The organism is Nocardia acididurans (assembly GCF_016741815.1).
Classification (GTDB): domain Bacteria; phylum Actinomycetota; class Actinomycetes; order Mycobacteriales; family Mycobacteriaceae; genus Nocardia; species Nocardia acididurans.
The window spans coordinates 802,421-860,091 of the sequence record NZ_JAERRJ010000001.1 but is presented as its reverse complement, the minus strand read 5'-3'; the positions used below and the strand labels follow the sequence as shown (position 1 = coordinate 860,091).

General features: G+C 68.8%; 40 protein-coding genes (2 of these 40 running past the window's edge). 19 read left to right on the top strand and 21 right to left on the bottom strand.

Features of this window, described 5'->3' with window-relative positions; genetic code table 11:
• The 5 genes from JK358_RS03885 to JK358_RS03865 form a co-directional block, all read right to left on the bottom strand.
• A protein-coding gene (locus tag JK358_RS03885; RefSeq protein ID WP_201943514.1) for a type 1 glutamine amidotransferase crosses the window boundary here: on the bottom strand, positions 1-335 show its start. It extends 376 nt beyond the left edge of the window; 335 of the gene's 711 nt are visible here — the first part of the coding sequence; its start codon is at positions 333-335; the stop codon falls past the left edge of the window.
• Complete coding sequence (locus JK358_RS03880; protein WP_201943845.1) at positions 332-1,564, bottom strand: Mur ligase family protein; 1,233 nt, start codon at positions 1,562-1,564, stop codon at positions 332-334. The genes JK358_RS03885 and JK358_RS03880 overlap by 4 nt, the downstream gene beginning before the upstream one ends.
• A gap of 25 nt (positions 1,565-1,589) precedes the next feature.
• The gene (locus tag JK358_RS03875) at positions 1,590-2,210 is read right to left on the bottom strand and encodes a pyridoxamine 5'-phosphate oxidase family protein (protein ID WP_201943512.1); all 621 of its coding nucleotides are present in this window, start codon (positions 2,208-2,210) and stop codon (positions 1,590-1,592) included.
• Positions 2,211-2,265: 55 nt separating this feature from the next.
• Entirely contained in the window at positions 2,266-4,026 is a 1,761-nt protein-coding gene (locus JK358_RS03870) for a hydroxysqualene dehydroxylase (protein WP_201943510.1), read from the bottom strand.
• A gap of 85 nt (positions 4,027-4,111) precedes the next feature.
• Positions 4,112-5,089, bottom strand: coding sequence for an EamA family transporter (locus JK358_RS03865; RefSeq protein WP_201943502.1), 978 nt, complete (start codon positions 5,087-5,089; stop codon positions 4,112-4,114).
• A 423-nt stretch (positions 5,090-5,512) separates the two neighbouring features.
• On the opposite strand from JK358_RS03865, the gene JK358_RS03860 reads away from it, so the two are divergent.
• Entirely contained in the window at positions 5,513-6,415 is a 903-nt protein-coding gene (locus JK358_RS03860; protein ID WP_201943843.1) for a LysR family transcriptional regulator, read from the top strand.
• 50 nt (positions 6,416-6,465) lie between these two features.
• On the opposite strand, the gene JK358_RS03855 is transcribed toward JK358_RS03860, so the two are convergent.
• From JK358_RS03855 to JK358_RS03830, 6 genes are all read right to left on the bottom strand, one after another.
• The gene (locus JK358_RS03855) at positions 6,466-8,553 is read right to left on the bottom strand and encodes a MinD/ParA family ATP-binding protein (RefSeq protein WP_372440599.1); all 2,088 of its coding nucleotides are present in this window, start codon (positions 8,551-8,553) and stop codon (positions 6,466-6,468) included.
• 177 nt (positions 8,554-8,730) lie between these two features.
• Positions 8,731-10,533, bottom strand: coding sequence for a 2-isopropylmalate synthase (gene leuA, locus JK358_RS03850; protein WP_201943501.1), 1,803 nt, complete (start codon positions 10,531-10,533; stop codon positions 8,731-8,733).
• Positions 10,534-10,736: 203 nt separating this feature from the next.
• Complete coding sequence (locus JK358_RS03845) at positions 10,737-11,792, bottom strand: zinc-binding metallopeptidase family protein (protein WP_201943500.1); 1,056 nt, start codon at positions 11,790-11,792, stop codon at positions 10,737-10,739.
• On the bottom strand, positions 11,785-12,696 hold the full coding sequence (locus JK358_RS03840) for a transglutaminase family protein (protein WP_201943499.1): 912 nt from the start codon (positions 12,694-12,696) through the stop codon (positions 11,785-11,787). Before JK358_RS03840 ends, JK358_RS03845 begins: the two co-directional genes overlap by 8 nt.
• The gene (locus JK358_RS03835) at positions 12,669-15,833 is read right to left on the bottom strand and encodes a circularly permuted type 2 ATP-grasp protein (RefSeq protein WP_372440598.1); all 3,165 of its coding nucleotides are present in this window, start codon (positions 15,831-15,833) and stop codon (positions 12,669-12,671) included. Before JK358_RS03835 ends, JK358_RS03840 begins: the two co-directional genes overlap by 28 nt.
• 22 nt (positions 15,834-15,855) lie before the next feature.
• Complete coding sequence (locus JK358_RS03830) at positions 15,856-19,434, bottom strand: transglutaminase family protein (RefSeq protein ID WP_201943498.1); 3,579 nt, start codon at positions 19,432-19,434, stop codon at positions 15,856-15,858.
• A 126-nt stretch (positions 19,435-19,560) separates the two neighbouring features.
• Between JK358_RS03830 and JK358_RS03825 the strand changes: the two genes are divergently transcribed.
• From JK358_RS03825 to JK358_RS03815, 3 genes are all read left to right on the top strand, one after another.
• Positions 19,561-19,803, top strand: a complete 243-nt coding sequence (locus JK358_RS03825; RefSeq protein ID WP_201943861.1) for a hypothetical protein — start codon at positions 19,561-19,563, stop codon at positions 19,801-19,803.
• Positions 19,800-20,441 carry a hypothetical protein gene (locus JK358_RS03820; protein WP_201943497.1) on the top strand — a complete coding sequence of 214 codons (642 nt, stop codon included), beginning with the start codon at positions 19,800-19,802 and terminating at the stop codon, positions 20,439-20,441. Before JK358_RS03825 ends, JK358_RS03820 begins: the two co-directional genes overlap by 4 nt.
• A gap of 153 nt (positions 20,442-20,594) precedes the next feature.
• Complete coding sequence (locus tag JK358_RS03815; protein ID WP_201943496.1) at positions 20,595-20,795, top strand: hypothetical protein; 201 nt, start codon at positions 20,595-20,597, stop codon at positions 20,793-20,795.
• A 53-nt stretch (positions 20,796-20,848) separates the two neighbouring features.
• On the opposite strand, the gene recR is transcribed toward JK358_RS03815, so the two are convergent.
• Together recR and JK358_RS03805 are read right to left on the bottom strand one after the other, a co-directional pair.
• Complete coding sequence (gene recR, locus JK358_RS03810) at positions 20,849-21,457, bottom strand: recombination mediator RecR (protein ID WP_033090831.1); 609 nt, start codon at positions 21,455-21,457, stop codon at positions 20,849-20,851.
• 15 nt (positions 21,458-21,472) lie between these two features.
• Positions 21,473-21,805, bottom strand: a complete 333-nt coding sequence (locus tag JK358_RS03805; RefSeq protein ID WP_201943495.1) for a YbaB/EbfC family nucleoid-associated protein — start codon at positions 21,803-21,805, stop codon at positions 21,473-21,475.
• 100 nt (positions 21,806-21,905) lie between these two features.
• Here JK358_RS03805 and JK358_RS03800 point away from each other — a divergent pair, with 100 nt between their 5' ends.
• Entirely contained in the window at positions 21,906-22,727 is an 822-nt protein-coding gene (locus tag JK358_RS03800; protein WP_201943494.1) for a MerR family transcriptional regulator, read from the top strand.
• A gap of 14 nt (positions 22,728-22,741) precedes the next feature.
• A complete protein-coding gene (locus JK358_RS03795; protein WP_201943492.1) occupies positions 22,742-23,092 on the top strand; it encodes a VOC family protein in 351 nt (116 codons plus the stop codon).
• A 23-nt stretch (positions 23,093-23,115) separates the two neighbouring features.
• Here JK358_RS03795 and JK358_RS03790 read toward each other — a convergent pair whose 3' ends face one another.
• Positions 23,116-23,553: an SRPBCC family protein gene (locus JK358_RS03790; protein WP_201943839.1), complete on the bottom strand. Its 438-nt coding sequence runs from the start codon at positions 23,551-23,553 to the stop codon at positions 23,116-23,118.
• Between the two features lie 120 nt (positions 23,554-23,673).
• Here JK358_RS03790 and JK358_RS03785 point away from each other — a divergent pair, with 120 nt between their 5' ends.
• Both JK358_RS03785 and JK358_RS03780 read left to right on the top strand, forming a co-directional pair.
• Positions 23,674-24,309: a hypothetical protein gene (locus JK358_RS03785; RefSeq protein WP_201943490.1), complete on the top strand. Its 636-nt coding sequence runs from the start codon at positions 23,674-23,676 to the stop codon at positions 24,307-24,309.
• A gap of 113 nt (positions 24,310-24,422) precedes the next feature.
• Positions 24,423-25,316 (top strand): hypothetical protein, encoded by an 894-nt coding sequence (locus tag JK358_RS03780; RefSeq protein WP_201943488.1) that lies wholly within the window; start codon positions 24,423-24,425, stop codon positions 25,314-25,316.
• Between the two features lies 1 nt (position 25,317).
• Here the strand turns inward: JK358_RS03780 and JK358_RS03775 are convergent, their stop codons facing one another.
• Complete coding sequence (locus JK358_RS03775; RefSeq protein WP_201943487.1) at positions 25,318-26,571, bottom strand: ArsB/NhaD family transporter; 1,254 nt, start codon at positions 26,569-26,571, stop codon at positions 25,318-25,320.
• 125 nt (positions 26,572-26,696) lie between these two features.
• Here JK358_RS03775 and JK358_RS39840 point away from each other — a divergent pair, with 125 nt between their 5' ends.
• The 3 genes from JK358_RS39840 (at position 26,697) to JK358_RS03760 (ending at position 35,557) form a co-directional block, all read left to right on the top strand.
• Positions 26,697-32,609: a pentapeptide repeat-containing protein gene (locus JK358_RS39840; protein ID WP_201943485.1), complete on the top strand. Its 5,913-nt coding sequence runs from the start codon at positions 26,697-26,699 to the stop codon at positions 32,607-32,609.
• A 201-nt stretch (positions 32,610-32,810) separates the two neighbouring features.
• A complete protein-coding gene (locus tag JK358_RS03765; protein WP_201943836.1) occupies positions 32,811-34,244 on the top strand; it encodes an FAD-binding oxidoreductase in 1,434 nt (477 codons plus the stop codon).
• Positions 34,241-35,557 (top strand): class I SAM-dependent methyltransferase, encoded by a 1,317-nt coding sequence (locus JK358_RS03760; RefSeq protein ID WP_201943483.1) that lies wholly within the window; start codon positions 34,241-34,243, stop codon positions 35,555-35,557. Before JK358_RS03765 ends, JK358_RS03760 begins: the two co-directional genes overlap by 4 nt.
• Positions 35,558-35,891: 334 nt before the next feature.
• Here JK358_RS03760 and JK358_RS03755 read toward each other — a convergent pair whose 3' ends face one another.
• The 4 genes from JK358_RS03755 to JK358_RS38940 form a co-directional block, all read right to left on the bottom strand.
• Positions 35,892-39,413, bottom strand: a complete 3,522-nt coding sequence (locus JK358_RS03755) for a serine/threonine-protein kinase (protein WP_232850595.1) — start codon at positions 39,411-39,413, stop codon at positions 35,892-35,894.
• Positions 39,414-39,738: 325 nt separating this feature from the next.
• Positions 39,739-41,892 (bottom strand): 3-hydroxyacyl-CoA dehydrogenase NAD-binding domain-containing protein, encoded by a 2,154-nt coding sequence (locus JK358_RS03750; protein WP_201943479.1) that lies wholly within the window; start codon positions 41,890-41,892, stop codon positions 39,739-39,741.
• 35 nt (positions 41,893-41,927) lie between these two features.
• The gene (locus JK358_RS03745; RefSeq protein WP_201943477.1) at positions 41,928-43,139 is read right to left on the bottom strand and encodes an acetyl-CoA C-acetyltransferase; all 1,212 of its coding nucleotides are present in this window, start codon (positions 43,137-43,139) and stop codon (positions 41,928-41,930) included.
• A gap of 258 nt (positions 43,140-43,397) precedes the next feature.
• A complete protein-coding gene (locus JK358_RS38940) occupies positions 43,398-46,271 on the bottom strand; it encodes a DNA polymerase III subunit gamma and tau (protein ID WP_307817273.1) in 2,874 nt (957 codons plus the stop codon).
• A gap of 398 nt (positions 46,272-46,669) precedes the next feature.
• Between JK358_RS38940 and JK358_RS03735 the strand changes: the two genes are divergently transcribed.
• Both JK358_RS03735 and JK358_RS03730 read left to right on the top strand, forming a co-directional pair.
• A complete protein-coding gene (locus tag JK358_RS03735) occupies positions 46,670-47,503 on the top strand; it encodes a hypothetical protein (protein ID WP_201943476.1) in 834 nt (277 codons plus the stop codon).
• 141 nt (positions 47,504-47,644) lie between these two features.
• On the top strand, positions 47,645-48,946 hold the full coding sequence (locus JK358_RS03730) for an ammonium transporter (RefSeq protein ID WP_201943474.1): 1,302 nt from the start codon (positions 47,645-47,647) through the stop codon (positions 48,944-48,946).
• A 95-nt stretch (positions 48,947-49,041) separates the two neighbouring features.
• Here the strand turns inward: JK358_RS03730 and JK358_RS03725 are convergent, their stop codons facing one another.
• Positions 49,042-50,415, bottom strand: coding sequence for a neutral zinc metallopeptidase (locus JK358_RS03725; protein WP_232850594.1), 1,374 nt, complete (start codon positions 50,413-50,415; stop codon positions 49,042-49,044).
• A gap of 77 nt (positions 50,416-50,492) precedes the next feature.
• On the opposite strand from JK358_RS03725, the gene JK358_RS03720 reads away from it, so the two are divergent.
• Positions 50,493-52,085: a DUF2207 family protein gene (locus JK358_RS03720; RefSeq protein WP_201943471.1), complete on the top strand. Its 1,593-nt coding sequence runs from the start codon at positions 50,493-50,495 to the stop codon at positions 52,083-52,085.
• 79 nt (positions 52,086-52,164) lie between these two features.
• On the opposite strand, the gene JK358_RS03715 is transcribed toward JK358_RS03720, so the two are convergent.
• Entirely contained in the window at positions 52,165-53,439 is a 1,275-nt protein-coding gene (locus JK358_RS03715; protein ID WP_201943469.1) for an ROK family transcriptional regulator, read from the bottom strand.
• A 704-nt stretch (positions 53,440-54,143) separates the two neighbouring features.
• On the opposite strand from JK358_RS03715, the gene JK358_RS03710 reads away from it, so the two are divergent.
• The 5 genes from JK358_RS03710 to JK358_RS03690 form a co-directional block, all read left to right on the top strand.
• Positions 54,144-54,911, top strand: coding sequence for a GntR family transcriptional regulator (locus JK358_RS03710; RefSeq protein WP_201943467.1), 768 nt, complete (start codon positions 54,144-54,146; stop codon positions 54,909-54,911).
• Positions 54,912-55,139: a 4Fe-4S dicluster domain-containing protein gene (locus JK358_RS03705; protein ID WP_201943465.1), complete on the top strand. Its 228-nt coding sequence runs from the start codon at positions 54,912-54,914 to the stop codon at positions 55,137-55,139.
• 44 nt (positions 55,140-55,183) lie between these two features.
• On the top strand, positions 55,184-56,617 hold the full coding sequence (locus JK358_RS03700) for an ABC transporter substrate-binding protein (protein ID WP_201943463.1): 1,434 nt from the start codon (positions 55,184-55,186) through the stop codon (positions 56,615-56,617).
• A 62-nt stretch (positions 56,618-56,679) separates the two neighbouring features.
• Positions 56,680-57,516 (top strand): ABC transporter permease, encoded by an 837-nt coding sequence (locus tag JK358_RS03695; RefSeq protein ID WP_201943833.1) that lies wholly within the window; start codon positions 56,680-56,682, stop codon positions 57,514-57,516.
• Positions 57,513-57,671, top strand: partial view of an ABC transporter ATP-binding protein gene (locus JK358_RS03690; protein WP_201943461.1) — the 5' portion only. It continues 633 nt past the right edge of the window; the window shows 159 of its 792 coding nt (coding positions 1-159); its start codon is at positions 57,513-57,515; the stop codon falls past the right edge of the window. Before JK358_RS03695 ends, JK358_RS03690 begins: the two co-directional genes overlap by 4 nt.

The following is a 57,671-nucleotide window of genomic DNA, read 5'->3' as shown; positions in this document are numbered from 1 at the left end:
ACCTTTTCGCCCGACGAGGTCTCGTACCAGTGGCCGAGAACCTGGATGGCGGCGCAGATGGCCAGGACGGGGGCACCGCGCTCGGCCGCCTGCTGGAGGCCGGGGTACTTCTGGAGGTGGCGGGTGGCCAGGCGCTGGGCCGAGTCCTCCGCGCCGCCGAGGGTGTAGATGTCGAGGGAGTCCGGGACCGGGTCGCGGAGGGTGATCTCCACGATTTCGGCGTCGTAGCCGCGCATGCGCAGGCGCTGGCGCAGGACCACGGCGTTGCCGCCGTCGCCGTAGGTGCCCATGACGTCGGGGAGGACCAGGCCGATTCGCACTGTCGAGTCACTCATGCGCGCACTCCTGCCTTTTCCTCGAGGTCGCGGTTCAGGTCGCGGAACGCGGTGTAGTTGGCGAGCACCTCGACCCGGCCCGCGGGGCAGGATGCGATGGCGCGCAAGGGATCCGCGATGGTGGTGTGCTCGACGCCCGCATAGGTGAGGCGCACGGCCAGGTCGGTGGCGCGTTCACCGGCGGCCACCACCTGGGTGCCCTCGAAGTGTTCGAAGCGGACGTCCCACAGCCAGGAGAGGTCTTCGCCGTCGGGCACCTGGCCGTTGACGGCGATCACCAGACCCGTTGCGGCGGGGTCGATCATGGACAGCGCCTCCTGCCAGCCGGCCGGGTTCTTGGCCAGCAGCAGGCGGGTGGTGTGACCGCCGATCTCGACGGTCTTGTAGCGGCCCGCGATCTCGCGCACGGTGGCCGCGGCGGCGGTGGCCTGCGCGGCATCCGCGCCGAGGGCGACGGCGGCGGCCACGGCCTGGGCGGCGTTACCGCGGTTGGCCCGGCCCGGAAGGGCAAGGGCGAGCGGCACTTCCAGGCCGTCGGGGCCGTAGAGGGTGTGCTCGTCGACGCGCCACTGCGGTTCGGGGCGCTGGAAATCGGTTCCGGTGCTGTACCAGTGCTCGCCCTCCCACAGGATGGGTTCGCCGCTGCGCGGGCAGCTGGTGGCGTCCACCGACCAGCCGCTGCCGGCCGACACCCACACCACATTCGGGTGGTCGTAGGCGATGGAGGTGACGAGCACGTCGTCACAGTTGGCGATGAGCACGGCGTGCGGGTGGCGGGCCATGCCCTCGCGCAGGCGGCGTTCGATCATGTTGATCTCGCCGACCCGGTCGAGCTGGTCGCGGGAGAGGTTGAGCAGCACCACGACCGACGGGTTCAGCGCGTCGGCCACATGCGGCAGGTGCAGTTCGTCGACCTCGATGGCGGCCAGCGGCGCGGTGCGGTGCGCGGTGAGCGCGGCCACGATGCCCGCGTCCATGTTCGCGCCGTCGGCCTGGGTGGCGACCTCGCCGAGGGTCTGCAGGGCGGCGGTGGTCATGCGCGTGGTGGTGGATTTGCCGTTGGTGCCGGTGACCAGCACCGTGCGGCGGCCCCGCCCCAGCTGCGTCATGAGGGTCGGGTCGATTTTCAGCGCGATCAGGCCGCCGATCATCGATCCTTTACCGCGCCCGGCTTTCTGCGAGGCCCACGACGCCAAGGTCGCCGCCCGCAGCGCGAGCTGTCCGCGCATCGAGATGTCTGCCACGACCGCGAGTTTAGAGGTACAGGCCCTTCTCGTAGTTTTCGGGCGAATAGTAGGTCTCGAGCTGCTCCACGGATTCGGTGACGTTGGTCTGCACTTCCTTCACCAGGCGGGCGTGGCTGGGGAGGGTGGTTTCGGGCCAGCGGTCCGGCTTCCACAGGTTGCTGCGCAGGAAGGCCTTGGCGCAGTGGAAGAAGATGACGTCGATATCGACCTCGATGGCCAGGATCGGGCGATGCCCTTTGACCACCATGTCGTCGAAATACGGTGCGTCGCGCAGTAATCGGGCACGCCCGTTGATGCGCAGGGTTTCGCTGCGGCCGGGGATGAGGAAGATCACTCCCACATGCGGGTTGCTCAGGATGTTGAGGTAGCCGTCGGCGCGGCGGTTGCCGGGCCGTTCGGGGATGGCGATGGTCTTGTCGTCGAGAACCTTGACGAATCCGGCGGGGTCGCCCTTCGGGGAGGCGTCGCAGTTGCCTTCGGCGTCACTGGTGGCGAGGACCACGAACGGCGTGGACGCGATCCATTCGCGGTCGCGTTCGTGCAGCTGGTAGCGATCCTTGGTGACGGCGCGCGGCATGGCCGCACCGAGGAGTTCGCGTAATTCGGCCGGGTCCGTGATCTCGCTCATGACTCGATTCAACGCGTGGGCGGGCGTGCCCCGCCACCCATTTGTGAGCAGTTACCTAGGCGTCGAACATGTTCGGCTGCCCGGCCGCGAAGCGGGTGGCGTCCAGTTGCCGGAACGGTTCCAGTTCGGCGGCCCGGTACAGGGTGAACGTCTTGCAGCGCGGTGCGGTCGAACCCGTCACGTCGAGGAGTGCGTTCACGGCGGTGCGCGCCGACTCCGACGCACCCTCCATGGTGGCGAGGTCCACGTTGGTGCGGACGTAATCGCCTGTCAGGTACAGGTTTTCGATATTCGCGGAGTGCGATTCCGGGCGCAGCGCCCAGGAGCCGGCGGTATTGATGAGCAGCGGGTCGGCGTTGTTGTTGCGCCGTGCGGCGGCATCCCAGGTGATTCCCGTATCGAGGAACCACGAGTGCAGGTCGTCGTCGCGCAGCAGTTCGTTGCGGTCGTTGAGGTGGGCTTTCAGCTGCGCCCACACTTCGCGCGCGATCTCCTCGTGGGTGCATTCCTTGGCTGTCTTGCCGTAGAGGATGCCGGGGGTGTTCCAGTCGGAGATGTCCACCGACAGGCAGTCCTGCACAGTGCCGTCGCCGAGGCCGCTCATCGGGGTCCGGTTCCAGAACTGGTTCTGGGAGATGGATGTCAGCGACCACGGGGAGTCCACGTAGGCGGCGTGGCCGCGCGCGATGTCGCTGGGGTTCCTCAGGAAGAACTGGATGCCGGTCATCCAGTCGACGACCAGCTGGCTCATGCCCGCTAATTCCGGTCGCAGCGAAAGGATTTCGGGCGTCCACAGATTGCGCGCCACTTCGACGGGCAGCGCGGCGACGAAGTGGTCGGCCTCGATCACGCGGGCGTTACCGGCGGCGTCGACGACCCGCGCGCCGGAGACGCGGCGGCCGTCGAGTTCGAGTCCGCGCACCTCCCCGCTCACGAATTTCACGCCGAGTTCGCGTAGTCGGTCGGTCCACGGGTTGATCCAGGCCTCGTTGGTGGGGCCGTTGAGCAGCCGGTCCAGCGGCCCGTCATTGGCCACCTCGAACGGATTTCCGAGGAACTGCTCACCCATGTTGCCGATGGTGCGGGTGCTGGCCAGATCGTCCTTGGCGGCGACCAGCAGGGTGGTCAGCGTGCGGGAGAGCAGCATCCGGAATTCGGTGGAACGGCCGACCGCGCCCACGTATTCGCGCCAGGAGACCCGGTCCCACTGTCCGTAGCGGCGGGCGTCGCAGCTGGTGTTGAACACCAGCAGCCGGTTGGCGAAATGCAGGGCGTCGGTCTGCGGCATCTTCATGGTGGTGGAGATGGCCGAGCTGACGGTTTCGCGGAAGTCGTCGGGTGAGGCCCACACCTTGCCCGCCTTGCCCAGCGGCACGATGACATCGTCGGTGTCGCGGCGGGAGAAGCGGGCCTCGGGTGCGGCGACCAGGTTGTCCCATACGCCGTTCGCGTTGCCCGCGAACGGGATTCGCCGCATGGTGTCCGGGATGTGCCGGTAGAAGCCGGGGAAGAAGCGGAAGCCGTGCTCGCCCCACAGTTCCGGGCGGCCGTCGCGGCCGGTGCCCGGGACGGCGATGCTGCGGGCCTTGCCGCCCAGCGCCCGGCGTTCGTAGACGGTGACGTCGAAGCCGCGTTCGGCGAGTTCGTGCGCCGCGGTCAGTCCGGCGACGCCGCCGCCCAGAATCGCGACCGCAGGTCCCGGTTCCGCGGCGGCCCGGCCCGGCCGCAAGGCCCCGGCCGCCCCCGCTGCCACCGCACCCGCGACCGTTCCCCGCAGCACCGTCCGCCGCGTGACGGACTTACGCTGTCCTGCCATTCCCAACCTCCCACGCCGGATCGAATCCTAAGCAGTGGGAACCGGCGCCGGGTCCGTAGGGTGCGAATTTCCGTACCCGAGGTTTCTACGCCTTTGCCAGTTGGGCCGCGGCGGGCGCGACCGGCGCTTCAGCGGGGGCGAACGATGCGTCCGCGAGCGGGGCCGCCGACGGTTCCGGCGCCGGACGCTTCCCGGCGGAGGTGGCGGTGAACGCGCCCGCGATCACGACGACCGCGCCCAGCAGGGCGAGCGCCGACGGGGTCTCGTGCAGGAAGGCCCACGACGCCGCGATGCCCACCACGGGAACCAGCAGCGACAGCGGTGCGACGGTGCCCGCCGGGTAGCGGCTCATCAGATAGGTCCACAGGCCGGAACCCGCGATGGTGCCGAGCAGCACGATGTAGGCGAGCGCGGCCAGGGCGGGCCAGCCGCTGGGCGAGAACGAGTCGATCAGATCGGTCCAGCCGGTGGCCGGTCCCTCGGTGAGCGCGGACAGCGCGAACATGGGCAGCGGCGGGACCACGGCCATCCACAGCGTCAGGTGCAGTGGGTTCACGCCCTCGGATTCGGCTGCGGCGAGCCGGGATCCGATATTGCCGAAGGCCCAGCCGAGTCCGCCCGCGAGGGTGAGCAGCAGCGGCAGCAGTGCCGCGTGCTGGGACCGATCCCAGCCGATGACGGCCATTCCGGCCATGGCGACCGCGATGCCGCCCAGCTGGATGGGCCGCAGTCGCTCCTTCAGGAAGATCGCGCCGAGCAGCACGGTGAAGGGGGCCGAGGACTGCAGCACCAGGGAGGCGAGTCCGGTCGGCATGCCGGTGCGCATGGCGGTGAACAGGAAGGCGAACTGCAGGATCCCGAAGCCAGCACCGTAGAGCAGCAGCCACCGCCACGGCACGTTCGGGCGCGGCACCAGCAGCAGTACCGGCACGGCGATCACGGCGAAGCGCAGGGCGGCGAAGAAGAAGGGGGGAAAGTGGTCCAGCCCGACCCGGATGGCGAGGAAGTTCAGGCCCCACAAGAGCACGACGGTGAGCCCGAGCAGCCGATCACGATTGGTCATGGGCACAGTGTGCGGCGGCCGATAGGTAAGAACAATCGAATAATTCTGCAGCAATGATGTAGTAAAACTGAACAATGTCGCGCGGCGACCGGCCGAGCACCCATCGAAGACCAGTGCCTCATGCAATCTAACGAAGACCAACCGGTCGGCACAGAGCCGCCGCAGACCACCCCGGAACCGGCGACACCGGCCGAGCCCGGGGCATCCGCGCAGGACGCCTCCGACCCGGCCCGGACGAGCAACCTGCCGCGCACGGTCCGCCCGCCCCGGCGCATTGCGGCCACCACCCCGTTTCCGCAAACGACGGCCCCGCAGTCGGCGACACCGCGCCCGCGCCGCGTACCGGCGCGCCAGGACGTCCCCACCGGGGCGGTCGCGCACCTCGGCGACAACCCCGGCCCGCCCCGGATCGGCAACCCGGCCATGGCGATCGAGAGACTGCGCGTACTGCGGGAATTGGCCGATCGCGGCACGGTTGCCGCTGTCGCACAGGCGCTTTCGATGACGCCCTCCGCGGTGTCGCAGCAGTTGAAGGTGCTGGCCCGGGAGGCCGGAGTACCCCTGCTGGAGCCGGACGGGCGGCGGGTGCGGCTCACCGATGCGGGCCGCGCCCTCGTGGTCCGCGCCGACGAGGTGCTCGCGGCCATGGATCGCGCCGTGGCGGAAATGGATTCGTATCGAGGCTCACCACGCGGGCAGGTGCGGGTGGCGCTGTTCCCGTCCGGCGCGGCCCTGCTGCTCCCCGGCGTACTCGCCGAACTCGCGGGCAGCGGCGTCGACGTGGTGGCTCGGGACGAAGACGTGCCGCCCTCGGAAGTGCCTCGGCTGCTTGCGGATTACGACGTCGTGCTGACCCACCGCGACGAGCGGTCCACACCGATCGGCGGGCCGCGGGTGGCATCGCGGGTACTCATGCGGGAGCCGATCGACGTCGTGGTCGCCCCCGATCACCGCCTGGCCCGCAACGGCGCGGTGGTCCCGGCCGAGCTGGCCGACGAGACCTGGCTCAGCGTGCGCGGCGGCTTCCCCGTCGACGACGTGCTCCGCTCGATCGCCACGGTGACCGGCGTCCAGCCCCGAATCGCCCAGCGCCTCAACGACTTCACCGTGATCGAGGCCCTGGTCGCCTCCCACTACGGGGTCGCCCTCATGCCCCGCTACGCGGTCCGCCACCCGGATCTGGTCATGCTCCGGCTGGCCGGCGTCCGCGCCGCCCGCGTCTACGACCTCGCCACGCGGCCGCACGCCGAGAAGCGCCCGGCCATCGCCACCATCCTCGCCGCCTTCCGCGCCGCCGCGCACCGCGCCACCAACCACGACAGCTGACGGATTCCGGCCCCGCACCGTACGCGGTGCGGGGCCTCGGCATTGCGAGCTCAGTGCTGCGGCGGCTGCTGCGGGTGCGGCGGCTGCTGCGGGTGCGGCGGCTGCTGCGGGCGGAACTGCTGGTGTTGCTGGGCGGCGTGGTAGCCGAAGTCGTCGGCGACCATGGCGGCCAGTTCCAGCAGGGCGCGGCGGGTGGGTTTGGAGACCAGTTCGAGGTCGATCTCCGCGCCCTCGGCGAGGTGGTCGTCGAAGGGCACCACCTGCACCGCGCGGGTGCGGTCCAGGAACAGCTTGCGCAGCTGGTCCAGGTCGACGGTCGAGGAGCCCTTGCGGGATGCGTTGACCACCACCACGGTTCGTTCCACCAGCTTGTGGTAGCCGTGGTGGTCGAGCCAGTCCAGGGTGGCCGAGGCGCTGCGTGCGCCGTCGATGGCGGGCGAGGTGACCAGCACCAGGGAGCTGGCCATATCGAGGACGCCGGACATGGCCGAATGCATCAGGCCGGTGCCGCAGTCGGTGAGGATGATGTTGTAGAACTGCTGCAGGATGCCGATGGCCTTGCGGTAGTCGGCCTCGCTGAACGCCTCGGAGACCGCCGGATCCTGTTCGGAGGCAAGCACTTCGAGACGACTCGGGGCCTGGGAGGTGTGGGCGCGCACATCCGAGTAGCGGCTGATGTGGCTGTCCTCCAGCAGGTTTCGCACCGTGGAGCGGGTCTGGCGGGGTACCCGGTGGGCGAGGGTGCCGAGGTCCGGGTTGGCGTCGATGGCGATGACGCGGTCACCGCGCAGCGTCGAGAAGGTGGAGCCGAGACCGACCGTGGTGGTGGTCTTTCCGACGCCGCCCTTCAGCGACAGGATGGCGATGCGGTAGTCGCCGCGCACCGGCTGGTTCACCCGGTCGACGAGCTCACGGTAGACGACGTCGGCCGGCGACTCGCCGGGGTTGATCACACCGCCGGAAGCCTTGTGCACGGCACGCCGCCAACCGCTGCGCGGGGCCTTGCGGGCCCGCTTCAGCAGGTTCAGGTCGTTGACCGAGTGACCCGGCTGCGGCTGCTGCCCGTATCCGGGCTGGCCGGGCTGACCCGGCTGCTGGCCATAGCCCGGCTGCTGCTGCGGAGCCCAGCCCGGCTGGAAACCCGGCTGCGGTTGCTGCGGCGGGGCGGCGGGCGGCGGCGACCAGCTGTAGATCGGCCCGCCCGGTTGCTCTGCCCCTGGCGCGAACTGGCCCGGCTGTCCCGGTCCGCCGAACTGTCCGGTGTTCGGGCCGCCCGGTCCGGAGACCGCGTGGGGGCCGGTGTTCGGGCCGTGGCCCGGGAGTGCGTTCGACGCGGCGTTCGGACCATGGCCCGCAACGGCGTTCGGACCGGTGTTCGGGCCGTGCCCGGCCTCCGGTCCCCCGGCGTGCTCGGCCTGTGCGGGATCGTCGAAGACCCGCCGCACCATGCCGTCGCTGCCGATCTCCTGCCGGACCTCGCCGTAGGCGGTCTGCTGCCGGATCTCGCCGAACGACGCGCCCGGCGGCGGAACCGCCCCGGCCCCTTCATGATTCGGCGGCGGCGCGAACTGCCCGGCATCGGGCACCGGGTATCCCCCGGTGGGCGGGAACCCCGGCTGCGGGAACTGCCCCTGCGGACCGGACGCGTACGGCCCCTCCGGGCCCGGGTACGGCGGCGGCGCACTGTAAGGCCCTTGCGGCGCATAGGGATTCGCCCCCTGCGCGAACGGGTTGCCCGCATCGGGAGGTCCATACGGACCGGGAACAAACGAATTCGGACCGGCCTCAGGCCCATTTGGAGCTCCAGGAAAGCCATTAGGCACTTCACCGGGTCCGTTCGGACCGGAAAAAGGTCCGGCACCGGGCGGGGGCGGCGGCAGGTCGGGCTGGCCCGAGGCACCGAAGTGCACGGTCTGCTCGAATGCCACACCGCTCTGGTCGATCGAATCCGGCACCGGCGGGAAGAACCCGGCGGGAGACTTGCTGTCCTCCTCGGCCGGGGCTTCGGCCCGGTCGGCCGAGTTCTCGCCGGCTTCCGATGCGGCGGCCGCGGCGAGGGCGTCCAGGGGGTCGTGCGCCTTGCCGGCGTCGACTTCCTTGCCCTCGGCCTGCGAGGTCGAATTCTGATCTTTGGTCACGTGTCCCCCATCTGCCCGACGGTTCGAGCAGAGAGCTCGGCGCTAATGCGTTTCAACGCTAACATCACCGCCCCGGTCGGTTCCCGGTCTGGTGAACCTTCGCGCACCTGCGCAACTGCCCCGCAACCACACGTTCATCTGTGGGTTGCGGGGCAGCAACGCGAATGCCTGTGTCTCTCAGCGTGTCCGGGCCGCGCGGTTGACGGCCGAGACGACCGCCCGCAGCGAGGCGGTGGTGATGGAGGTGGCGATGCCGACGCCCCAGGTCACCTTGTCGCCGATGGCCACCTCGACGTAGGACGCGGCCTGCGCGTCGTCGCCCGCGGACATGGCGTGCTCGCTGTAGTCCAGGATGCGCACGTCGTAGCCGATGGTGGACAGCGCGTCGATGAACGCGGCGAGCGGGCCGTTGCCGGTGCCGGTGATCTCCTGTTCGACGCCGTCGACCTTCACCACCGCGCTGATGGCGTCGGTGCCGCCGTCGGTCTCCGAGGCGGTCACCTTCTGCCGGATGCGCTCCAGCGGCGTGATGGCCGACAGGTACTCCTCGGAGAAGACGTCCCACATCTCCTTCGGGGTGACCTCGCCGCCCTCACCGTCGGTGATCTTCTGAATCGCCTGCGAGAACTCGATCTGCAGGCGGCGCGGCAGCACCAGCCCGTGGTCGGTCTTCATGATGTAGGCGACGCCGCCCTTGCCGGACTGCGAGTTCACCCGGATGACGGCCTCGTAGGTGCGGCCGACGTCCTTCGGGTCGATGGGCAGGTACGGGACCTCCCAGGTGATGTCGTCGACGTCGGCGTTCGCGGCGTCGGCGGCGGCCTTCATGGCGTCCAGGCCCTTGTTGATGGCGTCCTGGTGCGAGCCGGAGAAGGCCGTGTAGACCAGGTCGCCGCCGTAGGGGTGGCGCTCGGCCACGGGCAGCTGGTTACAGTATTCGACGGTGCGGCGGATCTCGTCGATGTTGGAGAAGTCGATCTGCGGATCCACCCCGCGCGAGAACATATTCATGCCCAGCGTGACCAGGCAGACGTTGCCGGTGCGCTCACCGTTGCCGAACAGGCAGCCCTCGATGCGGTCGGCGCCGGCCAGGTAGCCCAATTCGGCTGCGGCGACGGCGGTTCCGCGATCGTTGTGCGGGTGCAGCGACAGCACGATGGAGTCGCGGCGGGCCAGGTTGCGGCTCATCCACTCGATGGAGTCGGCGTACACGTTGGGCGTGGCCATCTCGACGGTGGCGGGCAGGTTGATGATCAGCGGCTTGGCCGGGGTGGGCGCGATGATGGCGGAGACGGCGTCGCACACGTCCAGCGCGTAGTCCAGCTCGGTGCCGGTGTAGGACTCCGGGCTGTACTCGTAGCGCCAGTTGGTGTCCGGGTAGCGCTTCTCGATCTCCAGGCACAGCGCGGCGGCGTCGGTGGCGATCTTCTTCACGGCCTCGCGGTCGGCGCGGAAGACCACGCGACGCTGCAGGATGGAGGTCGAGTTGTAGAAGTGCACGATGGCGTTGGGCGCGCCGTTGCAGGCTTCGAAGGTGCGCTCGATCAGCTCGGGCCGGGACTGGGTCAGCACCTGGATGGTGACGTCGTCCGGGATCGCGCCGTCCTCGATGATCTCGCGGACGAAGTCGAAGTCGGTCTGCGAGGCGGCGGGGAAGCCGACCTCGATCTCCTTGTAGCCCATGCGCACCAGCAGGTCGAACATGCGGCGCTTGCGGGCCGGGCTCATCGGGTCGATCAGCGCCTGGTTGCCGTCGCGCAGGTCGACGGCGCACCACGACGGGGCGCGGTCGATGACCTTGTTCGGCCAGGTGCGGTCGGGCAGCTCGACGGCCTCGACCTCTTCGGCGAACGGGCGATACCGGAAGGTCGGCATCGAGGAGTTCTTCTGCTTGTTCCACGCGGGCTGATCGGCCGGGGCGGGCTTGGACGGCACGGTGATGGTGCGCGAACCGGAAACGAAGGCATCAGCAGGTGACATGGCGATTTATCTCCGAAAGTGTGGCTGGATCCCAAGGTTGGGGTAGACCGGCACGACTAACACCCGCGACGGGAGCCAGTCCGTATCAGAACCCGTCGCGGCGGCCGAGGAGAAGTGCCCGCTGCATGATGATCACGAGTTTACAGGGGCGCAATAGTCGCCCGGAAGCGGGGGCGACCGGCGCCACATCACTGGACACCGACTCATAGTCCCGTACACAGCTCGTGGATGAACCGCATTTTCGCGAGAACGGGGTCGGCCAGCACGAACGGGTACAGGTCGCGGTGGCCCATCGAGCGGTTGAGCATATTGAGCGACCAGGCCAGCGGCAGCCACAGATCGATGATGCGGTCGAAGCCCGCGCGGCCCACCTGTGGACGGTCCAGGGTCGCGCCCGCCGGGGCGAAACCGAAGGCGGCGGCGGTGTCGAGGGTGTCGCGAATGTGCAGGTAGTGGGCGAAGGTCTCGGCCCAGTCCTCGGCGGAGTGCATGGTGGCGTAGGTGGAGACGTGGGTGTTCTCCCAGCCCGCGGGCGCGCCCTCGGCGTAGTGGCGGTCCAGGGCCTCCTGGTAGTCGGCGTAGGGGTCGCCGAAGAGTTCGCGGTAGCGGTCCAGGGCGGCGTCGGTGTCGACGAGGACCGGGAAGTAGTAGTGGCCGATCTCGTGCCGGAAGTGGCCGAGCAGGGTGCGGTAGGGCTCGTCCATCTCGACGCGCAGTTGCTCGCGGTGCACGTCGTCGCTCTCGGCGAGGTCGAGGGTGATGACGCCGTTCTCGTGGCCGGTGATCACCCGGTCCGATGCGCTGGAGAGCAGGTCGAAGGCGAGGCCGTGCTCCGGGTCGGTGTCGCGGTCGACGATCGGCAGCCCGAGTTCGGCGAGCTCCAGGACGAGCCGGCGTTTGGCGGATTCGGCCTCGGCGAAGGCGGGCAGGAAGTCGGTGTCGGCGTCATTGGGCCGCGTACGGGTGAGCCGGCAGGACTCGCACAGCGGCGCCGGGTCGCCGTCCGCGGCGGGCACCAACCAGTTGCACTGCGCGACATGCTGATTGGCGCACAGCTGGAATCGCTGCGCGTCCACGGTGCCGGCGGTGTTGCCGTTTCCGCCGTTCTCGCCGGGCGGGGAATCCGGTTTCGGTTCGTCGGCCAGGATCAGAATCGCGCGTTCGGCGAGGCTGAAACCCAAAGGGCTGCCGCAGTTCAGGCAGAGGCTGTTCTCGAAGGCGAGCTGCTGACCGCAGCGCGGGCAGCTGAAATCACGCATCGGGGACCTCCAGCGGGGCGACGTCGACGGAGACGGTGATGGTGCTCTCCTTCGCGTCGGTGTAGATGATTCCGCGCAGTGGCGGGACATCGGCGTAGTCGCGTCCCCAGGCCAGGGTGACGTACCGGTCGTTCGCGAATTGATCGTTGGTGGGGTCGAATCCGATCCAGCGCCCCTCCCCCGGACCGTCCGGCAGCCAGACCGCCGCCCAGGCGTGCGTGGCGTCCACGCCGACCATGCGTTCCTTGCCGGGCGGCGGGTCGGTGGAGAGGTAGCCGGAGACGTAGCGGGCGGCCAGACCCTGCGAGCGCAGGCAGGCGATGGCGAGCCTGGCGAAATCCTGGCATACGCCTGCGCGGGCCTCGAAAACGTCGGCGACGCGGGTGCTCACGGTGGTGGAACCGGATTCGTAGGCGAAGTCGGTGTGGATGCGAGTGGTCAATTCGGCCACCGCCTCGCGCAGGGGCCGGCCCGACGGAAAGGATTCGGCGGCATAATCCCCGATCTCGGGGGTGAGCTCGGGCGGGCTCAGGTCGAGGGTGAATTCGACTGCGAGCGGCCCGTTCTCGGTGGCCGGACGAGCCTTCTCCCACGGCAGGTCGGGCAGCTCGGCGGGCCTGCCGACCTCGACCACGGACTCCCCGGTCACCTCGAGCCGATGATGTTCGGCGGTGACATGGAAGTACAGCGTGGTGTTGCCGTACACGTCCGCGCCCACCGACCGGTCCGACGGCACCGGATCCACATGCACGTCATGCGAAACCAGCCGCTGTCCGAGGAATTCGCGCGGCGTCAGATACGCCCGCCCGTACGAACTGGTGACCGCGTCCGAGTACTCGTACACAGTGCGATGCAATACCCGATATCTGCGCACATTCACCCCACGACCCGCGCCGAGCCCCACAGCGGCTGCATCTCGCGCGGCACCGAAAGCCGTGTCGCCTCGAAGGATTCGGCGATCTTCCGCAGCCGCAGATGCACCCCGTCGAGCAGTTCCACGAGTTCGGTGCGCACCCCCTCCTGGTCAGCGGTCTCGAGGTCCGCCGGATCGACGCGTCGCAGCATGCGCTGAGCGTCGGTCAACAGTCGTTGCGGCCGTGAGGATCCCGATGTCGCGGGCAGTGCGAAGAAGTCGGCCTCCATCCGTTCCAGCTGATGGGCCAGCGACCGCGGATTGCTCGCATCGAACAGCAGCAGCCCCGCGACGGCCGAGATCCGCAGCGAATCCCGATGCCTGCGGCGATAGGTCACCGAGGACACCGTCGCCGACAGCACGGCATCGATCACGACCCGATCCGTTTCGGCCGGATAGGTCTCGCACAGCGCGCCCCGCAGCAGCGCGGTCAGCGCCAGCCCCCGTTCGATCCGCCGCCCGATATCCATCACGTACCAACCCGTATCGCGCACAACACTTTCCGCGTCGATTCCGGCCAGCGACAGCAGTGCCGACAGCGCCCGTGAATGCACCGCCGCCAGCGCCGCCCCCCGATCCCCCCGGGCCGCCCGATACTCCGACAGCGCCCGATCCACCGATCCGAGAATCATCCAGGTATCCGGCGACAGCCGATCCCGAACCGCCCGAGCCACTTTCGCGTACCTGTCCATGGCATAGGCCAGCGACCCCGGCAACTCCCGATCCACGGTCAACGCCAGCAGATAGTCGTGATCCCGCCGAGAGGCCCCGGGGAGAGTGATCGGCACGGTCGGCTCATCCGAGTACTCTCGCCGCCGCATCGCCCGCCGTCCCGCCGCGCCCCGCTGCTGCTCCCCACCGGAGCTCTGTTGCTGCCCACCGGAATTCTGGCCTTGATCCGAACCCATCTGTGGTTTTCTCCAAGGGTCCGCGTCAGACCCGCTGGGCGGCTGCGGAGCTCCACGCGCCTCCTGCCGCTGACCTGCGACATCCTGGGACTGCGAGGCGTAGTCCCCGAGATGTTCACCGGCGAATTGTTGTTGATAACAACCGGTTGAGGTGTTTGTCGCTGCATCCGTGGTCGCCGTGTCGCGTTCGCGGCTCGCCGACCCTGGCGGGCTCGTAGCGGACCCCGGCAGGTCTATTGCCGACACAGGCGGGCTCGTCGCCGGCTCGGGCGGGTCCATCGCCGACGGCGGGTTCGTCTCCGACTCGGGCGTCTTACTGGCTGCCTCGCCTGGAATCGAGGAGGGCTCGTGTGGAGTGGATGCCGCTGGGGTCGGGCGCTTTCGCGGCGGGGGCGGGGGGCTTCCGGTCAGGTTTCCGAGGGCGGCGATGAGGACGGGCATGGCTTCCGCGCCTTCCATCCAGGGGCGGTAGCGGTAGTCCTGGTAGCGGTCGTGGATGGCGCAGACCAGGCGGACGGTGACTTCCGCGCGTTCGGCGTAGCGGCCGAGCCAGAAGAAATCGTTGAGGACGCGGGGCGGGCTGACGACCTCCAGGGTGGGGACGGCCGGGGCGCGGCGCTCGCGTTCGTCGGGGACGTCGACGGCCGGGACCGGGGCGGGGGCCGCGTGCACCCAGATGTCCTTGGCGGCAGCCTCTCTGATCATGCCGTCGGGTCCGGTGCGTTGATGGAGCTGACCCAGGCCGCCGCCCATGACGCGGTACCCGACGCGGCCCGCCAGCGAGAAGAGGCGGAATTCGACTGGTGCGGCGGCGAGTTCGCCGCGGTCGGCGACGGCGGGGGCCACGGAGAAGCGGGCGGGCTCCTGGCCGGCCCAGCGCCAGCCTTCGACGTCGATGCGGGCGCGCCATTCGGCGAGTTGCGCCCGAGCGAGCAGAGGGCCGAAGACCGTGGTGCCGTCCTCGGTGGAGCGCAGGATGAGCCGGTGCAGCTGGGCGGTGAGGTGGCTGCGCTCGATGTCGTCACCGCCCCAATAGGTTTGGACGCCGGGGAGCTTCAGGTCCTCGTCGAGCAGGGCCCGCGACAGGCGCGGGAGGTGCGCCGCCAGCGCCGGACTCTCCAGCACGCCGCTGCCGAGCGTATTGACCACCGTGACCGCGCCACGGCGCAGCGCCTCGACCAGACCGACCACCCCCAGTTGGGAATCGGGGCGCAGATCCAGGGGGTCCGAGAATTCGGCGTCGACTCGGCGCAGCACCACGTCGACGCGTTTCAGGGTACCCAGCGAGCGCATCCACAGATAGCCGTCGCGGACCACCAGGTCGGCGCTCTCCACCAGCGGGAATCCCAGGACCGAGGCGAGATAGGCCTGATCGAAGGCGGTTTCGGAGTGAACGCCGGGGCTGAGCACGACCACCACCGGCTCCTCGTCGGCGGCGCGCGGCGCGGCTTCGATGAGCATGAGGCGCATGGCGCGGACGAACGGGGTGAGCGGCCGGGGGCTGGCGAGTTCGAACGCCTCGGGGATGGCGGCCGAGACGACGCGGCGGTCGGCGAGGGCGTAGCCCGCCCCGGAGGGGGCCTGCGCCCAGTCTGCGAGGACGCGAAAGGCGCCGTCGCTCCAGCGGCTGATGTCGCAGGCGTGCAGGAACAGCTGGTGCCTGCCGGGCAGTGAAATCCCGTGTGCCGCACGCATATACCCGCTGTGCCCGAACACGATGCGCGGCGGCAGCAGTCCGGAGGTAATCGTGCGGCGGGGCCCGTACACGTCGGCGAGGATCGCGTCGAGCAGCCGGGAGCGCTGTACGACACCGGCTTCCAGTGTGGCCCAATCGGTGTCGGAGACGAGCAGAGGTATCGGGTCCAGCCGCCAGGGGGACGGGGTGGCCGGTTCCTCGGCGGCGGTGCGTTCGGTGTAGGTGATGCCGTCGTCCTCGATGAGCCGCCGGACGCGCTCGTCTATGCGGCGCAACCCGTCCCGGCCCTGTTCGAGGAAGTCGGCGGACAGTTCGGACCAGGATTCGCGCAGCCGGCCGGCGCCGTCCACCAGTTCGTCGTAGTGGCCGCCGGTGGGCAGGCCGCAGGCGTCGAAGGCGCCGGTATCCGCCGCTGCCGCACGGTATTTCGCGAATGCCCCGGCGGCAGGCCCGTGCGTGGCCGTCCACCGTTCGGGTGGTTCGGCCATGGCGTCACCGGGTGGCGTCGTGTCCAGCACTGTCACCGCTCCCACTCCCCGGGTGTGCCTATCGGTCGCGGGCCGTGCCCCACACCGTGCGCGCCCGGCGCAGATCGAGGATTCCGGGCGCACCGATATCGGTGGCCTGTATGGCCATTTTGGCACGCAGAGCGGCGATGTCGACCGGCCCCGGCGTATGTCCGTAAGGTTCGAAACGCCTGTTGCGCCGGGATTGCGCGGCGAGCGCGTTCACCGGTGGCGTGTCGTAGAACAGGCCACCCGGATCGGAGACGTGATAGGTGCAGCCGCCCCGGGACAGCCCGGTGTCCAGATCGACCACGTCGAAGACCAGCGGCGCGTCCACGGTGATGGTCGGATGCAGCGAGTTCGGCGGCTGCCACGCGCGATACCGCACGCCCGCGACCTGAGTGTCCGCCTTGTCGGTGACCAGCAGCGGCACCGGGAAACCATTGCAGGTCACCGCGTACCGGCCGCGATCGGCACCGGTCACCCGCACCTGCAGACGCTCCACCGAGGAATCCACATAGCGCGCCGTACCGCTGGCGACCGTCTGCTCACCGAGGGTGTTCCACGGTTCGATGGCCGAGCGCAGTTCCACTTCCATATCCCCGAGTACCACCGTGCCGATCCTGGGAAAACGGAACTCGGAGAACGGATCGAGCCAGCTGATATCGAATTCGATACCGTGCGACCGCAGATCGGCCGCCACGTCCGCGATATCGGCGAGCAGGAAGTGCGGCAGCAGGTACCGGCCGTGCAGATTCGCCCCGTGCCGCAGCAGCGGCGCGGTGCAGGGCCGCTCCCAGAAGCGCAGCACCAGCGCCCGCACCAGCAGGGACTGCACCATCGCCATGCGGAAGTGCGGCGGCATCTCGAATCCGCGCAGCTCCACCAGCCCGAGCCGCCCGCGCGCAGATTCCGGGCTGTACAGCTTGTCGATGCAGAACTCGGCGCGATGGGTGTTCCCGGTCAGATCGGTGAGCAGATGCCGCAGCGCACGGTCGATCTCCCATGGCGCGCAGGCTGTTTCGGTCGGTTCCGGCGGCCCCGCGGCGGCATCCGGCTGCTGCTCCTCGGCGTGTATCCGGCTGAGCCGGGCGATCTCGGCGAAGGCGATCTCCAGTTCGTACAGCGAATCTGCCCGTGCCTCGTCGACTCGCGGCGCTTGCGAGGTGGGCCCGATGAACCGTCCCGAGAACAGGTACGACAGCGCCGGATGCCGCTGCCAGTAGGTCAGCATGGACACCAGCAGATCCGGCCGCCGCAGCAGCGGCGACCGCGCGGGCGTACGCCCGCCCAGCGTGATGTGATTGCCCCCGCCGGTCCCGCTGTGCGTCCCGTCCACATCGAACGACTCGGTGCTCAACCGAGCCAGCCGAGCCTGTTCGTACAGGTTCTCCAGCAGCCGCGCCTGCGCCGCGAAACTCGCGGTGGGCTGCACGTTCACCTCGATCACCCCGGGATCGGGCGTGATCGACAAACTCTGCAGCCGGGTGTCCACCGGCGGCCCATACCCTTCCAGCACGATCGGCTGCCCCACCGCCGCCACGGCCGCCTCCAGCCGCCGCACCAGATCGAGAAACGCCTCGAGTTCCTCCACCGGCGGCAGGAATACGAACAACTGCCCGTGCCGCACCTCCGCCACGAGTGCGGTGATCGGCGCCCGATCAGCGGGCTCCACCACCGCGGGCGGCTCACCGCGCAGCCGGGCCGCCGCGCCGGCACCGGTACCCGGGGGCTCGCGATCCGCCGCGGCTCCCGGGGCGGTCGGCAGCGCCCCGGTTGCGTGCTCCCGTTCGACCGTCGCGTCCAGTGCGCGCTCCCCCGCGCTGCTGGCCGCTGCCACCGCTGCCCACGCTTGCTCAGCCGAACCGACCTCGGTTTCCGTGACCGCCCGCAGGGGGTGGACGATGACGGGGTCCGAGTCCGGTCGCCGCGCGGGCGCCTGCCAGGTGATGGCTCCCAGTGGCAGGCGCAGCCCAGCCGGAGAATCGCCCTCGGTCAACACGATTCGACCGCGGCGCAGCTTCCAGTCGGCGCTGGCCCACCCGCCCTCGTCCGCGCGTCGATAGAGCGACAGCACGTAGGCGGCGGGTTCGTCGACCGGGGCGTCCAAGGCGACGAGCATCGCTTTGCGGGCCTGCGCCGAGTCCTCCCCCGGCGCGAGGTCGTCCTCGGACTCGACCGGATCTCCCTCCGGGGCACGGGTTTTCGCGGCCAGTCGCAACAGCGCGTCCTCGTACGCCGGACGGATCTGTGTGAGCGGCAGGCCCAGTCCCCGCGCGACGTGTTCGATCACGGCGCGGGCGGCCTCCGGCGGAACAGCGTGTTCACCCGGCGGGTCGGGCGGCAGCCAGGGATCGGTGAGGAGGTCCGGGTTGCGCCACAGGGGTTCGCCGTCGGCACGCCACAGCAGGGCGATATCCCAGCGCGGCAAGGGTTCTCCGGGATACCACTTGCCCTGCCGGTACTGCATCAGGCCGTGCGGCGCGTAGAGGCGGCGCAGGCGCTGGGCCAGGTCGGCGGCGCGTTCGCGTTTGTGCGGGCCGTCGGCGTCGGTGGTCCACTCCGGGGAGGTCTGATCGTCGATGGAGACGAAGGTGGGTTCGCCGCCGATGGTGAGGCCGATACCCGCCGCATCGGAGCGCCGGTCCACCAGCGCGCCCAGGTCGGCGATGCGACCCCATTGGATATCGCTGTAGGGCAGCGTGACTCGCGGATCCTCGTGGATGCGGCGCACCGTATTGGAGAAGTCGAGGGTGGCCTTGACCGGTTCGGTCGCGCCCGTGATCGGTGCGGACGACACCGGATGCGGGGTGGCGGCGAGCGGGATGTGCCCCTCGCTGGCCCACAGGCCGGAGGTGGGGTCGAGGCCGATCCAGCCCGCGCCGGGCAGATACACCTCGGTCCACGCGTGCAGATCGGTGAAATCCGCGGGGGGACCGGAGGGTCCGTCCAGGGACGGCACGTCCTGCGCGAGCTGGATGAGGTATCCGGACACGAATCGGGCGGCCAGCCCGAATTCGCGCATGATCGACACCAGCAGCCACGCCGAGTCCCGGCAGGAGCCGAGCCGGGTGCGCAGGGTGTGATCCGGCGACTGCACGCCGGGTTCCATCCGGATGGTGTAGCCGACCGCCCTGTGCAGCGCCCGGTTCACGTCCACCAGGAAGTCGATGCTCTTCGGCCGATCGTCCGGATAGTGCGCGCGCACCCACTCGCGCACGGATTCGCCTGGCCCCGAACCGGATTCGTATTCGTCCACCGGCCGCAGGTACGCCTCCAGATCGGCGGCCAGCTGCGGCGGATACTCGAACGGGAAGTGCTGCGCGTAATCCTCGGCGAACAGGTCGAACGGGTTGAGCACCTCGAGGTCGGCGATCAACCCCACGGTGACCGACAATTCGCGCGCCGGTTCGTGAAAGATGAGGCGCGCCAGGAAGTTCCCGAAGACGTCCTGCTGCCAGTTCACCCAGTGCTCGGCCGGTGTGACGTGCATGGAGTACGCCTCGATGGCCGTGCGGGTGTGCGGCGCCGGTCGCAGTCGCACCACATGCGGGTGGATGAGGACCGGGCGGTCGAAGGTGTAGGTCGTGCGATGTTCGAGGGAAACCTTGATTCCCATCAGAACAGTTCACCACGCCAAAGGCATGACACGCGGGCGGATTTCCGACAGTTCGGACGACACGCGGCGACCTCCCACCTTCGGCGCGCCGGAGTGATAGGACCGAAGGTGATTGGAGGAGGTTTCATGAGCCTGTGCTCACTGTGTGAAGCGGCCCTCGATCACTGCCACGGGACGCTCATCGTCCATACCGACCTGGCCGTGGAGTGCACCGAACCGGAGTGCGACAGCCTCGATCAGGTCCGGCACCCGCGGCTCGCGGACTGCGCCGACGTCATCGGCGGCTGCGCCTGCGATCCGCGCGGGATCGAGCTGGTCATCGAGGTGGTGGAGATCCGGGAGGAGGGCCACCGTAGCCTGACGGGGTGAGCTACGACCATGTGCTGCTGCCCTCCGGCGCCGCGTCCACCCTCGCCGAGGTGGACGCGTATCTGACCACGCAGGATGGGCAACCGGCCACCGCGGTCGTGGCGGAAATAGCCGCTGAACTGGATAAACGCAATGCGGAACTGCCGGAGGCGGATGCCTTCCTCGGTGCTCCGGCGGCCGACGGCGGCATCGGCGCGACACTGTTCGTATCCACGCCGTACGACTCCATCGGGCATGTGCGCAACCTGCTCTTCGAGCTGGCGACACCGCACGGGTACGCCGTCTACGATCCGCAGCTGGCCTGGCTGGTCGATCCGGCCGGGCGCGTCCCGGCCACTGTCACGCACGGCGGCGCGGGTGAATTCCCTTATCTCACACGCGAACTCGCGCACCTGTGGATTCCCGGACTGGGCGAGCCGGGACCGTACCTGATCGTGGAGACCGGTGACCAGGTCTACATCCAGACCTACCGGCACCCGAACGGCGTCTACGACCTCGAATACCGCGAGGGGTCGGCCGACAAGCACTTCACGATCACCGTGGACGATGCCGCCGAGGTCGCGGACCTCGTCTGGGAGTGGGCGAGCGGGGATCGCACGCGCTTCGACACGCTGAACTGGCGGCGCCTGACCTTCTGATCCCGCGCGGCGCTGATCTCGAACAATGATCGGACGGGTTTCGATTCGGGCTCGAGACACGCCACGTGGAAGCTGCATGCATGCAGGAACGCTAGCCTTTCGCTAGTTTGCCCAGCTTGTTCTCATATCTCACTCCCGAGCGAGGAGAGAACCATGAAGCTACGCCCGAGTTTCCCGAAGATCAGCGGCCCGAGGCTGCGCAAGAGCCTCGCCGTACTCGCCGGATTGGGCGCGACTCTCGCCGTAGCGGTAGCCCTGCACGCGACCGGTGCGGGGGCGGAAATCCCCCGCAACAGCCAGCACATCCCCTGCCCGCAACCGGCCGCCATGCCGGCCGCGCCCTACTGGACATAGGTGGCAGGGGTTTCAGGGGCGAACCCCTGAGACCCCAACGAGAGTGGTTGCCACTACAGGGCCCGCCGACCCGACAGGGCGCGGCCCAGTGTCAACTCGTCGGCGAATTCCAGGTCGCCGCCCATGGGCAGGCCCGACGCCAATCGCGTCACGCTGAGCCCCGGGAAATCGCGCAGCATGCGCACCAGGTAGGTGGCGGTGGCCTCGCCCTCGGTATTCGGATCGGTGGCGATGATGACCTCGGTGACATCCACGCCGTCGTCCTGATTTCCGATGCGGGTCAACAACTCCCGGATGCGCAGCTGATCGGGCCCGATGCCGGACAGCGGATCCAGCGCCCCACCGAGCACGTGATACCGCCCGCGGAATTCCCGCGTCCGCTCGATGGCCTGCACATCCTTGGGCTCCTCGACCACACAGATCATGGTGCGGTCGCGGCGCGGGTCGGCGCAGATGCGGCAGAGTTCACCGTCGGACACCGTGCCGCAGACGGCGCAGAACCGCACGCCGTCGCGCACCTTCTGTAGCGCCGCCTGCAGACGGTCGATCTCCGGCGGCTCCACCGACAGAAGGTGAAAGGCGATGCGCTGCGCGCTCTTCGGACCGACGCCCGGCAGCTTCCCGAGCTCGTCGATCAGATCCTGAACCGGACCTTCGTACACCTGCGCCCTTCCCGATCAGAGGCCGGGCAGCGCGCCGCCGCCGAAACCGCCGGCCAGCGGCCCGAGCCGCTCCGCGGCCAGCTGCTGCGCGTTCTCCATGGCGTTGTTGAGCGCCCCGATGACCAGATCCTGCAGCGTGTCCACATCCTCCGGATCCACGATCTTCGGATCGATGACCAGCGACAGCACCTCGCCGGTGGCACGGATCTTGGCGCGCACCAGACCGCCGCCCGCCTCGCCCTCGACCTCGGATTCCGCGATCTCCTGCTGCGCGGCCATGACGGCCTGCTGCATCTGCTGGGCCTGGGCCATCAACTGCTGGATGTCGAACTCGCCACCGGGCTGCACGGCGTTTCCTCTCTGCGGGGACGTGATTGCCCCCAGCCTAGTCGGGCCGCGGACGGCGGGGTGTTGACTCTCCCCTCACTGGAGGGTGTTCGCTTAGGGCATGACAGCGATCGTGCCGATCGGGGAGTTCTCCCGGCTCAGCCTGCTCAGCGTGAAGACGCTGCGGTACTACCACGAGATCGAACTGCTGGAACCGGCCGATGTGGACGCGGGGTCGGGGTATCGGCGGTATTCGACGGATCAGGTGGAGCAGGCGCACCTGATCCGGCGGCTGCGGGATCTGAACATGCCGCTGCCGGAGATTCGGGAGGTGCTCGCGGCACCGGATCGCGAGAGTCGGGACGCGGCCCTGCGGGCGCATCTGGATCGAATGGAGGCCGAGCTGCTGCGGACGCGGGATGTGGTGGCCTCGCTGCGGTCGCTGCTGACCAGCGTGCCGACCGGGCTCGAAGTCGAATACCGTTCCGTGCCCGCGTATCACGCCTTCGCGATCACCGAGGTGGTCCCGTGGGTGGATATCTCGCAGTGGTGTGAGACCGTGTTCCCGCTGCTGTACGTGGCCTTGGAGAAGGCCGGGGTATCAGCGTCGGGGACGGCGGGGGCGACCTACGCGAACGCCTTCTACGAGGAGCGTGAGGGCGAGGTCGTCGCCTTCGTGCCGATCGCCGACTCCGATCTGGGCAAGCTCACCCCGGATCCCGAAATCGGTTCCGCTGTCATCGAATTGCCCGCGAAACGATTCGCCATCGCGGTGCATCGCGGCCCGTTCACCGAATTCGACCGCACCTACGGCGCGCTCGGAAGCTATGTGGCCGAACATGATACGGCGCTGCCGGAGCCCATCCGCGAGCTGTACCTGACCGGTCCGGGCGACGGCGAGCCCGCCGACTACCTCACCGAAATCTGCTGGCCCATAGCCTAGAAGGAGACATCACCATGGGAATCAAGCTCGCCAACATCACCTTCGACTGCGAGAACGCGGCCGAGCTGGCCGGGTTCTACGCACAGCTGCTGGAACTCTCGGTCGACAAGGACGCCAACGAGCATTTCGCCACCGTCGGCACGGAGGCCGGGCACAGCCCGACGCTGATGTTCCTGAAGGTCCCGGACAAGAACGCGGGCAAGAACGTCGTGCACCTGGATCTGGTGTCCGACGATCTGCCCGCCCAGATCGACCGCGCGAAGTCCTTGGGCGCCAAGCACATCGGCGATTTCGACGAGTACGGCATCACGTGGTCGACGCTGGCCGATCCGGAGGGCAATCTGTTCGACGTGGCGCAGGGCTGAGGCCCGCGCCCGGCCTCAGGTGACTAGGAGGCCAGTTCCTTCTTCAGGTTCTCGAGCACCTCGGCCTGGATCTTCTTCAGGCCGAGCGGCGCGAAGATGCCCTCGAAGATGCCGCCGATGCCGCCCGCGCCCTTCCAGCTGGTGCGCACGGTGACCAGGGAGCCGCTGCCGGAGGGGGTGACGGTCCAGGTGGTGACCATGGAGGAGTTCGAATCCCGTTCGGTCACCATGGAATCGGAGACGGAGACGGCCGCGCGCACATTGCGCTGGCGCTTCTCGGTGGCCTGCAGGGTCCACTCCGCGACGGTGCCGGCGCCCTTGCCGCCTTCGACCACCTTGTAGTCACGGTAGTGCGCGGAGAGGATGCGCGGGCGCACCGTCTCGTAGTCCGCGATCGCGTCGAGAGTCCGCTTCGGATCGGCCGTCACGACGATCGAACTGGAGGCGCTGACCTGTCCCACCATGTGCTCCTTACTGATTGCACGGATTGCCCGGCTGTACTGTGTGCCTTTTGCCGCCCGGTTATGCTACGCCGCATTCCAGTCTGACTGGTTTTGTCTGGTTCATCCGTTTCAGGGGGAATGCCCGATATGCACAGCCTGCGCCGCATCAAGAGGGTGGCGTCCTACGTCCTGGCCATCCTGCTCGGGATCGCGCTGCTCTTCGGTGGCTTCGTCACCATGAGCGACAGCAGCAACGGCAAGGTCACCTGCGGCAGCCGCGAAATGCAGCCCGGTGACACCTGCACCACCACCCGCAAGGGCAAGACCACCACCCGCACCTACGAGGAACAGAAGGAGAGCGACAGCAACACCCACTGGTTCCTGTTCGGCATCGGCGCGGTCATGCTGATCGGCGGCGCGGTGCTGCTCGCCCGCGAGACCGGCATGTTCTCCGGCAACCGCGGCAACGGCAACGGCGGCCCCGGCGGCCCGTCCGGCGGCAACCCGCCCATGCCCTACCCGCAGCCCGGCCAACCGGCCCCCTACGGACAGCAGCCGAACTACGGCGCACCCGCACCCGCGTACAACTACGGCGCACCCGCACCCGCGTATGGCGCACCGGTCCCCGCCTACGGTGGCCAGCCGGGTTACGCACCGCAGCCACAGGGCGCACCCGGCTATCCCCAGCCGCAGTACGGCGGTCAGCCCCACTACGGCCAGCCGCAGCCGGGTTACGCACCGCCGCAGGGCTATCCGCCGAACCGGCCCTACTGACGAGCGAACCCCTTATCCTGCGGGAAACGGGGGTTCCGGACGTTCGAACCGCCTCCACACCCAGGGGGTTCGGGGGCAAAGCCCCCGAGGGCCCCGGGAGTGAGGGAATTCGTATGAACCGGTGGTTGAACTGGCTGCGGTTGAATATCGACGGCCTGGTGATCCTGGTCCTCGCGCCCGTGGTCGGGGTGCTGGCCGTGCTGGATGCCTTCAACATGGACAACCATGTCGGAGGCATCACCCTCACCGTCCTGGGCCTGCTCGCGCTGGCCCTGCTGCGCGATCGGCACCTCACCACCAAGGCCATCCAGGACACGGCCGCGGTGAAGATGCTCTACGGCCCCGAAATCGGTGAGGCGCACACCGAAGCGCGCCGCGACACCGACCAGTGGGCGTGCCGGAGCGGCGTCGGCACCTACCTGCGCGCGGTGACCCTGCCCAGCCTGCTGGAACGCGCCCGCGTGGATCAGCGCCCGATCCGGGTGCAGGTGGAGATCATCGACCCGCGCGACGAGCACCTGTGCGAGGCCGACGCGCAGTACCGCGCCTCGCTCCAGTCCCCGGGCGACGCCGCCCGGGTGACCTGGACCGCCGACCGCGTGCGCAGGCAGGCGCTGGCCACCATCCTGGCGGCCTACTGGTACCGCAAACAGTCCACCTTCCTCAGCGTGGACGTGGCGCTGTCGTCGACCATGAGCACCCTGCGCTGGGACCTCTCCTCCAGCTGCGTCATCCTCACCCCGCGCAATCCCTCCACCCCCGCCCTGAAATTCACCCGCGACAAACCGCACTACCGCGACTACAACCGCGAACTGCTCACCAGTTTCGAACAGGCGCACCGTCTTTCCCCCACCGACGACGGCATGCTGCGCCTGAACACCGAACCGACCCCCGCCGACGTACGACGGTTCTTCGCGCACCTGGGCATCACGATCCCCACCGCCTACGCCGACCGTGAGATCGCAGAAATCGTCACCGCCGCGCTGGAGGGCCGCAACCGCGCCTGACTCAGGCGATGACCAGCAGCCCGGCGACAGCGGTCACGGTCGCCAGCACGGCCAGCGCCAGCCCGGTCAGCACGAAGCGCGCCATGGGCACCCGCACCGCGTGCGTCCGGCAGAACTCCAGGCACAGCAGCGTCGCCAGGGAGGCCCACGGCGTCACGATCGGCCCCACGTTGGTGCCGATCAGCAGGGCGAGCAGCTGCTCCTGATTCTCGTGCGGCACAACGGCTTCCCCCGCCGTGTAGGCTGGCAGATTGTTCACCACGTTGGACAGCCCGGCCCCCGCCGCGGCGGCCCGGAAGGCCCCGCTCGCCCCGGAGTCGTCACCGATGAGCGCGTGCATCACGTCCGAGAGCCCATACCGGCTCAACGTCGGCACCACCAGGAACAACCCCACCACGAAAACCAGCAGCTGCCACGGGATCAGCGTCCAGCGCAACGCTTTCCGATCGAGAATCGCGAACGCGGCCACCGCGATCGCCGCCGCCACCGTGGCCGCCACCTCGATCGCATCCCCCACCACCGGAATGGCCGCCACGAACAGCAGGCACGCGCCGCCGGTGGTGTACAGCAGCACCCGCTCCCGCATATCCGCGGGTCGCACCGGCTCGGGCGGCACATAGCGGTCCTCGTCGCGCAGCCCCCGCCGCCAGTACCAGACCCACAGGCACAGCATGGTCGCCAGCACCGAAAGCACCTGCGGCAACCACATTTTCGCCGCGAATCCGGTGGCGTCCAGGGCTACCCGATCAGCCGCCAGCAGATTGGTCAGATTCGATACCGGCAGCAGCAGACTCGCCGTATTCGCCAGCCACAGTGTCGTCATGGCCAACGGCAGCGGCGGAATCCGAGCGGGAACGGCCAACGCCAACATGACCGGCGTCAACAGCACGGCTGTCGTATCCAGATTGAGCACGGTGGTCGTCACCGTCGCGAACAGCACGCAGAGCAGAAACAGCGCCGCATAGTTCCCGCGCCCGATGATCGCCAGCCGATGCGCGATCACATCGAACACCTGCGCCCGCCGCGCCAACTGCGCCAGCACGATCACACTGCCCAGGAACAACAGCAGCGGCCCGATCCGGCGCATATTGTCGGCCGCCTCGTCCCGCGGCAGCAATCCGGTTGCCACACACAGCAGCCCGGCCACCAGCAGCGCCAGCCGCACCGTATCGAGGGTGCTCAGCCGCCACCGCCGCGCCGGTCCGCCGGTCTCGGGTAGCGGGCCGCGAGCATCGGAATCGGGCTCTGCTGACACCCAGCGATCATCTCATCGACCCAGCTCCGGGGCGGACCGATACCTGGTCACCGACTCGAATTCGATTCCGAACGGTATCGATTCGTTTGTGCGCACCCGTCACACCCTCGAGCGATACTTGCGGAATGGTGCGGGGAGACCAGCTGCAATTCCACCTGAGTTACGCACCGGCCGACGAGGGCTGGGCCGCGTGGCTGGCGTGGGAGCTGGAGGAGAACGCGCCGGGATATCGGACTCGCCTGTACGCGTGGGATTTTCCGTTCGGGCAGCATTTCGGGGATTTCATCCTGCACGGTGTGCGGGATTGCCGGACGGTGCTGGCGGTGGTGTCCGGAAAGTACCTTTCCTCCCCCGCCACGGCGATGGAATGGCAGGCGATCCTCGACCATGATCCGGCGAAGGTGCTCGCGGTCCGGATCGACGACTGCCCGCTCACGGACCTGCCCGAGGGGGTGCGGGTACTGGATTTCGCGGGGGTGGGTTCGGCGGCGCAGGCCCGTGCGGAGCTGCTCGCGGAGGCGGCCCGCGGGCAGTCCGCCACCGGTGGTGGGCCGGTCCGGGCGGACAGCATCTTCGATACCGATGAGATCCATGTGCATCTGCGGGAACCCGCTACCCCACCACCGTTTCCGCCGAGCGTGGCGCGGGATCAACCCCGGGCCCGCCTGTCGATCCTGCATGTGGCGGGCCCGCGCTTCGGCAACACCCTGCTGGCCCCCGACGGGCCGGACACACCGCGCGAGGAGATTCTGGCCGGGGTGACCGCGCGGATCGCCCAGGGCGTGCCGCCGCCCGATCTGATCGTGGTCAGCGGCGATCTCACCGAATCCGGTAAACCCGCCGAATTCGCTTCCGCCGCAGCGTTTCTCACCGGCCTGCGGGTGCGCCTGAACGTCTGGGCCGACAGGCTGATCGTGGCGCCGGGCAATCATGATGTCTCGAAGAAGGCGTGCGAATCGTATTTTCTGCGCTGTGAGGCCGACGAGATCGAGCCGCGCTGGCCGTACGCGCCCAAGCTCGATCACTACAAGCGCCTGTTCGACGAGCTGTATCGCGGTTCCGAGCATCCGCGCTTCGAGCACGAACGGTTGTGGAGCCTGTTCCCGATCGCGGATCTGCGCATCGTGGTGGCGGCCATGAACTCGACCATGGCCGCCACCCATCAGCCGGGTACCGACTACGGACAGCTCGGCAACACCCAGGCTCTGTGGTTCGAGGGCCAGCTGCGCCCCTACGAGGAACGGGAGTGGTTGCGGCTGGGCCTGATTCGCCACGACCCCCTCGCCAAGCCGGGTGATCCGGCGGCCCTGCACGACGGTCAGGCGCTGGCGAGCACCCTCGGCGACCGCCTGCACCTGCTCGTGCACGGTCCCGGCCCGGCGGGCGGATTCACCGGGCGGCTCGACAACGGCCTGCCCGATCTCCCGGCCGCCGGACCGGGCGCCGCCGAGATCATCGAGCTCACCGCCGGCGGGCTGGCGCGCTATCCGTGCGCCGACGCCGCAGCCGAACCCGCACGGCTGGAACAGGATTGGCGCAGGAGCTCGGCCGCGCTCCGATCCCCGGGCACGGACTCCGATCATGAGACCAGGCTCGTCGCGCCGCCCGCGGAGAACGACTCCGACCCGGATCGGCAACTGCTGGAGTGGGTCGCGCAGGTCTGCGAGGTCCGGTACCCGGATGCGAAGATCTTCCGCGTCGACTCGGTCCACCCGCACTACGTGCTGGTCAAACAGCAGCGCGACCAGGTGGTCGACCAGTGGCGGATCGGCGTGCGGCACGGCGATGTCACCCAGCAGCTCGTGGACGAGTTCCGCGCCCAACGTTCGGCGCCCCTGCACGAGCTGGTGTTCCACGCGGGCACGGCCGCACGGGAGCTGGTCGCCCGTGCCGCTCGCGACGGCATCCGGGTACACAGTTTCACCGCGTTCCAGGGCCTGCTGGACCTGTCCGGCTATCGCGCCCGGCAACGCGAACTCCTCGACGACGACTTCCAGTACCCGGCCAACCTCTATGTGCCACAACGCTTCCAGGTGCTCAACGGAGGCGGCGGCGAGATCCGCGACAATGTGGTGGGCGAACTGCTGAACCTGGTCTCCGACCGGGACAGCGGCCATTTCGTGCTGCTGCTCGGCGATTTCGGCCGCGGTAAGACCTTCGCCCTGCACCAGCTGGCCCGCGCGCTCGGCGAAGCCGACGACCGGCTGGTGCCGATCCTGATCGATCTGCGCACCCTGGACCGCACGGAGTCGGTGTTCTCGCTCGTCGCAACGCATCTCGCCGATCACGGCGAGGACGAGATCAACCTGCGCGCCCTGCGCTACATGCTGGAGCAGGGGCGGGTGGTGCTGCTGTTCGACGGCTTCGACGAACTGCTGACCCGGGTCAGCTACGACAACGCCGGCACCTATCTGCGCACCCTGCTGCAGGCGGCGACCGGCCGGGCGAAGGTCGTGGTGGCCGGGCGCACACAGCATTTCGAATCCCGCGCGCAGGTGCTGGAGGTGCTGGGCGAGCGGGTGGGCGCGCCCGGCCCCGCGACCGCGCACCGGGTGGTGCTCAATATCGAGCAGTTCACCGAGGATCAGATCCACCAGTTCCTGGTGAACCGCACGAGCGGCGACGCGGAGGCCGCCGAAGCCAAAATGCAACTGCTGCGCGGTATTCCGGATCTTCTGGGCCTGGCGAGCAATCCGCGCATGCTGAGCTTCATCGCGGAGCTGGACGAACGCCGGCTGCGCAGTGCCGCCGACGCCCAGCATGTCACCGGTCCGACCACCCTGTATCGCGCCGTCCTCACCGCCTGGCTGACCTACGAGGCCGAACGCACCCCCTGGGAATCCCACGTCACCCCCGAGCAGCAGCTCCGCGAATTATGGCCCGCCGTCACCGCTTTCGCCCTGCGCGTGTGGGCGGCCGGAACGCCGTACCTGCAGTTGAGCGAACTCACCGAGGTGGCGGGCGGGCTGGCCGAACAGATCAGCGGCACCCGGTTCACGGTAGCCCAGCGCGCGCACGCGATCGGCTCGCGCAGCCTGCTCGTGCGCACCGACACCAACCTGTTCGGCTTCATCCACCCCTCGGTGACCGAATGGCTGGTCACCGACCACATCGCGCACCGGTTCGCCGCCGGGGTCCAAACCCCGGTCCCGCTGGCGCAGGCCGAACTGTCCCCGCTGGGCATCCAATTCCTGTGTGATTCCGCGGACGGCCGGGCCCTGCTGGCCTGGGTGGACCGCACCCTGTCCGAAACCGATCCGGACGACAACTCCCGCAAGAACGCCGGCCGGGTGGCCGCCCGCCTGCGTACCGCGCCCGGCCTGGACCTGCGCGGCGAGGAGCTGGCCGGGGAGGATCTGTCCTACCGCAATCTCTCCCGCGTCGACCTCACCGGCGCGAACCTCACCGGCGCCCGCCTGACCGGGGCCACCCTCGACGGCGCGAACCTGCACCGGGCCATCCTGACCGGGGCGCGACTGGAACGCACCTCGCTGATCGGCGCGGACCTCACCAGCGCCGACCTCGGCGACGCGCACCTGACCCGGGCCGCGCTCGGCGGCGCCGTGCTGCGCGCCGCGAATCTCGCCGGCGCACAACTCGATCGCGCCTTCCTGGTCGGCGCCGATCTCACCGGCGCCGACCTGACCGGGGCCGACCTGATGGGCGCGAATCTGGAACGGGCACTGCTGATCGAGACCCGGCTGCGCCTCGCGCGACTGGATCAGGCCGTCCTCGTCGACGCGGATCTGACCCGCGCCGACCTGACCGGAGCCCGGCTGGCCCGCACCGACCTGACCGGTTCCCGCGCCAACGAAAGCCGCTGGACCCGCGCCGCTCTGCTGGAGGTCACCGGAAGACCCACCGGCACAGATCTTTTCGGGGCGGCACGGGTACCCGGCACCCCGGTCGTCACCGAGTACGCGTCGGCGTCGACCGGGGTCCGGCACGGAGTGGACACCCAGCGCGGCCGGCTGCCCCGCCCGCTGGCCTACAGTCCGGACGGCGGCACCATCGCCATCGGCAGTGACGAGGGCGGCGTCATGATCTACGGCGCGGAAACCGGCCGGCAGCTGCGCACCCTGCAGGGTCACCGGGATCGCACGTTCGCGGTCGCCTACACCGACCGCGTCCTCGTCACCGGTTCCGCGGACGGCACCGTCGGCATCTGGGACGCCGCGACCGGTGCGCTGCGGCGCATGATTTCCGGGCACAACCAGTGGCCGTGGCCGCTGGAGCTGAACAGCGGCGGCGACCGCATGGCCACCGGCGACGCCGCCGGAGTACTGCGCCTGCGCCGCCTGCCCGACGGCGCGGAACTGCGCAGGTTCGCGCCGCCCGGCGATATCGCCCAGAAGATCACCAGCATCGCCTTCCACGGCCGGCGCAGGCTGGCGGCCGCCTATCAGAACGGCGAGGTCTGCCTGTGGGATCTCTACACCGGCGAGCAGACCGGGCATTTCACCGGCGGCTCCGAATCGGTGTACCGCATCACCTGGAATCCGGCGGGCACCCTGCTCGCGGTCGGCGGCGCGGGCGGCGCACTGGGCCTGTGGGATTGCGAGGGCAGGCCGGTCCTGAACCTGCCCGGGCACACCGGCCGGGTCTACGCGGTGGCCTTCCATCCGACCGAACCGATGCTGGTCAGCGGCGACACCGCCGGGCAGATCCGCGGCTGGAGCATCGCCACCGGTGCGGCCCGGTGGACCTGCGACGCACACGCGCCCGCCGCCATCCACTGGCTGGCCTTCGATCCCGCCGGTGACCGGCTGGCCACCGGCGACAGCGCGGGTCTCGTCCTGCTGCGGCAGGGTCGTTCCGGGGACGTGCGGCACCGGCTGGTCGGGCACACGGGATCCATCTGGCCCTTCGCATTCCGGCCGGACGGCACCCAATTGGCCGTCACCGACGACGAATTCACGCTGCGGGTATGGGATCCGGAGACCGGGCGCTGCCAGCACACGCTGGCCGGGCACGGCAGGCACGTCCGCGCGGTCACCTTCAATTCGGACGGCTCACTGCTGGCCGCCTGCGGTGACGACGGCCTGGTGCGGTGGTGGGATCCGCGAACCGGCCGTCAGGTGGAACGGCTCAGCGGCCGGGCGGGCGATCGGCTGGTGACCTTCGCGTCGGCGCAGTTCAATCCGGTGCGCCGGGATCAGCTGGCCGTCATCCGCAGTGACGGGCGGCTGAGTCTGTTCAATGTGACCGACGGGACCTACGAACGGCACATCACGGTCACCTGGGGTCCGGTGTGGGCCATCGCCTACGACCCGACGGCCCGATTGATCGCGACCGCCAACGACGACGACAGCGTCACGGTGTGGACGCGGGAGACCGGCGGTGTGCACGCGGAATGCCAGGCACATCGCGGCCGGGTGCGGTCGATCGCCTTCGACGCCGACGCCGCCCGCATGGCCACCGGCTGCGACGACTCCGGTGTCCGGATCTGGGATATGGCCTCCGGCGCGCTGGAGCGGACCCTGTCCGGGCACACCGGGCGGGTGTACGGGGTCGCCTTCCACGGGAATCTGCTGGCCAGCGTGTCGCTGGACGCGACCGTGCGGGTGTGGGACGCGGGGTCGGGCGCGCAGCTGTGGCTGTCGGATCTGCATCAGGGCATGCTGTGGGCGCTGGCGGTGGAACCGGCGACGGGCATGCTCGCCACGGCCGGGGACGATCTGGTGATCCGGCTGTGGGACATCCGGTCGGGACAGCTGCTGCACACCCTGTCCGGGCATCGGCAGCGGGTGCGGTCGCTGGCTTTCGATCCCACCGGGAAGATGCTCGCGAGCGGCGCGAACGACGGCACGGTCCTGCTGTGGTCGCTGGACGATCTGCGCACGAATCAGAGCCCGCACGGCACGCTGCTGGGTTTGCGGGAGGGCTGGGCGGCGGTGGCCGCGGACGGGCGGTTCAAGTTCGAGGGGTCGGCGGCCGGGCAGTTCTGGCATGTGATCGGCATGTGCCGGTTCGAGATCGGCGAGTTGAGCCCCTACCTGCCGGATTTCCGGCGGACCGGGCCGGACGAACCGCTCTGATCGGGGTCAAGCATGTTCTGGCACAGCACAACCCGAAGTCATTACCAAAAGTAACTATCGTCACGGCGTGTCCCGGGAATACCGGCACGCCGCCCTGGTCACGGGCAATCGCACCCGTGCAAACGTTGGATGAATTGCCGCCTCGCCGGAGTTATCTTGCTAGCCGTACCGACCAGTGCGCGATAGCGTTCGAGGGTGGCAGTGAGTCTGTTGGGGAAGGCCGGCCGCGCACCGGCCGCACAGGAATCGGGTTTCGCCGCGCATCGAGCCGGCGTCGAACGCCTGCTGGCCTCCTACCGTGCGATCCCGCGCAACGCGAACGTCCGACTGGCCAAGAAGACCTCCAATCTGTTCCGGGCCCGCGCCAAGAACACCGCGCCCGGACTCGACGTCTCCGGCTTGACGCAGGTCATCGCGGTGGACCCGGTGGCCCGAACCGCCGACGTGGCGGGGATGACCACCTATGAGGACCTGGTGGACGTCACGCTGCGCTACGGCCTCGCGCCGTTCGTGGTGCCGCAGCTCAAGACCATCACCCTCGGCGGCGCGGTCACCGGGCTCGGCATCGAGTCCACCTCGTTCCGCAACGGCCTGCCGCACGAATCCGTGCTGGAGGTGGACGTGCTCACCGGGGCGGGCGAGATCATCACCGCCACCCGCGACAACGAGCACGCCGATCTCCTCCGCGGATTCCCGAATTCCTATGGCACGCTCGGGTATTCGACCCGGTTGAAGATCGAGCTGGAGGCGGTGGAACCGTATGTCGCACTGCGCCACATACGTTTTCACGACCTGCGCGAACTCGAAGCGACCATGGCGCGCATCATCGAGGAACGCTCCTACGACGGCGAACCGGTGGAATACCTCGACGGCGTGGTCTTCACCGCCGACGAGAGCTACCTGACCGTCGGCCGCCGGACCGACGAACCCGGCCCGGTCAGCGACTACACCGGCATGGACATCTACTACCGGTCCATCCAGCACGACGACACCCGGCCCAAACGCGACCGGCTCACCATCCACGACTACCTGTGGCGCTGGGACACCGATTGGTTCTGGTGCTCCCGGGCATTCGGTACCCAGAACCCCCGCATCCGGCGGTTCTGGCCGAAGCGGTACCGGCGCAGCAGCTTCTACTGGAAGCTCATCGCGCTCGACCACCGGTACGACATCGGCGACAAGATCGAGGCGCGGAAGGGCAATCCGCCGCGGGAGCGAGTCGTGCAGGACATCGAGGTGCCGATCGAACACACCGCCGACTTCGTCGAATGGTTCCTGCGCGAGATCCCCATCGAGCCGATCTGGCTGTGCCCCTTGCGATTGCGCGACGAGAGCAACGGCGAGCGGCCCTGGCCGCTGTACCCGCTGGAACCCGAGCGCACCTACGTGAACGTCGGCTTCTGGTCCGCGGTGCCGACCACGCCCGGACAGCAGGAGGGTTTCGCCAACCGCGCCATCGAGCGCAAGGTCTCCGAACTCGACGGCCACAAGTCGCTCTACTCGGACGCCTACTACTCCCCCGAGGACTTCGCCGCGCTCTACTACGGCGGAAACACCTATTCCACACTCAAGCAGCACTACGACCCGGATCATCGTTTACTGGATCTGTATTCGAAGGCGGTGCAACGCAAGTGACCACATTCAAGGATCGTTCCGACGTATTCGCCGAGCTCGGAACCAAACTCAACATCGCCGAAATTTTCGAGACCCTCATCGACGGCCCGGTGCCCATCCGCTTCACCGCATACGACGGCAGCAGCACCGGCCCACAGGACTCGGAATTCGGCCTGGAAATCGTCCATCCGCGGGGCGTCAACTACATCGCCAACGCCCCCGGCGATCTCGGCATGGCGCGCGCCTACATCTCCGGCGACATGATCGCGCACGGCGTCCACGAGGGCGACCCCTACGAGCTGCTGAAAGCCATGGCGGGCTTGAAGTTCCGCCGCCCGACCGCACTGCAGCTGGTCACCATCGCGCGCTCGCTGGGCTGGGAACTGCTCAAGCCGGTCGCGCCGCCGCCGCAGGAGGCCATGCCGCGCTGGCGGCGCATGGCCCTGGAAGGACTGCTGCACAGCAAGACTCGCGACGCCGAGGCCATCCACCACCACTACGACGTCTCCAACGCCTTCTACGAGCACGTGCTCGGCCCGTCCATGACCTACACCTGCGCGGTGTACGAGGACGAGAACTGGACCCTCGAGCAGGCGCAGGAGAACAAGTACCGGCTCGTCTTCGACAAGCTGAACCTGAAGCCCGGCGACCGTCTGCTCGACATCGGCTGCGGCTGGGGCGGCATGGTCCGCTACGCGGCACGGCAGGGCGTCAAGGTCATCGGCGCGACGCTGTCGGCCGAGCAGGCCGAATGGGCGCAGGCCAAGATCGCCGAGGAGAGACTGTCCGAGCTCGCCGAGGTCCGGCACTCCGACTACCGCGACATCGCCGAGGGCGAGTTCGACGCCGTCTCCTCCATCGGGCTCACCGAACACATCGGCGTGCACAACTACCCCGCCTACTTCGAATTCATGAAGTCCAAGCTGCGGGTGGGCGGCACCTTCCTCAACCACTCCATCACCCGCCCCGACAACAAGCACACCAGCAAGGCGGGCGACTTCATCGACCGCTACGTGTTCCCCGACGGGGAGCTAGCGGGCTCCGGGCGCATCATCTCCGAGATCCAGAACGTCGGCCTCGAAGTCCTGCACGAGGAGAACCTGCGCTACCACTACGCGCTCACCCTCGCCGAATGGTGCGACAACCTGGTCAAGAACTGGGACGACTGCGTGGCCGAGGTAGGCGACGGCACCGCCAAGGTGTGGGGCCTCTACATGGCCGGCTGCCAACTCGGCTTCGAACGCAATGTCGTTCAGCTCCACCAGGTCCTCGGCGTGAAGCTCGGCGACGACAACGCCTGGACCGTGCCGCTGCGCCCATGGTGGAAGGCTTGACCGAAAGCCTCGCTGTGCCCCGCGCCGCGGTGTACATTCGAGCTGTCACGTTAGTGATGCTGGCGGACAGGGCGTCGCCATCCACGACGCCCCATCCTGTGGGCTACTTGGCCCTCATCCAGCGGACCAAGCGGTAGAGTGCCTCGGCAATCGCGCAAACGCTGATGACGACAGCAGCGTGATTGACCGGGGCCTTCCGCACTTCATGTTTCTTAGAGTGCTTCCCCATAACCCACCACCTCCTTCCTGGGCGCGATGTTGGACCGAGTCCATCGCCCCGCGGAGGGAGGTAGGGCAACACTACTGCAATCGACCGCGCGAACGCGGCGGATTCTCACAGCAAAGAATTCAAGAAACCCTTTGGTATGTCTGGGATTTCGCTTACACCCGTACTGAACGGCATCTCGGTGCGCAAGGCGCGGAGAATTCCGAGAACCCCAGGACCCGCATCGAGAAGCGGCCTGGTCCAGCCCAATTCGGCGCAGCGCAACACCGCCGGGGTGAGCACGGCCATGGCTTCGCCCATCCAGCCGGAGGCGGAGAGGCATTCGGCGAGCAGTAGCGCGGCGTCGAGTTCGGCGCGGGGGCGGTTGCGTTCGCGGATGCGGCCGAGCAGGGCGCGTGCCCGTTTGACGGCGGTGTCCTCGTTGCCGAGGGGGGCGAGATCGTCTGTGGCACTGCGTTCGTCGCCACGATAGTGGCGGGCCAGCAGGGCCTGGATGGTGGCTGCCTCCTCCACCTCGGCGGTCAGCGTGGCCGCGCCACCAGCGTGCCGGGGCGAGCGCACCATGGGCTCGGAGACCAGTCCGGCCGTGAACTGATCCGCGGGTAGTCCGAGCCGCAACCGCTCCGCGCGGATATGCGCCGCCAGCCGGGCCAGCTTGCGGTCCACCGCGATTCGCGCGCCCTCGTCCAGTCTGGTCGCGGCAGTGTCCAGATCGCCTCGGACCGCCTTCACCCGCGCCCCGATGACGAAGGTGCTCACCAGGAAATCCACCGGGCCGATGCGCGCCGTCAGCTCGTGGCTCTGATCCAGCAGGCGGTCGGCGGCCTCGAGATCGCCACGGCGGTAGGCGAGTTCGCCCAGCAGCGCCGCCGCCACCCGCACCGCGTGCGAGCGCGGGCCGGAGCGATCCCGGGCCGTCTGCCACGCCTGCTCGAAACAGGTTGTCGCGGTGTCGATATCGAGCTGTTCATAGGCGACGGCGCCGAGACCGCACAGGCCGAACACCTCGCCGAACGGATCCGCCGAACGCGCGTGATACGGGACGGCCCACTCCTGCATCTCGCGCGCACCGGTGAAGTCGAATTCGCACAGCCGCACATAGGAGGCCAGGTTCGCGGCCGTGGACACCGTCCACGCGGGCAGATCGTCGGCCTGCTCCAGACATTCGGTGATCCGGTCGAGCACACCCTCGGTGCGGTCGCGCGCCACCTGATCGGCGGCGGCCAGTACCGCCGCCTGCGCACGCTGACTGGCGGCGTCACCGTCGGTGGCCGGACTGCGCGAGAGCATGTTCGACAACCGCCCCAGCGCGGTGCGCGCGGCATTCGACTGCTGCAGGTTCACATTCGCGCGCGCCAGCGCCATGAGCAGTTTGGAGCGCGAGGTCACCTGCTGCACAGGCAGTTTCGATACCGTGCCGAACAGGGTCGCCAGCCGGGAGCGGTCGATCAGATCCATGCCGCCGCTCTCCAGCAGGTCGAGCGCGAACTCCATATCGGCGGCGGCCAGGGCGTGATCCACCGACTGCCGCAGCAGCCGATGCTCGGCGAACCAGCGGGAGGCCTTGCGGTGCAGGGCTTTCACACGGCCCGCCTGTGCACGTTCCAGCCGGGCACGCAGATGCTCGGCCACCATCGGCTGCATGCGGTACCAGGTGGAATCCTCGGACAGCCGGTGCACGAACAACTCTCGCTGCTCGGCCTGCTCCAGCAGATCCACGGCCTCGGTCTCACCGGTCAGCGCTTCGGCGAGCGAAGCGTTCACCCGCTCCGGAACCGCGATGGCGCTGAGGAATTCGAGCATGCGCGGTTCCAGCGCGTCCAGCACGTGCTCGGCGAGGTATTCGCGAATCGCCTTGTTGTCCCCGGACAGTCGCGCGATGAGCTGATCCGCGTCCCCGCCCGCATTGCGCAGCGACAGACTCGCCAGCTGAATGGCGGCGGGCCAGCCGTCGGTGGCGGCGTGGATCTGTTCCAGTTGCCGGTCGGTGAGCTCGACACCGGTGCGGTCCACCAGGAGCTGTTTGGTCTCCTCCAGCGTCAGCCGCAACTGCCCGGACCCGATCTCCACCAGTTCGTCGGCCACCTGCATGCGGCTCAGCGGCAGCCCGGCCCGCTCACGGCTGGTGATGACGAAACGCAAATGGTGGCAGCCGTTCTCGAGCAGGGCGTCCAGCACCCGGTGCGCGCCCGCGTCGGTGACGCGATGCCAGTCGTCCACCACCACGACAATGGTGCTGCCGCCGGCGTGCACCTCGTCGATGAGCGCGGATACCGCGTAGGCCACCGCCTCGGCCGGGCGCTCCTCCAGCGCCTGTTCCAACCCCGACCCGATCTCGGGCCGGACCCGGCGGATGGCGGCGATGATGTGCGCCAGCAGCCACACATCGTTGTCGTCGTCGCGGTCGATGCCGATCCAGGCCACCGCGACCCCGCGATCGGTGAGCTCGGCGCACCACTGCGCGGCGAGGGTGCTCTTTCCGAATCCGGCCGGGCCGTGCACGACCGCCAGCCGCCTGCGCCCTCCTGCGCGCAGCGGCTCCAGCAGTCGCGGCCGCACCACCGGTTCCCGTGCGGGCGTCGGCGGCCGGAACTTGGTCGCGGCCGTCGGCGGCAGGGTGTTGCCGCTGAACGGCGGGAACGGCCCGGTCGACGGGCCGGGTGGACGCAGGGTCAGGGATCGGGTGCGCGGCGCGGTCACGATGGTGCCGGTGCGGTGCCGCGAATAGGTGCGGTCACCGTCGGAATCGCCGTCGCCGCCGAGCATCTCACCGTCGAGCAGCGCCATCTCGTCGGGCACCTGCCCGTGCTCGGCCTGCACGGTGCGCAGCAGTTCCCCGAACTCGACCGCGCTGCCCGGCCGGTCGCGCGGGTCGGTGGACATGGCCGCTTCGATGGCGGCCGCGACATCGGGCGGTATCTCACGCTCGCGCAGATCGGGCAGCGGCTGGCTGGTGATGCGCAGGAACTGGGCGACGATCTTCTCCCCCGCCTGCCGTTCGTAGGCGGCGTGTCCGGTCAGCAGGGCGAACATGGTGGAGCCGAGACCGTAGACATCCGAGCGCACGGTCGGTTCGTCGCCCTTGAGCACCTCGGGCGCGGTGAAGGCGGGCGATCCGGTGATAAGGCTGGTTGACGTCCGGAATCCGCCCGGGATGCGGGCGATGCCGAAATCGGTGAGCTGCGGCTCCCCGTAGCGGCTCAGCAACACGTTGGCGGGCTTGACATCCCGATGCAGGACCTGAGCCCGATGCGCACTCTCGATGGCCCCCGCCAGCTTCACCCCGACCCGCAGGGAATCCGACCAGGTGAGCGGCCCGTTCTCGCGCACCAGCTGCTCCAGCGACCCGTGCGTGGCATACGGCATGACGATGTAGGGCTTGCCGCTGGCGGTGACATCCACCTGCAGGATGTCGACGATGTTCGGATGCCCGGACAGCCGCCCCATGGCCTGTTCCTCGCGCAGGAACCGTTCCCGGCTTTCCTCGTCTATCTCCGAGGAGAGCACCTTCACCGCTACGATGCGGTCCAGTGTCCTTTGCGCACAGCGGTATACGACCCCGAACCCGCCCCGTCCGATCTCCTCCGCGTCGAACAGGCCCATGGCCTCGAGCTCGTCGGTGATCGTCATCGGGACGTAGGCCTGGGTCGCGTCATCTGCTCGAGTCGTGTCACTCCGGGGGCCTCCCGAGTGCGCATGTGGGTTCATCACTGACCACCTCGAACTGCAACGAGCGCGTACCGAACGTACGGGCGTTTCCGGTGTTCTACCCGCGCATATTTCCAAACCTAGCGCGGCACACACACCAGTGTGACTCGATTCGCCACAGCTATGAGTTACCCGGGTAGTTGCTTCCACACGTGTCCGGACACGACACGGCCCGGACCGCGTCATTCGCGATCCGGGCCGTGTAATTCACTGCGTCAGTGGCACATTTGCGCCCGCAGCGCTACTACTACTTGCGCAGCGAGGCGGGCACCTCGAAGCGCTCGCCGAACTTGGCGGCGAGCTCGTCGGCGCGGGCCACGAAGGCCTCCTGGCCGCCCGGGTAACCGACGATGAACTGGTGGGTGCCACCGGTCCAGGCCGGGAAACCGATGCCGAAGATCGAGCCGATGTTGGCGTCGGCGGTCGAGGTCAGCACGTTCTCGTCGAAGCACTTCTGGGTCTCGATGGCCTCCGCGAACAGCATGCGGTCCTTGAGATCCTGGAAGGTGACGCCCTCGGGCAGCTCGGTCGAGGTCTTGAACAGGGTGCGCAGCTCGGGCCACAGGCTGGTGGCCTTGCCGTCGGCGTACTCGTAGAAGCCCGCGCCGCCGGCCTTGCCCTTGCGGTCGTACTCGCCCACCAGCTTGTCCAGGATCGCGGCGGTCGCACCGGAGGCGGCGTCGATCGAGCCACCCGCGGCCACGAGGGCCTCCGCGGTCTCCTTGTAGATCTTCTGCATGGTGGTGAAGTTCAGCTCGTCCGACAGCTTCAGCGGAGCCGCCGGGTAGCCCGCCTGCAGACCGGCCTGCTCGATGGTCTGCGGGTCGATGCCCTCGTCGAGCATCTTGATGGCCTCGTTGATGAACTTGCCGATGACGCGCGAGGTGTAGAAGCCACGCGAGTCGTTCACCACGATCGGGGTCTTGCGGATCGCCAGGGTGTAGTCGTACACGCGGGCCAGCGCCTCGTCGGAGGTCTTCTCACCCTTGATGATCTCGACCAGCGGCATCTTGTCGACCGGCGAGAAGAAGTGGATGCCGATGAAGTCCTCGGCCCGCTTCACGCCGTTGGCCAGCAGGGTGATCGGCAGGGTCGAGGTGTTCGAGCCGAGCAGCGCGTCGGCGTCGACGATGTCCTCGATCTCCTGGAAGACCGCGTTCTTGAGCTCCGGCTTCTCGAAGACGGCCTCGATCACGAAGTCCACTCCCGCGAAATCCTTCGGATCGGCGGTGGGGGTGATGCGAGCCAGCAGCGCCTCGGACTTCTCCGCGGTGGTCTTGCCACGCGAGAGCGCCTTCTCCTCGAGCTTGACCGAGTAGTCCTTGCCCTTGTTGGCGGCCTCGATGGTGACGTCCTTCAGGACGACGTCGATGCCGGCCTTGGCGGTGACGTACGCGATGCCCGCGCCCATCATGCCCGCGCCGATCACGCCGACCTTCTTGATCTCACGCTTCGGCACGTCCTTCGGACGCGAGCCGCCGCCGTTGATGTGCTGCAGGTCGAAGAAGAACGCCTGGATCATGTTCTTGGCGACCGGACCGGTCAGCAGGGACACGAAGTAGCGGGACTCGATCAGCGACGCTGAGTCGAAATCGACCTGCGCGCCCTCGACCGCGGCCGACATGATGGCCAGCGGGGCCGGCATGTTCTGGCCCTTGGTCTGCTTGCGCAGGTTGGCCGGGAACGCCGGGAGGTTGGCGGCCAGCGACGGGGTGGTGGGGGTGCCGCCGGGGATCTTGAAGCCCTTGACGTCCCAGGGCTGCACGCCCTTGTCCGGGTTGGCCTTGATCCACGCCTTGGCGGCCGGGACGAGCTCCTCGACCGAAGCCACGACCTCGTTGACCAGGCCGGTGGCCTTGGCCTTCTGGGCGTTGAACTTCTGGCCCTGCAGCAGAACGCCCATCAGGCCGTTCGCGATGCCCAGCATGCGGGTGATGCGGGTGACGCCGCCACCGGCCGGGAGCAGACCGAGGGAGACCTCGGGCAGGCCGACCTGCGCGCCCTTGACGTCGGCCATGATGCGGTAGTGGGTGGCCAGGGTGATCTCCAGGCCGCCACCCAGGGCAGCGCCGTTGATCGCGGAGACGACCGGCTTGCCCAGCTGCTCGAGCCGACGCAGGTCGCTCTTGATGAAGGTGAGCTCCTCCATGATGGCCGGGGCGTCGGCCTTCGTGGTCTGCATCATGTTCTTGAGGTCACCGCCGGCGAAGAAGGTCTTCTTCGCGGAGGTCAGCACGACACCGGTGATGTCGTCCTTCTCGGCCACCAGACGGTCCACCGTGGCCCGCATGGAGTCCTTGTAGAGCTGGTTCATGGTGTTGGCGCCCTGGTTGGGGTCGTCCATGGTCAGCACGACGATGCCGTCGGCGTCCTTTTCCCAGCCGATCATGTTCTCAGTCATTGTGTTTCGTTCTCCTGAAAAGTCTCGGGTGGGCGTCAGACGCGCTCGATGATGGTGGCGACACCCATGCCGCCGCCGATGCACAGGGTGATCAGGCCGTAGCGCGCGTTGCGACGGTGCAGCTCGTCCACAACGGTGCCGGTGATCATGGCGCCGGTGGCGCCCAGCGGGTGACCCATGGCGATCGCGCCGCCGTTGACGTTCAGCTTCTCGTCGGGGATCTGCAGGTCCTTCTGGAACTTCAGCACGACGGAGGCGAACGCCTCGTTGATCTCGTAGATGTCGATGTCTTCACGCTTCAGGCCCGCCTTGGCGAGAGCCTTCTCCGCGGCCGGGGTCGGGCCGGTCAGCATGATGGTGGCATCGGCGCCGGAGATACCGGTGGACACGATGCGGGCACGCGGGGTCAGGCCCGAGGCCTTGCCGGCGTCCTCGTTGCCGACCAGCACCAGCGCGGCGCCGTCGACGATGCCCGAGGAGTTGCCGCCGTGGTGCACGTGGTCGATCTTCTCGACGTAGGTGTAGCGCTGCATGGCGACGGCGTCGAAGCCGCCCATCTCGCCGATGCCGGCGAAGGCGGGCTTCAGCTTGCCCAGGTCGGCGGCGGTGGTGCCGGGACGCATGTGCTCGTCGTTGTCGAGGACGGTCAGGCCGTTGATGTCCTTGACCGCGACGACGGAGTTCTTGAAGTAGCCGTTGGCCCAGGCGTTGGCGGCCAGCTCCTGCGAGCGGACGGCGTAGGCGTCCACGTCATCGCGCGAGAAGCCCTCGATGGTGGCGATGAGGTCGGCCGAGATGCCCTGCGGGACAATGTAGTTCGGGTACGCGGTGGCCGGGTCCATGAACATGGCGCCGCCGTCGGAGCCCATCGGCACGCGGGACATGGACTCCACGCCGCCGGCGAGGACGAGGTCCTCGAAGCCGGAGCGGACCTTCTGAGCCGCCAGGTTCACGGCCTCCAGGCCGGAAGCGCAGAAGCGGTTGATCTGCACGCCGCCGACGGTGTCGGGCAGGCCCGCGGTGAGGACGGTGGTGCGGGCGATATCGGCACCCTGATCGGCGACCGGCGAAACGACACCCAGGATGATGTCCGAGATGCGGTCCTCGTCCAGGTTCGGGTACCGATTCCGCAGCTCCTCGACCAGGCCGGTGGTCAGATCGATCGGCTTGACCGAATGCAGCGAACCACCACGGTTCTTGCCCCGCGGAGTGCGGATGGCCTCGTAAATGTAGGCCTCTGTGGTCATATCGGAGTTGTCCTCTCTTAGGTGCGCCGACACCGCGTTGTGCGGTCAGCCCATGTAGCCATGCCCTCGCCGCCCGGCCTCACGACCGACCGTCTTTGACGCTGTAAAACAACGCCTGGCACGGATCGGCGACCTTCCGGGCAGCCCGTACGCCTGGGCACACCTTAGAACTTCGCCGAACCGATACTCACGGCCACCCGATCATAGTACCGCCGGATGCGAACTCCGGTTAACTTAATGTGCCTCACAGGGTAACTGTCAACCCTCCAGCGGCGTAGCGCCCAATTCCTGCTTCAACAGTTCCAAGGCCACCTCATCCGGGTCGCGACGGTCGCCGGGCGCGACCGGCTCCGCCGCCTGCGCCAACATCTCGCGCTCTTCCTCCTCCGTCGACGCAGGTGGGACGCCGTCATAACCTACTGGCGAGTAGTCAACAGGCCCCGGGTCGTCGGGAAGGTCCGGCCCGTCAGGCAGCGGAATATCGTCCTCGGCCGGCGCGAACCGCGCACCCGAGCCGCCGTCCCCGGAACCCGCCGCCGCGGCGCCCGCAGCGCCGCCCGCGGCACCGCCGGAACCGTTCCCGGCACCGCCCGCGGGCGCACCCCACCCGGCGGCCGAGCCACCGGACGCACCCTCACTCGCCGCCCCTCCGGCGGGCTTCACGGCCTGACTCGGTCGCGAGAATCTAGGCGGCTCCTTGGCCGCGCCGCCCTCGCGCCCCGGACCGCGCCCGGCCCCACCGCGACCGCCACCACCCTTGGCAGGCGCGGCCTTCGACGCGGCGCTGCCCACCTCCCACTTGACGTCGTGCTCCCGCCCCAGCACGGCCCGCACCGCCGACCGCACCGCATCCACGTTCTGCGGCTGCGACAACCGCTGCGCCAGCGGAGCCGCCGGATGCGCGAACACGATCGTCTGCCCCTCCACCCGGGACACACTCGCCCCGGACAGCAACGCCTGCACGGTCGCCCCGAACTCCCGCACCTTCGCCCGAATATCCGCCCACGCCGCCTCGATCTCGGCGAGCACGGCCTCCTCCCCCGACACGAACTGCGCCGCGCCCGAGCCAACCGACTCGTCCTCGCCCCCCACCTCCGCAGGCGCGACAACCCCGCCGGGCGCGACAACCTCAGCGGCGGCACCGGAATCCACGTCCTCACCGACCGCCACACCCTCAGCAGGCGGGACGACCTCGGCAGGTGCGACAACCCCTGCGGGCGCGACGGTCTCGGCAGGCACGCCTACCCCGGGCGCGACGGTCCCGTCCGACGCCTCGGGCTCGAACAACTCCGGCTCCGACACCGGTTCCGGAATCTCGGAAACCGGCTCTTCCCGCACCTCGAACGCGAACGCCTCGGGCGCAACGAACTCCGAAACAGACTCTGCCGCAACAGATTCGGCAACCTCAGATTCGGACACCACAGACGGCACCGACACTTCGGCAACAGCCTCCGCCGCAACCGGAGCCACGACAACCTCCACAGCAGCGGGCGTCGCAACGCTCTCGGGCGCGGAAGCCTGTTGCGCCGCAGCCCGTTCGGCAGGATGCGCCGCGACACTGTGCGATGACGCGGAGACCTGCGGCGCGCTCACGTCCTGCGCCTCGGCCGCGTGCTGCAGCACCGCAGCCTGCTGCGACGCGGCGGACTGCTGCGGCTGCGTTGGAACCACCTGCTGCCCCGGGACCTGCTCCACCGAGGCAGCTTGCTGCGGCGCTGGTGCCTGCGGCTGCGCCGGAGCCTGCTGCTGTGCCGAAGCCTGCGGCGCTGGTGCCTGCGGCTGTGCCGGAGCCTGCTGTGGCTCGGGAGTTGGCTGGCCGCCGGACTTTTCGGCGCGCAGGGCGGCGAGCGCCTCGGCTCCTCGGCGGCGCGGGGCGCCGCCGTCGGGCTGGGGTGGGCGCGGGGCGGATTGTGCGGGGGTGCTCGGGTCGGCGGCGCGGGGTGCCTGGGCCGCTGGTGCGGCCGGGGGCGGGGCGCCGCCCGCCATGCGGCGTTCGAGGGTTTCCAGGCGCTGAAGGGTGGCGGTTTCGGCGTCGGAGACGGCGGGGAGGAGCATGCGGGCGCCGATGACCTCGAGGAGGAGGCGGGGGTTGGTCGCGCCGCGCATGTCGCCGAGGCCCTCGTGCAGGAGTTCGGCGTAGCGGGCCAGGCTGGCGGAGCCGAGGCGGTTCGCCTGGTCGTGCATGCGGGCGAGGACATCGCCGGGGCCGGTGACCAGGTTGCGGTCGGTGGCGTCGGGGACGGCGCGCAGCAGGATCAGGTCGCGGAGGCGTTCGAGCAGGTCGGTGGCGAAGCGACGGGGGTCGTGGCCCGCCTCGACCACGCGATCGATGGTGCCGAACAGGGTCGCGCCGTCGGAGGCCGCGAGGGCTTCGACGGCGTCGTCGATGAGGGCCACGTCGGTGACGCCGAGCAGGGAGACCGCGCGGGGGTAGGTGACGCCCTCGGGCCCCGCACCCGCGAGGAGCTGGTCGAGCACGCTGAGGCTGTCGCGCGGCGAGCCGCCGCCGGCGCGAATCACCAAGGGGTACACGGATTCTTCGACCGGGACGTTTTCCTGCTCGCAGATCTTGCCGAGCAGGCCGCGCATGGTGGCGGGCGGCAACAGCCGGAACGGGTAGTGGTGCGTGCGGGACCGGATGGTCGGCAGCACCTTGTCCGGTTCAGTGGTGGCGAAGACGAAGATCAGATGGGCGGGCGGCTCCTCGACGATCTTGAGCAGCGCGTTGAAGCCCGCGGTGGTGACCATGTGCGCCTCGTCGACGATGAAGACGCGGTAGCGCGATTCGGCGGGCGCGTAGAAGGCCCGGTCGCGCAGTTCCCGGGTGTCGTCCACACCGCCGTGGCTGGCCGCGTCGAGCTCGATGACGTCGAGGTTGCCCGACCCGCCGGGGCCGAGCGCCACACACGACGGGCAGACGCCGCACGGCTTCGAGGTCGGGCCCTGCACGCAGTTGAGTGAGCGCGCGAGGATGCGGGCGGACGATGTCTTGCCGCACCCGCGCGGGCCGGAGAACAGGTACGCATGACTGATCCGGCCGGTGTCGAGCGCGATACTCAGGGGATCGGTGACGTGCTCCTGACCCACCACTTCAGCGAACGTTGCCGGTCGGTACTTCCGGTACAGAGCCACGCGCTGAGGTTACCGGTGCCCTACGACAGTGCCTATTCCCGTCCGTCGCGCCTCGACGGTTCGCAGTGTGTCGCACATCACATACAGTCCCCGCGCCGGTTCCGTACCAACCGGACCGAACTCGAAACCTGAGATTTCAATCAGCAAATTCTCAGCGCAATTTCACCAAGCCGTTCCCGAACGCCACTTCCACCCATGATCACCATTTATGGAAGAGAGGTACGTTTCAACTCCACAGACCGGACATAACGATCCAGTCAATGAATGCGGCAAGATCGCAATCCTTTGGCTACCGTGGACCTCGGCAACTTCGGTAGCCAAACCTTCATCAGGTTGGTGGCCCCGGCCGGTCCCTCATCCCGACCGGGGCACAACCAAATCTCCCGGAGGACGCCCAAGTGCCGTCGTGTGACGACATCGCCGCAGCCTGGCTCTCCAGCACCGAATTCGCGGGCGACAATGCCGCGGTCGGATTGCTCAGCCGGGCCATCAGCCCGCAGGACTACGACATCAAGCGTGATTCGCTCCCGGTGTCGGCAGCAGCCGATCCGGCGACCGCGAGCGCCATTCTCGAACTCCTGCAGCGGGGCCAGGTCCCGACCCTGGCCGCCATCGAAACCCTCATCGTGCAGAACGACATGCGCGCCGAGGCCGAACGCATCGAACGCCTGGGCCGCCGCGCCCAGCGCAGCATCGACGATTTCGGCCGCGTGCTGGCCAAACTCACCGACGAATACTGGATCGCGCACGGCACCGGCCCGACGCGGCGCGACATCCTGCTCTCCGAACCGGTCTTCAATCTGATCCACGACCGCGTCGGCACCATCGCCCCCACCGCGGTCAAACACCTGTGGCTCATCGAGCGCGCCCAGCGCGCCGGCTGGATCGCCTACAACGCCGCCCCCCGATCCCTGTGCGCCGGAAGGCGTTTCCACGCGGCCCGCTACGGCAACCGCGTCTCCCTGCGCCCGGTCAACACCCTCGGCACCCTGGTCGCCACCTATCTGCGCGACCAGATCGCCGAGCAGGGCCGCCCGCCGCGCTGGTCGGTCATGGCCTACGAACTCCGCGACGACCGCGGCCGCCGCGTGTTCAACGACACAGCCGACGCCCGCGCCCAGCAGCAGTGGCTCACCATCGCCGAGTGGATGGCCCTCGAGGACGGCAATCCGGTTCCCGGTCCGCGCGGCGTGCGCGCGCTGACCCGCAAGGGCCGCGACCGCCGGGCCTGAAATCCGCGCCGAGGTCCGGGTCTGCGCAGCTCCAGCTGTTACAGACACGTATCCAAGTCCTCATTTTCGTAACAGCGCCGAAACGTGAGTATTCGGTAACTTCCGTGCAACGCGATCACGCGCGGAAGGAGTTACTCACCCATGACACCGACACTCGACGCGGCGGCCACGGCCTGGCTATTGGCCGCGACCGCCATGGTGCTGCTCATGACACCGGGCCTGGCGATCTTCTACGGCGGCATGGTGCGGGCAGCGGGTGTGCTCAACATGCTGATGATGAGCTTCATCTCGATTCCGCTGGTGACCGTGGCCTGGCTGGCCTTCGGGTACAGCCTGGCGTTCGGCCCGGACGCGGGTGGCGGGTTCATCGGTGACCCCCTGGAATTCGCGGGCCTGTCCGGTATCGATCCGACCACCCTGCACGTCGTCGACGCCGCGACCGGCGCGGCGGTGCCGGAACTGCTGTACGTGACCTTCCAGCTGACCTTCGCGGTGCTGACCGTGGCCCTGGTCAGCGGTGCGATCGCCGATCGCGCCAAATTCTCCGCGTGGATGCTCTTCGTCCCGGTGTGGGCGCTCATCGTGTACGCCCCGATCGCGCACTGGGTGTGGACCCCGGACGGCTGGCTGACCAAGCTGGGCACGCTCGACTACGCGGGCGGCCTGGTGGTCGAGATCGCTTCGGGCGCTTCGGCTCTGGCGATGGCGCTGGTGCTGGGTCCGCGTATCGGTTTCAAGGTGGATGCCATGCGTCCGCACAATCTGCCCTTCGTGCTGCTGGGTGCGGGCCTGCTGTGGTTCGGCTGGTTCGGTTTCAACGCGGGTTCGGCGCTGAACGCGAACGGCATGGCCGCCGCGGTGTTCCTGAACACGCTGGTGGCGGGCTGCCTCGGCATGATCGGCTGGCTCGCGGTGGAGCAGTTCCGCGACGGCCGCCCGACTACCTTCGGCGCGGCCTCGGGTGCGGTGGCCGGTCTGGTGGCCATCACGCCGTCGTGTGGTTCGGTGAACACGGTCGGTGCGCTGATCGTGGGTCTGCTGGCGGGCGTGGTGTGTTCGTTCGCGGTGGGCCTGAAGTTCAAGGGCGGCTACGACGATTCGCTCGATGTGGTGGGCGTGCACTTCGTCGGCGGCGTGGTGGGCACGCTGCTGATCGGCTTCCTGGCCAACGAGGTCATGACCGGTGGCGTGGAGGGTCTGCTCTACGGTGGCGGGCTGGCGCAGCTGGGCAAGCAGGCGGTGGGCGTGCTCGCGGTGGCGGCCTTCGCCTTCGGTGTCACGTTCGCGCTGGGCAAGCTGATCGACAAGACCATCGGTTTCCGTGTGAGCCGGGAGGACGAGGTCGCGGGTATCGACTTCGCCCTCCACGCGGAAACCGCCTATGCCGAAGGCGTGCACGGCCATTCGCCGCGCAAATTCGGTGAGGGGCCGTTCGGGCACTGAGCCCGGGTCCGAACGGAGAGATGAGAAAGGGAGGCGGGTGCGGACCCGCCTCCCTTTTCTTTCGGCCCCGTCCTCTCCGACAGAGGCGGGATCAACTAGTTGACCTTGCTGCTCGATGCCGCGAACGTATTGCACTGGTCGGTGCGGTTCTTGTCGACTCCGAGTTCGAACCACGCGCCGCTGTTCTGCGAGGACCCGTGATCGCGCATATCGCCGGAGGAGTCACCGCGGTGGTACATGTCGCTGCGGGCCACGCCGATCTGCGCGGAGGTGAGCGACCCGCCGCCGGATGAGGACGCCAGGTACATGCCGTCGAAGCAGTTGGCCTGCAACTCGGTTCGCCGTGACAGTTCGAGTCCGGTGGCGCTGCGCGCGCCCGCCTCGCGGCGCTCCTGATGCACCTTGCCGAGGATTCCGGACTGCGCCTGCACGTGATGTCCGTACTCGTGCGCGAACACCGACAGATAGACGACCCAGTTGTCCTTGATCATGTCGGTCTGCAGCTGGCTGATCGGCATGTAGATGGTCTTGTCCGCCGAGCAGTAGAACGCCGCGAAGTTGGAGCTGTTGCCGGTGCACAGCGTGGTGATCCCCGAAGTGCTCTCGGAGACCATCACATTCGGCGCTTCGAAGTTCAGCCCGACTTCGGCGAACAGCGGCTGCCATGCCTTCTCCAGGCAGGCGGCCGCGGTTTCGAAGAAGGTGCGCGCGGTGTCCACCTCGGTGCTCCAGCGGGTGTACTTGCACGACGCCGGAATCAGCGTGAGGTCGCCGCCGGTGACGAGTGGATTGTTCGCCGTCTCCGCCACGCCGATGCTGGTGCCGCCCGGTTCGGACGGGTAGGTGGTCTGCACGGTGTTTCCGGAGCCGAGATTGTCCAGTCCCGTATTCAACGCGGCGCGCAGCACCACCGTGGTGACCAGGACGATCAGGATCACCAACAGTGTTCCCCAGCGTCGCCGGCGCGGCGGTGCGGGCCGTGCGGCCTGTGGAATTCCGCCGCCGTGCGTGGCGGGCGGCGGCAGCGGGGCGCGGTAGCCGGGCTGCGGGGTGTACCCGGAGCGCGGTACGGGCGGCTGCCCGAGCCCGAATCCCTGGGTCGGAATGCTCTGCTGCGGTGGATAACCCGGCTGCGGTGGATATCCGGGTCGCTGGGGATATCCGGGCGGCGGCGGGTATCGGCCGGGCTGTCCGTACTGCGGCGCGCCGGGCCGTTCCTGCTGGGGATGGGCGGGGCCGCCGCGTCCCGGCTGGTTCGGCCGCCCCTGTGGTGGAACGGAACCGCCGTATCCGGGATTCGGGCGTCCCGGTCCCGGCGGTTGCGGGCGGCCCTGCCGCTGCGGCGGTATCGGGTCGTTGCCGCCCGGTCTGGGCACGGCGGGGAAGCCGTGCTGCGGCGAGCCGTGCTGTGGTGGGTTCGGCTGTCCGCCAGGGGGATTCGGTCCGTTTCCGGACGGTGGGCGAGTCATGCCCCCACACCCCCTCGTTCCTCGAAGAAACCGACAGCCGCTGAGGAAGGATAGCAAGCTGTCTAAAGTAGCCTTCCATGCAGATTTTTCGGGGGGGCGTCCTCGTCGCGCTGCTGCTCGCTCTGGCGGGTGTGGCAGCGCCGTTCGCCCACGCCCAGTCGATCGGGGTGCGGATCACCGCGGACGTGAATCTCGGCGATGACGGTCTGCTGCGGGTCGTGGAGCAGGTGGAGGTGCCTGCCGGGCAGGACTTCCGGCAGGTGCTGCCGTTGCGGGTCGCGATCGGCGACGGCGTGGAACGCAATTTCAAGGTCACCGATGTGAAGTCGACGGGCGATGCCACCGCGACGGTGGGCGCGGACCGCTTCACCATCGAGGCGCGTCCCGGTGTGTCGACGGTCGAGTACACGGTGCACAACACGGTCAGCGACACCACGGGCGCGCAGGTGTTCCAGTGGTCGGGGGTGCTGAACACGGATGTGGCGTCGATCAGCGCCACGGTGATCGGCCCCGATTTCCGGATGGGTATCACCAAGTGCACGATCGGCCCGCCGGGAGATCCCGAGGACTGCGCGGATATTCGCGTCGAACCGGACGGTGTCGCGCATCTGGAGAAGACGGATCTGCGCAGGGGTGATCTCATCGAGGTGACGCTGCAGTTGCCGCCGGGCACGGTGGCGGCGAACGCGGATATCAAGGATGACAATGCGCCCGGCCCGTTCTCGCCGACGGGCGTGGTGTTCGCCGCCTTCGGCGTGCTGCTGGCGGCGCTGGCCGCCGCGGCCGGTTATGTGCTGTGGGCGCGGCGGTCCGCCCCCGCCACCGGTGAGGTGCTGGATCCGGTTGTGCGCGAGGGTGATCGGGCCTGGTTCGCTTCGCCGGACGGTGTGCTGCCGGGCACGGCGGGCCTGCTGCTCGATGGTCATGTGGATGCCCGCGATATGGCGGCGACCGTGGTGGACCTGGCTGTGCGCAGCTACATCTGGGTGGCGGCGGTGAGTGACTCCGATTGGCGGATCACCCGCGTCAACCCGGCCGACGAGCAGCTGACGAGCTACGAGCGCGCGGTGTACGCGGCGCTGCTGCCCGACGGCACCGACGAGGCGCTACTGTCCGAGCGGCGCGGCCGGGTGCCCGCGAATGTGGTTCGCAAGACCCTGATTTCCGATGCGGTGGAGCGCGGTGAGTTCGTGGACCGCACGCGCCGCGGCTTCGAGTTCTGGACCGGTGTCGCGCTGATCGTGGCCGGTATCGGCGCGACCGTCGCACTGGCGCTGGGACCGCAGCGGCATGCCCTGGTGGGCCTGGCCCTCGTACTGGGCGGGGTCGCCGCCCTGCTGCTGCCGAGGTACCTCCCGTCGCGCACCGCGCTGGGCCGGGAACTCACCGGCCGCCTGCAGGCGATGCAGCGCGGACTGGAATCCACTGTCCCGCAGGATATTCCAGCAGCAGATCAGGAAATGGTCTTCTCCCGCGCGCTGCCCTTCATGGTGGCGGTGCGCCGCGCCGACCAGTGGGTCCGCACCTTCCGGGACCTGAACCCCGCTGCCGACGGCGAACCCGGCGTCTACTGGTTCGGCGGCTTCGAAGGCGACCGCAACCTGCATCGTTTCGCGAGCCACTTCCCGTACTTCATCACGGCGGTCGAGGGCCTGTTCGCGAGCCGGTGAGACGCGCCGAAACCCCTGCGGGAACGAGGATCCGCAGGGGCTTCGGTCGCGAACTCCGGCGCGCGGTGCGCGCCATCCGTCAGCGCGCGGTGCGCGTGGCCCGGCGCATGGCCGAGAGCGGGTCGGCGTAGAAGACGCTGAGCGAGGTCACCGCGGCCGCGAATTCCTGCACGCGCCCGCCGAAGCGGGAGAGGCGCAGGTCGGCGGCCGGGAGGGTGGAGGATTCGCCGAAAGCCTTTGCCACCCGCTCCATTCCGGGTCGCCAGCCGGTGAAGGCCTGGCCGCCCAGGACGACCCGGTCGGGGTTGAACATGTCGCGGACGAGAGCGGCTGTGCGGCCGAGGATTTCGGCGCGCTCGAGCAGCAGTTGGCGGGCCGCGGCGTCACCGCCGTCGGCGGCGCGGTACAGGTCCGCGATGGCCGGTCGGCGCGGGGCCTCCGGCTTGGGCAGGATGCCCTTGCGCACGGCGCGCTCCAGCAGCGGCCGTTCCCCGACGGTCGCCTCGAAGCAACCGCGCCGTCCGCAGGTGCAATCGATATCGGAGCCGGTGGGCAGGTGCGCGATGGAGCCGGGACCGTTGGCGGGGGTGTGTACGCGATCGTGCAGTGTCACCGCGATTCCGGCGGTTTCCCGCGCGTAGATGTAGAGGCTGCTGCCGGGCCGGGCCTCTTCGCCGGGTTCGCGTCCGGCGAGCAGGAGTTCGGCCGCGGCCATGGCTTCCACGTGCGCGGACACCGAGACCGGCAGGTCCAGCACGCTGGAGAAGACGGCGGCCACGGGTGCGGCGGTCCAGCCCAGGCGCGGGTGGTCGACCACACCGCCGGCCGGGTCGACGCGACCGGCCAGCGCGATACCGGTCCACAGCGGTTTGCGGCGCGGCAGGCGGTCCAGGAACGCCTTGGCGCTGCGGGCGACTATGGTCAGCGCCGCGTCCTGACCCGTTTGGGGAGTGGCGATTTCGAGTCCGCCGAGGATGCGGCCGGACAGGTCGGCAGCGACGATGCGGGTCACGGTGAACCCGATGTGCACGCCGACGGTGACGTAGGAGTCGGTGTCGACTTCGAACGGCACGCGCGGGCGGCCGACCGCGCCGGAGGCGGTGAGGTCGGCGCGTTCGCGCAACAGTCCAGCCGAAAGCAGCGCGGACACTTGACGATTCACAGTGGCGATACTGAGCCCGGTGGCCTGGGCGGCGATATCGCGGAAGATGGGGCCGCGGGTGGCGGCCCGGAGGACGGCGGCCGCGGGGTTGTCGGTGATGCGCAGTTCGGCGGGCACCGCGGGGCGGGCCGGGGCCAGCCGGGCGGTGGCGACGGTAGAACTGTGCGAACGCTCGAGAATAGGGCTCGACATATTCGGATCCTTGCTGCGGTCCCGCCGGCCAGCGGGACAAAGGCCTATGGAGAATTCAGCGATCTGCAGCGAAAGAAGCCCGGATTCGAGCGCGGTGTTACCGCAGGTGAATCGGGGTCAGTACTCGGCTGCGCGACGGCAGGGACAACACAGTTCCCGTTGCCGCGGCAGCCGCACACCGAGCGCGACGGTCACGTAGGTGACCCGCGGTGCGGTGGGCTGACTGGAAGACATGGGATCAAAGTTAACACCGGGCGTGGCGTGAGCACCAGACAACAGCGCCGCCCGGGACAATGCCGACGGCATCGGACGCCCGCGCCGGTACTCCTCTGGCATTCCTCCCTTCGCACCGAAAACTTTGCGCCAGCATGGAATTGACGGTTGCCGAGGGGATGCGGCGGCACCCCCGGGCGAGTGATGGAGACAACACTCCGCGGCTCTCGGGTTCCGAGATCGAGCGTATTTCCACTGCACTCCTGCCCGCCGTCGCGCACACGCATTCGGCTCACCGTGATTCCAAGGCGGCCCCTGCTCACCGGAGGTGGCGCAATAGCCCGTTTCGACGCCATATCGGCAGGCCGGGTCGCCGTGCGGGCGGCGGATAACCGCACCACCCCGGCCGGCGCGGGTGTGAGCGCGAATTCGGCCGCCCGTCCTGCCCTTAGTCTTCTGAAATCGCAGGTCAACGGCGGAAAGGAGATGAGGTGTCGCCGGAGCCCATACCGTTGCGCGCCCCCGTTCGCCGGGCCGATCGCGCTCGCCAGGTGGCGGATGTGCTGCGCCAGCAGATTCATGCGGGAGCGTTCGCGAGCTCGCTGCCGGGTGAGCAGGAGCTGGCCGCCGAGTTCACGGTGTCCCGCAATACGGTGCGCGACGCGCTGGCCCTGTTGAAGGACGAGGGTCTCATCGAGCGGGCCCCCAGAATCGGCACGCATGTGGCCCGTCGCAAGTACGACCACGGATTGGATGCCCTGCTCGGTTTGAAGGAGACCCTGCGCGGCCACGGCGAGGTGCACAACGAGGTCCGTGCGGCCACCCGGGTCGTGCCGCCGCTGGCCGTCGCCCGCAAGCTGCGCCTGGAGCCCGGTCGGCAGGCCGTCTACATCGAGCGGCTGCGCTGGTTCGGTGATCTGCCGTTGAGCCTGGACCTCACCTATCTGGTCCCCGATATCGGCGATGAGGTGATCACCCGCGATCTGGAGACGAACGACGTCTTCGCGCTGATCGAGCAGATCAGCGGCGGCCCGCTGGGTTCGGCGGATCTCGCGCTGGAGGCCGTCACCGCGGACGCGCATTCCGCCGCGAACCTGCAGATTCCCGAGGGCGGCGCGCTGCTGCTGCTGGAGCGGCTCACCAGGTTGGAGGACGGCCGCCCGGTCGATCTCGAGTACATCCGGATGCGCGGCGACCGCATCACCATGCGCGGCAGCCTGACCCGGCCGCCCGAACGCACCGATTGGAGGCTGATCTGAATGGCACTGGTCAATCAGCGCGCCGATGTCCCTGTCACCGTCGACGAATCCCTGTGCATCCAGGGTTGCACCCTGTGCGTGGAGATCTGCCCGCTGGATTCGCTGGCGATCAATCCGGAGAACGGCAAGGCGTACATGCATGTGGACGAGTGCTGGTACTGCGGTCCTTGCGCCGCGCGCTGTCCCACCGGCGCGGTCACCGTCAACATGCCTTACCTCCTGCGCTGACAGCCCGTGCGGCGCAACGCCTTTCAAGCTCTCTAGGAAGACCCATGAAGTTCCGCCTCGTCCGTCTCGCCGCCGCCGCGGTGGCCGCCGGTCTCGCGCTCACCGTCACCTCCTGCTCGCTGGAGGACGCGGGCAGCGGTGACACCGTCAAGGTCGTCATCGGCTACCAGTCCAAGACGATCAACACCGTCACCGCCGGAACCCTGTTGAAGGCCAAGGGTTTCCTGGAGCAGCGGTTGAACAGGCTGTCCGAGAGCGGCGGGCCGAAGTACCAGGTGGAGTGGCAGGACTACGACACCGGTGCGCCGATCACCGCGCAGATGGTGGCGGAGAAGATCGACATCGGTTCGATGGGCGACTACCCGTTGCTCATCAACGGATCCCGCACCAGCGCCAACGAGAAGGCCCGCACCGAGCTGGTGTCCATCACGGGATACAACCCGAAGGGTGCGCTCAATATGGTTGTGGTGTCGCCGAATTCGCCGGTGCGGAGCATCGACGAGCTGGCCGGGCAGAAGATTTCGGCGAGTGTCGGCTCGGCCGGGCACGGCACCCTGGTGCAGGCGCTGACCAAGGCGGGCATCGACGCCGAGACCGGTGTCGAGGTGCTGAACCAGCAGCCGCAGGTGGGTGCGTCGGCGCTGGAATCCGGTCAGGTCGCGGCACTTTCGCAGTTCGTGGCGTGGCCGGGTCTGCTGGTCTTCCAGGACAAGGCCAAGCTGCTCTTCGACGGCGCGGAGTTGAACGTTCCCACCTTCCACGGCGTGGTGGCGCGTCGTGACTACGCGAACCAGCATCCGGAGGTGCTGAATGCGTTCCTGCAGGCTCAGCTCGACGCGACCGATTTCCTCAACAAGCAGCCTCTGGAAGCGGCCGGGGTCGTCGCGGACAACTCCGGGCTGGCCCCGGAGGTCGTGTACCTCTACAACGGGCCGGGCGGAACCTCCTTCGACACCACGCTGAAGCCGAACCTGATCAGCACGCTGAAGAACGATGTGACGTACCTGAAGTCGATCGGCGACTTCGCGGAATTCGATATCGACCAGTTCGCCGATCCGGCCGCCCTGCAGAAGGCGTTCGCCGAGCGCGGCATCGACTACGGCGCCGAACTCGCGAAGAACACGAACCCGTCGCTCGTGACGGGCGCCGACCCGGTGAGCGGCAAGGCGGCCGACAATCCGGCGCTGGCGGGCGAGATCTGGTTCGCCGGGCAGGACGCCACGCAGCCTGCCTCCGACCCGACCAGCCTGCTGAAGGCGATCAAACAGGCTCGCGCCCAGGGCAAGACGGTGCGCGCCGCCTACGTGCCCGACGCCGAACTCGGCACCCGCTGGTTCGCCGACAAGGCCCTGTGGGTGCGCGACGGCGAGACCTATCTGCCGTTCACGACGGCAGCGGCGGCACAGCGCTACCTGGCCGCGCACCCGTCGGGCGTGACCGTCACCTACGACCAGGCCGTGAACGAGGTGCGGTCGTGACCACCCGCCACCCGGCTACCGCGGCGGCCCGGTCGAGCACGGCCGTCGCCCCGCCGCTCGCGGTGACGGCGGAGCCGACGGGCCGGGCGGCCGCCGCGCCTCGCCCACGCCGGAGCCTCGGGGTCTGGCGGTCGCGGGCGATCCGGCTCGGGTCGGTGGTCGCGGTCATCGCGGCCTGGCAGTTCTTGACCAGCAACGATATTCGGCTGTGGGTGCGGTTCGACACGCTGCCCACGGTCACCGAGATCGTGCGGGCGTTCCGGCATCAGCTGGGGACGGAGGTGTTCTATCTCGATCTGGGCCAGTCGCTGATCCGGATTCTGAGCGGATTCGGCTTGGCGGCGGTGCTGGGGGTGGCTTCCGGTGTGGCACTGGGTCGTTCGCGCTGGTTCGCCGACATCTTCGGCCCGCTGACCGAGCTGGCCCGCCCGATTCCGGCGATTGCCATTGTGCCCGTGGCGATTCTGCTGTTCCCGGATGACGAGGCCGGGATCGTGTTCATCACCTTCATCGCGGCGTATTTCCCGGTCATGGTCTCGACCCGGCATGCCGTGCGGGCCCTGCCGACCATCTGGGAGGACTCGGTGCGCACGCTCGGCGGCAGCCGCTGGGATGTGCTGCTGCGGGTGGTGTTGCCGGGCAGCCTGCCCGGTGTGTTCAGCGGGCTGTCGGTGGGTATCGGCGTGGCCTGGATCTGTGTGGTGTCGGCGGAGATGATCTCCGGCCGGCTGGGTGTCGGCTATCGGACCTGGCAGGCGTACACCATCGTCGACTATCCGGGCGTCTTCGTCGGGATCATCACCATCGGCGTGCTCGGTTACGGCACGTCGGCCGCGGTCGAATTGATCGGCCGCCGCGTCACGCACTGGCTGCCGCGAGTTCAGGAGATCGCGAAATGACCGTCGCCGGACCAGAACTCGAGACCACCGGAACCACCACCGCCGGCCTGAGTCTGACGCTCGATCGGCTGCGCCTGTCCTACGGCGGGTCACCGGTCATCACCGACCTGTCCCTGGCGGTGCGGCCGGGCGAGATCCTGGTGCTCACCGGTCCG

What these genes read in the sequence shown, in the direction of transcription:
- JK358_RS03880 (WP_201943845.1), bottom strand. Translation starts at nt 1,564, where the DNA reads ATGCGCGGACAGCTCGCGCTGCGGGCGGCGACCTTGGCGTCGTGGGCC.
- JK358_RS03875 (WP_201943512.1), bottom strand. Translation starts at nt 2,210, where the DNA reads ATGAGCGAGATCACGGACCCGGCCGAATTACGCGAACTCCTCGGTGCG.
- JK358_RS03870 (WP_201943510.1), bottom strand. Translation starts at nt 4,026, where the DNA reads ATGGCAGGACAGCGTAAGTCCGTCACGCGGCGGACGGTGCTGCGGGGA.
- JK358_RS03865 (WP_201943502.1), bottom strand. Translation starts at nt 5,089, where the DNA reads ATGACCAATCGTGATCGGCTGCTCGGGCTCACCGTCGTGCTCTTGTGG.
- JK358_RS03860 (WP_201943843.1), top strand. Translation starts at nt 5,513, where the DNA reads ATGGCGATCGAGAGACTGCGCGTACTGCGGGAATTGGCCGATCGCGGC.
- leuA (WP_201943501.1), bottom strand. Translation starts at nt 10,533, where the DNA reads ATGTCACCTGCTGATGCCTTCGTTTCCGGTTCGCGCACCATCACCGTG.
- JK358_RS03845 (WP_201943500.1), bottom strand. Translation starts at nt 11,792, where the DNA reads ATGCGTGATTTCAGCTGCCCGCGCTGCGGTCAGCAGCTCGCCTTCGAG.
- JK358_RS03830 (WP_201943498.1), bottom strand. Translation starts at nt 19,434, where the DNA reads ATGGGAATCAAGGTTTCCCTCGAACATCGCACGACCTACACCTTCGAC.
- JK358_RS03825 (WP_201943861.1), top strand. Translation starts at nt 19,561, where the DNA reads ATGAGCCTGTGCTCACTGTGTGAAGCGGCCCTCGATCACTGCCACGGG.
- JK358_RS03815 (WP_201943496.1), top strand. Translation starts at nt 20,595, where the DNA reads ATGAAGCTACGCCCGAGTTTCCCGAAGATCAGCGGCCCGAGGCTGCGC.
- JK358_RS03800 (WP_201943494.1), top strand. Translation starts at nt 21,906, where the DNA reads ATGACAGCGATCGTGCCGATCGGGGAGTTCTCCCGGCTCAGCCTGCTC.
- JK358_RS03795 (WP_201943492.1), top strand. Translation starts at nt 22,742, where the DNA reads ATGGGAATCAAGCTCGCCAACATCACCTTCGACTGCGAGAACGCGGCC.
- JK358_RS03785 (WP_201943490.1), top strand. Translation starts at nt 23,674, where the DNA reads ATGCCCGATATGCACAGCCTGCGCCGCATCAAGAGGGTGGCGTCCTAC.
- JK358_RS03780 (WP_201943488.1), top strand. Translation starts at nt 24,423, where the DNA reads ATGAACCGGTGGTTGAACTGGCTGCGGTTGAATATCGACGGCCTGGTG.
- JK358_RS39840 (WP_201943485.1), top strand. Translation starts at nt 26,697, where the DNA reads ATGGTGCGGGGAGACCAGCTGCAATTCCACCTGAGTTACGCACCGGCC.
- JK358_RS03755 (WP_232850595.1), bottom strand. Translation starts at nt 39,413, where the DNA reads ATGACGATCACCGACGAGCTCGAGGCCATGGGCCTGTTCGACGCGGAG.
- JK358_RS03750 (WP_201943479.1), bottom strand. Translation starts at nt 41,892, where the DNA reads ATGACTGAGAACATGATCGGCTGGGAAAAGGACGCCGACGGCATCGTC.
- JK358_RS03745 (WP_201943477.1), bottom strand. Translation starts at nt 43,139, where the DNA reads ATGACCACAGAGGCCTACATTTACGAGGCCATCCGCACTCCGCGGGGC.
- JK358_RS03730 (WP_201943474.1), top strand. Translation starts at nt 47,645, where the DNA reads ATGACACCGACACTCGACGCGGCGGCCACGGCCTGGCTATTGGCCGCG.
- JK358_RS03725 (WP_232850594.1), bottom strand. Translation starts at nt 50,415, where the DNA reads ATGACTCGCCCACCGTCCGGAAACGGACCGAATCCCCCTGGCGGACAG.
- JK358_RS03720 (WP_201943471.1), top strand. Translation starts at nt 50,493, where the DNA reads ATGCAGATTTTTCGGGGGGGCGTCCTCGTCGCGCTGCTGCTCGCTCTG.
- JK358_RS03715 (WP_201943469.1), bottom strand. Translation starts at nt 53,439, where the DNA reads ATGTCGAGCCCTATTCTCGAGCGTTCGCACAGTTCTACCGTCGCCACC.
- JK358_RS03705 (WP_201943465.1), top strand. Translation starts at nt 54,912, where the DNA reads ATGGCACTGGTCAATCAGCGCGCCGATGTCCCTGTCACCGTCGACGAA.
- JK358_RS03700 (WP_201943463.1), top strand. Translation starts at nt 55,184, where the DNA reads ATGAAGTTCCGCCTCGTCCGTCTCGCCGCCGCCGCGGTGGCCGCCGGT.